The sequence below is a fragment of the Marinobacter pelagius genome, assembly GCF_003315345.1.
GTDB lineage: Bacteria > Pseudomonadota > Gammaproteobacteria > Pseudomonadales > Oleiphilaceae > Marinobacter > Marinobacter pelagius_A.
On the sequence record NZ_QNRO01000014.1, the window covers coordinates 1 to 56,581 of the forward strand.

General features: G+C 59.4%; 54 protein-coding genes (1 of these 54 cut by a window edge). 24 read left to right on the forward strand and 30 right to left on the reverse strand.

Annotated elements, in window-relative coordinates; all coding sequences use genetic code 11:
* The 3 genes from DET50_RS12585 to DET50_RS12595 form a co-directional block, all read right to left on the reverse strand.
* A partial coding sequence (locus tag DET50_RS12585) for a transposase family protein (RefSeq protein ID WP_147252218.1) occupies positions 1-349 on the reverse strand: 349 nt, incomplete at its 3' end.
* 21 nt (positions 350-370) lie between these two features.
* On the reverse strand, positions 371-883 hold the full coding sequence (lspA, locus tag DET50_RS12590; RefSeq protein WP_008740521.1) for a signal peptidase II: 513 nt from the start codon (positions 881-883) through the stop codon (positions 371-373).
* Between the two features lie 3 nt (positions 884-886).
* Entirely contained in the window at positions 887-1,783 is an 897-nt protein-coding gene (locus tag DET50_RS12595) for a cation efflux transmembrane domain-containing protein (RefSeq protein WP_004364974.1), read from the reverse strand.
* 95 nt (positions 1,784-1,878) lie between these two features.
* Here DET50_RS12595 and cadR point away from each other — a divergent pair, with 95 nt between their 5' ends.
* Positions 1,879-2,286 (forward strand): Cd(II)/Pb(II)-responsive transcriptional regulator, encoded by a 408-nt coding sequence (gene cadR, locus DET50_RS12600; RefSeq protein ID WP_113863195.1) that lies wholly within the window; start codon positions 1,879-1,881, stop codon positions 2,284-2,286.
* Positions 2,287-2,579: 293 nt separating this feature from the next.
* Here the strand turns inward: cadR and DET50_RS12605 are convergent, their stop codons facing one another.
* The 3 genes from DET50_RS12605 to DET50_RS12615 all read right to left on the reverse strand — a co-directional run bounded on the left by DET50_RS12605 (position 2,580) and on the right by DET50_RS12615 (position 5,419).
* The gene (locus DET50_RS12605; RefSeq protein WP_113863196.1) at positions 2,580-3,311 is read right to left on the reverse strand and encodes a DUF481 domain-containing protein; all 732 of its coding nucleotides are present in this window, start codon (positions 3,309-3,311) and stop codon (positions 2,580-2,582) included.
* A 20-nt stretch (positions 3,312-3,331) separates the two neighbouring features.
* On the reverse strand, positions 3,332-4,351 hold the full coding sequence (gene trhO, locus DET50_RS12610) for an oxygen-dependent tRNA uridine(34) hydroxylase TrhO (RefSeq protein WP_113863197.1): 1,020 nt from the start codon (positions 4,349-4,351) through the stop codon (positions 3,332-3,334).
* A 339-nt stretch (positions 4,352-4,690) separates the two neighbouring features.
* Entirely contained in the window at positions 4,691-5,419 is a 729-nt protein-coding gene (locus DET50_RS12615) for a DsbA family protein (protein WP_113863198.1), read from the reverse strand.
* Between the two features lie 126 nt (positions 5,420-5,545).
* On the opposite strand from DET50_RS12615, the gene DET50_RS12620 reads away from it, so the two are divergent.
* Positions 5,546-6,511: an NAD(P)H-dependent flavin oxidoreductase gene (locus tag DET50_RS12620; RefSeq protein WP_113863199.1), complete on the forward strand. Its 966-nt coding sequence runs from the start codon at positions 5,546-5,548 to the stop codon at positions 6,509-6,511.
* Positions 6,512-6,527: 16 nt separating this feature from the next.
* Here DET50_RS12620 and DET50_RS12625 read toward each other — a convergent pair whose 3' ends face one another.
* The 3 genes from DET50_RS12625 to DET50_RS12635 all read right to left on the reverse strand — a co-directional run bounded on the left by DET50_RS12625 (position 6,528) and on the right by DET50_RS12635 (position 10,438).
* Positions 6,528-8,048 carry a DUF5666 domain-containing protein gene (locus tag DET50_RS12625; RefSeq protein WP_113863200.1) on the reverse strand — a complete coding sequence of 507 codons (1,521 nt, stop codon included), beginning with the start codon at positions 8,046-8,048 and terminating at the stop codon, positions 6,528-6,530.
* A complete protein-coding gene (locus DET50_RS12630; RefSeq protein ID WP_113863201.1) occupies positions 8,045-8,893 on the reverse strand; it encodes a DUF6502 family protein in 849 nt (282 codons plus the stop codon). The genes DET50_RS12625 and DET50_RS12630 overlap by 4 nt, the downstream gene beginning before the upstream one ends.
* 75 nt (positions 8,894-8,968) lie before the next feature.
* Complete coding sequence (locus DET50_RS12635) at positions 8,969-10,438, reverse strand: DUF5666 domain-containing protein (protein WP_113863202.1); 1,470 nt, start codon at positions 10,436-10,438, stop codon at positions 8,969-8,971.
* Between the two features lie 326 nt (positions 10,439-10,764).
* Here DET50_RS12635 and DET50_RS12640 point away from each other — a divergent pair, with 326 nt between their 5' ends.
* Entirely contained in the window at positions 10,765-10,941 is a 177-nt protein-coding gene (locus DET50_RS12640; RefSeq protein WP_113863203.1) for a DUF6435 family protein, read from the forward strand.
* Positions 10,942-11,134: 193 nt separating this feature from the next.
* On the opposite strand, the gene DET50_RS12645 is transcribed toward DET50_RS12640, so the two are convergent.
* The 6 genes from DET50_RS12645 to tkt all read right to left on the reverse strand — a co-directional run bounded on the left by DET50_RS12645 (position 11,135) and on the right by tkt (position 18,568).
* Positions 11,135-11,479 carry a chaperone modulator CbpM gene (locus DET50_RS12645; RefSeq protein WP_113863204.1) on the reverse strand — a complete coding sequence of 115 codons (345 nt, stop codon included), beginning with the start codon at positions 11,477-11,479 and terminating at the stop codon, positions 11,135-11,137.
* 13 nt (positions 11,480-11,492) lie between these two features.
* A complete protein-coding gene (locus DET50_RS12650) occupies positions 11,493-12,464 on the reverse strand; it encodes a DnaJ C-terminal domain-containing protein (RefSeq protein ID WP_113863205.1) in 972 nt (323 codons plus the stop codon).
* 457 nt (positions 12,465-12,921) lie between these two features.
* The gene (gene fba / locus DET50_RS12655; protein ID WP_113863206.1) at positions 12,922-13,986 is read right to left on the reverse strand and encodes a class II fructose-bisphosphate aldolase; all 1,065 of its coding nucleotides are present in this window, start codon (positions 13,984-13,986) and stop codon (positions 12,922-12,924) included.
* 225 nt (positions 13,987-14,211) lie between these two features.
* Entirely contained in the window at positions 14,212-15,372 is a 1,161-nt protein-coding gene (locus DET50_RS12660) for a phosphoglycerate kinase (protein ID WP_113863207.1), read from the reverse strand.
* 155 nt (positions 15,373-15,527) lie between these two features.
* Complete coding sequence (locus DET50_RS12665) at positions 15,528-16,568, reverse strand: type I glyceraldehyde-3-phosphate dehydrogenase (RefSeq protein WP_113863208.1); 1,041 nt, start codon at positions 16,566-16,568, stop codon at positions 15,528-15,530.
* Complete coding sequence (tkt, locus tag DET50_RS12670) at positions 16,568-18,568, reverse strand: transketolase (protein ID WP_113863209.1); 2,001 nt, start codon at positions 18,566-18,568, stop codon at positions 16,568-16,570. Before tkt ends, DET50_RS12665 begins: the two co-directional genes overlap by 1 nt.
* 237 nt (positions 18,569-18,805) lie before the next feature.
* Between tkt and DET50_RS12675 the strand changes: the two genes are divergently transcribed.
* The 7 genes from DET50_RS12675 (at position 18,806) to DET50_RS12705 (ending at position 26,496) form a co-directional block, all read left to right on the forward strand.
* Positions 18,806-19,807 (forward strand): ArsR/SmtB family transcription factor, encoded by a 1,002-nt coding sequence (locus DET50_RS12675; protein ID WP_113863210.1) that lies wholly within the window; start codon positions 18,806-18,808, stop codon positions 19,805-19,807.
* 151 nt (positions 19,808-19,958) lie between these two features.
* A complete protein-coding gene (gene metK / locus DET50_RS12680) occupies positions 19,959-21,170 on the forward strand; it encodes a methionine adenosyltransferase (RefSeq protein ID WP_113863211.1) in 1,212 nt (403 codons plus the stop codon).
* 444 nt (positions 21,171-21,614) lie between these two features.
* The gene (ahcY, locus tag DET50_RS12685) at positions 21,615-23,009 is read left to right on the forward strand and encodes an adenosylhomocysteinase (protein ID WP_113863212.1); all 1,395 of its coding nucleotides are present in this window, start codon (positions 21,615-21,617) and stop codon (positions 23,007-23,009) included.
* Positions 23,010-23,021: 12 nt separating this feature from the next.
* Complete coding sequence (gene metF, locus DET50_RS12690; protein ID WP_113863213.1) at positions 23,022-23,891, forward strand: methylenetetrahydrofolate reductase [NAD(P)H]; 870 nt, start codon at positions 23,022-23,024, stop codon at positions 23,889-23,891.
* Between the two features lie 324 nt (positions 23,892-24,215).
* Entirely contained in the window at positions 24,216-24,974 is a 759-nt protein-coding gene (locus DET50_RS12695; protein ID WP_113863214.1) for a transporter substrate-binding domain-containing protein, read from the forward strand.
* A 90-nt stretch (positions 24,975-25,064) separates the two neighbouring features.
* On the forward strand, positions 25,065-25,736 hold the full coding sequence (locus DET50_RS12700; RefSeq protein ID WP_113863215.1) for an amino acid ABC transporter permease: 672 nt from the start codon (positions 25,065-25,067) through the stop codon (positions 25,734-25,736).
* Between the two features lie 13 nt (positions 25,737-25,749).
* Positions 25,750-26,496 (forward strand): amino acid ABC transporter ATP-binding protein, encoded by a 747-nt coding sequence (locus tag DET50_RS12705; protein ID WP_113863216.1) that lies wholly within the window; start codon positions 25,750-25,752, stop codon positions 26,494-26,496.
* Positions 26,497-26,550: 54 nt separating this feature from the next.
* Here DET50_RS12705 and DET50_RS12710 read toward each other — a convergent pair whose 3' ends face one another.
* A complete protein-coding gene (locus DET50_RS12710) occupies positions 26,551-27,039 on the reverse strand; it encodes a DUF2505 domain-containing protein (RefSeq protein ID WP_113863217.1) in 489 nt (162 codons plus the stop codon).
* 170 nt (positions 27,040-27,209) lie between these two features.
* On the opposite strand from DET50_RS12710, the gene DET50_RS12715 reads away from it, so the two are divergent.
* The 3 genes from DET50_RS12715 (at position 27,210) to DET50_RS12725 (ending at position 30,801) form a co-directional block, all read left to right on the forward strand.
* Positions 27,210-28,559, forward strand: coding sequence for an adenosylmethionine--8-amino-7-oxononanoate transaminase (locus tag DET50_RS12715; protein WP_113863218.1), 1,350 nt, complete (start codon positions 27,210-27,212; stop codon positions 28,557-28,559).
* Positions 28,560-28,564: 5 nt separating this feature from the next.
* Entirely contained in the window at positions 28,565-29,299 is a 735-nt protein-coding gene (locus DET50_RS12720; RefSeq protein ID WP_113863219.1) for a 16S rRNA (uracil(1498)-N(3))-methyltransferase, read from the forward strand.
* 272 nt (positions 29,300-29,571) lie between these two features.
* Positions 29,572-30,801: a DUF445 domain-containing protein gene (locus tag DET50_RS12725; RefSeq protein WP_113863220.1), complete on the forward strand. Its 1,230-nt coding sequence runs from the start codon at positions 29,572-29,574 to the stop codon at positions 30,799-30,801.
* A 37-nt stretch (positions 30,802-30,838) separates the two neighbouring features.
* Here DET50_RS12725 and DET50_RS12730 read toward each other — a convergent pair whose 3' ends face one another.
* Positions 30,839-32,146, reverse strand: coding sequence for a YihY/virulence factor BrkB family protein (locus DET50_RS12730; protein WP_113863221.1), 1,308 nt, complete (start codon positions 32,144-32,146; stop codon positions 30,839-30,841).
* A gap of 198 nt (positions 32,147-32,344) precedes the next feature.
* On the opposite strand from DET50_RS12730, the gene DET50_RS12735 reads away from it, so the two are divergent.
* The gene (locus DET50_RS12735) at positions 32,345-33,613 is read left to right on the forward strand and encodes an OmpP1/FadL family transporter (RefSeq protein ID WP_113863222.1); all 1,269 of its coding nucleotides are present in this window, start codon (positions 32,345-32,347) and stop codon (positions 33,611-33,613) included.
* Between the two features lie 33 nt (positions 33,614-33,646).
* Here DET50_RS12735 and DET50_RS12740 read toward each other — a convergent pair whose 3' ends face one another.
* The gene (locus tag DET50_RS12740; RefSeq protein WP_113863223.1) at positions 33,647-34,582 is read right to left on the reverse strand and encodes a D-2-hydroxyacid dehydrogenase; all 936 of its coding nucleotides are present in this window, start codon (positions 34,580-34,582) and stop codon (positions 33,647-33,649) included.
* 79 nt (positions 34,583-34,661) lie between these two features.
* Between DET50_RS12740 and tmpT the strand changes: the two genes are divergently transcribed.
* The 5 genes from tmpT to DET50_RS12765 all read left to right on the forward strand — a co-directional run bounded on the left by tmpT (position 34,662) and on the right by DET50_RS12765 (position 42,509).
* On the forward strand, positions 34,662-35,315 hold the full coding sequence (tmpT, locus tag DET50_RS12745; protein ID WP_113863224.1) for a thiopurine S-methyltransferase: 654 nt from the start codon (positions 34,662-34,664) through the stop codon (positions 35,313-35,315).
* 413 nt (positions 35,316-35,728) lie between these two features.
* Entirely contained in the window at positions 35,729-37,651 is a 1,923-nt protein-coding gene (locus DET50_RS12750; RefSeq protein ID WP_113863225.1) for a PrkA family serine protein kinase, read from the forward strand.
* Positions 37,652-37,690: 39 nt separating this feature from the next.
* Positions 37,691-38,980 carry a YeaH/YhbH family protein gene (locus DET50_RS12755; RefSeq protein WP_258546127.1) on the forward strand — a complete coding sequence of 430 codons (1,290 nt, stop codon included), beginning with the start codon at positions 37,691-37,693 and terminating at the stop codon, positions 38,978-38,980.
* On the forward strand, positions 38,977-40,536 hold the full coding sequence (locus DET50_RS12760) for a SpoVR family protein (protein ID WP_113863227.1): 1,560 nt from the start codon (positions 38,977-38,979) through the stop codon (positions 40,534-40,536). Before DET50_RS12755 ends, DET50_RS12760 begins: the two co-directional genes overlap by 4 nt.
* A gap of 2 nt (positions 40,537-40,538) precedes the next feature.
* On the forward strand, positions 40,539-42,509 hold the full coding sequence (locus DET50_RS12765) for an alkaline phosphatase D family protein (RefSeq protein ID WP_258546125.1): 1,971 nt from the start codon (positions 40,539-40,541) through the stop codon (positions 42,507-42,509).
* Here DET50_RS12765 and DET50_RS12770 read toward each other — a convergent pair whose 3' ends face one another.
* The 3 genes from DET50_RS12770 to DET50_RS12780 form a co-directional block, all read right to left on the reverse strand.
* Entirely contained in the window at positions 42,510-43,868 is a 1,359-nt protein-coding gene (locus tag DET50_RS12770) for a TrpB-like pyridoxal phosphate-dependent enzyme (RefSeq protein ID WP_113863228.1), read from the reverse strand.
* A 77-nt stretch (positions 43,869-43,945) separates the two neighbouring features.
* A complete protein-coding gene (locus tag DET50_RS12775; RefSeq protein ID WP_113863229.1) occupies positions 43,946-44,677 on the reverse strand; it encodes an LrgB family protein in 732 nt (243 codons plus the stop codon).
* A complete protein-coding gene (locus tag DET50_RS12780; protein ID WP_113863230.1) occupies positions 44,670-45,050 on the reverse strand; it encodes a CidA/LrgA family protein in 381 nt (126 codons plus the stop codon). The genes DET50_RS12775 and DET50_RS12780 overlap by 8 nt, the downstream gene beginning before the upstream one ends.
* Before the next feature lie 140 nt (positions 45,051-45,190).
* Between DET50_RS12780 and DET50_RS12785 the strand changes: the two genes are divergently transcribed.
* On the forward strand, positions 45,191-46,636 hold the full coding sequence (locus tag DET50_RS12785; RefSeq protein WP_113863231.1) for a WS/DGAT/MGAT family O-acyltransferase: 1,446 nt from the start codon (positions 45,191-45,193) through the stop codon (positions 46,634-46,636).
* 12 nt (positions 46,637-46,648) lie between these two features.
* On the opposite strand, the gene DET50_RS12790 is transcribed toward DET50_RS12785, so the two are convergent.
* Entirely contained in the window at positions 46,649-47,278 is a 630-nt protein-coding gene (locus tag DET50_RS12790; protein WP_113863289.1) for a TetR family transcriptional regulator, read from the reverse strand.
* Positions 47,279-47,476: 198 nt separating this feature from the next.
* Here DET50_RS12790 and DET50_RS12795 point away from each other — a divergent pair, with 198 nt between their 5' ends.
* Both DET50_RS12795 and DET50_RS12800 read left to right on the forward strand, forming a co-directional pair.
* Positions 47,477-48,583 carry a ferredoxin reductase gene (locus DET50_RS12795; protein WP_113863232.1) on the forward strand — a complete coding sequence of 369 codons (1,107 nt, stop codon included), beginning with the start codon at positions 47,477-47,479 and terminating at the stop codon, positions 48,581-48,583.
* 60 nt (positions 48,584-48,643) lie between these two features.
* Positions 48,644-49,735 (forward strand): fatty acid desaturase family protein, encoded by a 1,092-nt coding sequence (locus DET50_RS12800; protein WP_113863233.1) that lies wholly within the window; start codon positions 48,644-48,646, stop codon positions 49,733-49,735.
* Here DET50_RS12800 and DET50_RS12805 read toward each other — a convergent pair.
* Genes DET50_RS12805 through DET50_RS12815 form a run of 3 tightly spaced genes read right to left on the reverse strand, consistent with a single transcriptional unit; the run spans position 49,723 to position 50,819 of the window.
* Positions 49,723-50,160 carry an RrF2 family transcriptional regulator gene (locus DET50_RS12805; RefSeq protein WP_092001912.1) on the reverse strand — a complete coding sequence of 146 codons (438 nt, stop codon included), beginning with the start codon at positions 50,158-50,160 and terminating at the stop codon, positions 49,723-49,725. The two genes, DET50_RS12800 and DET50_RS12805, sit on opposite strands and share 13 nt — an antisense overlap.
* A gap of 27 nt (positions 50,161-50,187) precedes the next feature.
* The gene (locus tag DET50_RS12810) at positions 50,188-50,556 is read right to left on the reverse strand and encodes a YbaN family protein (protein WP_113863234.1); all 369 of its coding nucleotides are present in this window, start codon (positions 50,554-50,556) and stop codon (positions 50,188-50,190) included.
* A gap of 47 nt (positions 50,557-50,603) precedes the next feature.
* Positions 50,604-50,819, reverse strand: coding sequence for a hypothetical protein (locus DET50_RS12815; protein WP_113863235.1), 216 nt, complete (start codon positions 50,817-50,819; stop codon positions 50,604-50,606).
* Between the two features lie 166 nt (positions 50,820-50,985).
* On the opposite strand from DET50_RS12815, the gene DET50_RS12820 reads away from it, so the two are divergent.
* Positions 50,986-51,471 carry a hemerythrin domain-containing protein gene (locus DET50_RS12820; protein ID WP_258546126.1) on the forward strand — a complete coding sequence of 162 codons (486 nt, stop codon included), beginning with the start codon at positions 50,986-50,988 and terminating at the stop codon, positions 51,469-51,471.
* Positions 51,472-51,565: 94 nt separating this feature from the next.
* Entirely contained in the window at positions 51,566-52,558 is a 993-nt protein-coding gene (gene moaA / locus DET50_RS12825; RefSeq protein ID WP_113863237.1) for a GTP 3',8-cyclase MoaA, read from the forward strand.
* A gap of 132 nt (positions 52,559-52,690) precedes the next feature.
* Here moaA and DET50_RS12830 read toward each other — a convergent pair whose 3' ends face one another.
* The 5 genes from DET50_RS12830 to nosZ form a co-directional block, all read right to left on the reverse strand.
* Complete coding sequence (locus tag DET50_RS12830; protein WP_113863238.1) at positions 52,691-53,266, reverse strand: nitrous oxide reductase accessory protein NosL; 576 nt, start codon at positions 53,264-53,266, stop codon at positions 52,691-52,693.
* A gap of 15 nt (positions 53,267-53,281) precedes the next feature.
* Positions 53,282-54,112 (reverse strand): ABC transporter permease, encoded by an 831-nt coding sequence (locus DET50_RS12835; protein WP_113863239.1) that lies wholly within the window; start codon positions 54,110-54,112, stop codon positions 53,282-53,284.
* Positions 54,109-55,041: an ABC transporter ATP-binding protein gene (locus tag DET50_RS12840; RefSeq protein WP_113863240.1), complete on the reverse strand. Its 933-nt coding sequence runs from the start codon at positions 55,039-55,041 to the stop codon at positions 54,109-54,111. Before DET50_RS12840 ends, DET50_RS12835 begins: the two co-directional genes overlap by 4 nt.
* Entirely contained in the window at positions 55,041-56,306 is a 1,266-nt protein-coding gene (locus tag DET50_RS12845; RefSeq protein WP_113863241.1) for a nitrous oxide reductase family maturation protein NosD, read from the reverse strand. Before DET50_RS12845 ends, DET50_RS12840 begins: the two co-directional genes overlap by 1 nt.
* A gap of 225 nt (positions 56,307-56,531) precedes the next feature.
* Positions 56,532-56,581, reverse strand: partial view of a TAT-dependent nitrous-oxide reductase gene (gene nosZ, locus DET50_RS12850; protein ID WP_113863242.1) — the 3' end only. The gene runs 1,849 nt beyond the window's last position; 50 of the gene's 1,899 nt are visible here — the last part of the coding sequence; the start codon falls outside the window, past its right edge; it ends in the stop codon at positions 56,532-56,534.

Consider the following 56,581-nt stretch of genomic DNA (forward strand, 5'->3'; position numbering starts at 1 on the left):
AGGTGTAGGGGTGGTTGAAGGATTCCTTCTCCACGTACTCATGCAGCCGCAGTGTCATACGGAATCCGTCCACCATCTCCGGTAGCTGGGGCCTGAATGTTGTCTTGCAGGCCCGGCAGGTGTATCGGCGGCGGACCACCCAGAGAGTGACCCGCTTGCCGTGGATGGGCAGATCACGATAGGGAACGTCACGCTTGCCGAACCGCACGAACTCACCCTGCACGCCGCACCCCTCGCAGGCGATGGGATCGGGCACGTCCACCTGGAAGTGCATTTCGTCGTCGGTTGATTTGCAGCCCAGTACTTGGTATTGCGGCAGGTGAAGGATGTTGTCGGGAAGTTCGGTCATGGTGTTGTATAGGCGTAGGTGTCAGTCAGATCCATCCGGCTCGGCATTGGTGTTTGCTTTTTTACCCAACAAGCTGCTGGAAACGAAAAGTAAGGCACCGAGGACAATTGCAATATCAGCCAGGTTGAAGGCCGGCCAATGCCAGTCTCGCCAATAGAAATCAAAGGAATCCACAACATAGCCGCGAAAGACCCGGTCAATCAGGTTGCCCATGGCGCCACCGAGGATAAGACTGTAAGCGATGGCTTCTCCTTTATGACGATTTTCAAGGATCAGCTTGATCAGGAAAATCGAGACCACTACCGCGATTCCGATAAATAAGTAGCGCTGCCAGCCTCCACCATTCGCAAAAAGACTGAATGCGGCACCGGTGTTCCATAGGTGCACCCAGTTAAAGAACGGGGTCACCGAAACATACTCGCCATAGGCCATTGATTGCTGCACCAGCCACTTTACAGCCTGATCAGACGCTGCCAGCAGGCCCGATATGGACAATAGGGCATACGGCGAGAGCTTTTTGCCAATAATGAGCATTATTTAACCCTTCAACGCCAAAATGCGTCTGGCACCGTTAAGTACAATGCCCCCCGCGATGGTGCCGATAATCAGATCCGGATAATTGGAACCGGTCCACGCGACCAGGGCGCCGGCGGTGATGACCCCCAGGTTGATCACCACGTCGTTGGCCGAGAATATCCAGCTTGCCTTCATGTGCGCCCCGCCTTCCCGATGTTTGGATATGAGCAGCAGACAACTGGTATTGGCAATCAATGCGACGAATGCGATAGCCATCATCACCAGCGATTCAGGCTCACTACCGAATACAAAGCGTCTCACCACCTCTACGAGCACGCCCACAGCCAAGATCAGTTGCAGTACACCAGCAAGATGCGCGGCACGTACCTGCATTTTCACGCTATGTCCAACCGCATAAAGGGCAAGCCCGTACACCGCCGCATCGGCAAAATTGTCCAGGGATTCTCCAATCAGGCCGGTGGACCGGGCGATCAGACCGGCAGTCATTTCCACCACGAACAGAAGTGCATTGATGCCGAGCAACCAGCGCAGGGTCCCGGATTCTTGCTTAGCAGAAGCTGCCGAAAACTCGGCGGCCTTGATGGTCTCCGGATTTGCAGCGACGGTTTCCTGAAGCGAGGCGCCTAGCCCCAAGGTCTTCAGTTTCGAGGTGACGGGCTCGACCTCGCCGTCATGCACGACCTTCAGCCGGCGGTTCGACAAGTCGAAGGACAGCGCCCGAATCTCCTCAAAGCCGTTCAGGGCTAGGCGAATCATTCGTTCTTCTGATGGACAGTCCATCTTCGGCACGGCATAAACACTGACCCATCTCCCTGGCGCCTCGGAGGAGGCCTGTATATCGGTATCCGCTGCGGACGTTGCATCACCGCCACAGGCGCCACCACAGGATTTGCTCATGATACGACTCCACTTGAACAATGTTGTGGTACCATTTAAAACTATAAAGCTACTATAAGGTCAATAGAGTAAAGAATCCGTTGGGGAGGAGGCTGATGCGCATTGGTCAGTTGGCGCAGTTGGTAGGGGTCGAAACACAGACGATCCGCTTCTATGAACAGCAGGGCTTGTTGCCGCCGCCTGATCGGCAGGACAACGGTTACCGTGTCTATACCGAGAAGCATGGTGAGGGGCTGGCCTTCATCCGTCGCTGCAGAATCCTGGGCCTGTCACTGGCTGAGATTCACGAACTACAGAGCTATCAGGACGACCCTCATCAGCCTTGTACCGCCGTCAACGCCTTGCTCGATGATCACATCTCTCATGTGCGGTCGCAGATAACCGCTCTGCAAGCGCTTGAGAAACAACTCGTTTCACTGAGAGCGAGTTGCAACGATAACCGGGAAGTTGAGGCGTGTGGGGTTCTTGCTGGAATTAGCGAAGGAAACATGCACCAGCAGTAGGTGAAGCATCAACCAGATAATCCGATGAGATACCGGTCTATCTCACTCTCATGCAAAGGTAAGATCAACCATTTAATCCGCTTACCCAGTATTTGACGCCGTACCCGGATGAGTTGGGGTTGAGGAATAACGTCTGAAGGCTGAAAGAGGGGTCAGACGGATGCACAGGGGTCTGATGCACAGGGGTCTGATGAACGCTTTCATCTGACCCCACTTTCACATCGCCCCCACAGTTATGAAAAAGGGGTCAGAAGAAAGCTTTCTTCAGACCCCGCGGGACTCCGCGGATCACGTCAAAATCCGTACAACAGGGACAGCGAAGTCTCCGTATCCGTCCTCTCCGCCCCCTCCGGCGGCTCGGACACATGCTTGACCCGGAACGCTACCTTCATCGACAGATTCCCCACCACTGTCGACTGCAACGAGGTCTCTGATTCGCTGACGGTGTTGTTGTCATCCAGGCCAATCTCGGTACTCAGCTTCTGACGAAACAGCGAGGTCTCGGACAGCGCATAATCAAAATGCCCTGCCAGCCGGGCGATGGCCTCTTCCTCGGCATTCTGGCCGTCGGCGTTGGGTTCGTTCAACCGGTTGTAGCGATAACCGGCACCGGCGGAGAGGTCCAGGAAGGAGCGCTCCCCGGATTCCCAGACCCGGTGGCCGTAACCGGTGGTGGCGGTGGCTTCGAAGTCGTATCCGGAGAAGCGATCGTCCTCGTAGGAGCCCCGTAGGAACCAGAACTGGCGCTCGGCGAACTTGTAGTCCGTCTGCGCCGTTGCCTTGTACTCCTCGGTGGTGGTTTCACCCTCGGCTTCGGAGTACTTAGAGCTCAGTTCGCCGGTGTTGCGCCACTTTTCGATTTCATGGGTCAGAGCCAGCCGGCCGTTAACATTGGCTTCCTCGGTATTGCCCGAGGTCACCAGCACGCCCAGTTCGGCCTCGCCTTCCCAGTCCGAGGCATCCTGTGCCTGCACGAACGGCGCCAGTGCCGTGAGCGTGACTGCGACTGCGTGTCTGAAACCCATGAAACCTCCTGTCGGTTGAATCAGGCGCTTGCGGTCTTGCGGGCCTTTTCCCCTTCCAGACTCTTTCTTGCCTGAGCCTCGCGCTCTGCTTTCTTGCGGGCCTTGCGCTCGGCAATGATGCGGGCAGCTTCGCCCCCAACATGTACCTCGCCACGCTCTTCGGCCAGACGCATCTGACGCTCGCGCTCCTTGAACCGGGCCTTCTGCTCCTCGGTTAGCGAGTCGATACACTGGTGGCAGCTCACACCCTGCTCGTATTCGGGGCGCTGTTTGTCTTCCTCGGTGATCGGGCGACGGCAGGCGTGGCACTGGTCATAATCGCCGCGCTCAAGCCGATGGTTGACCGTTACCCGGTCATCAAAGACAAAGCATTCCCCGTGCCAGAGGCTCTGTTCTTCGGGTACGTCTTCCAGGTACTTCAGGATGCCACCCTTGAGGTGATACACCTCATCAAAGCCCTGTTCCTTGAGATACGCGGTGGATTTCTCACAGCGGATACCGCCGGTGCAGAACATGGCGACTTTCTTGTGTTTGGAAGGGTCCAGGTTCTCCTTCACGTATTCCGGGAACTCACGGAAGGTGTCGGTGGACGGATTAACCGCATTCTTGAAGGTGCCGATCTCCACCTCGTACTGGTTGCGGGTGTCGATGAGCAGCACTTCCGGGTCGGAAATCAGGTCATTCCATTCCTTCGGGTCGACGTAGGTGCCCACCACGCGCTTGGGGTCGATGCCTTCCACACCCATGGTGACGATCTCTTTCTTGAGCTTCACTTTGGTGCGTTTGAACGGCTGGATGTCCACAAAGGATTCTTTGTAGTCGATGCCGTCGAAGCGCTCATCGCTGGCAATCCAGGCTTTGACCGCGTCGATGCCTTCGCGGCTGCCGGCGATGGTGCCGTTGATGCCTTCACGGGCCAGCAGCAGTGTGCCGTGGACGTCCTTTCCCAGCATCAGATTCAGCAGGGGCTGGCGTAGGTCTTTGTAATCGTTCAGGACTGCGAACTTGTAGAGTGCGCAGACCACTACTTCATTGCTCATGGTTTTCTCCTGCGGGCCGGATCGTAAATCCGGAGCATGGGTTTTAATTCAATCGCGGGTTTCGCGAGGGCGCAAAGTTTAACCAACTGAGAGCACTTCGCAAGTCAGGAGAGGCCGCACATTTGAGTTAGCGGCCCCGCCATTGAGCGCTGGGGGCCTGCCAAAATACGCTGTGAATACGTCCCTGTACGCTCGACTCCGCCCCTCACTGCTAAATGCTCCTGCGTCGCAGTGAGGGTCCTGGGCAGGCCGTCCATGGCCTGCCCGTGAAGCGCTTTCGCGCTTCACCCATGGCTCCGCACGATTTTGGCAGGCCCCCAGCGCTCAATGGCTCACTAATCAGTCAGCCTTCTGGCTCAGTTCACGCTCTACAACCGCCGACAGCTGTCCCCAGCCTGGGCGAGTCAACTTGATGTTATCGACGTAAACAGTCGGTGTTCCCAGCACCCGCAACTGGGTAGCCGCCTGACGGCTCTGCTCCACATCCTCGCGGTGTAACTCGGATTCCATGCAGTTCTGGAACCGGCGTTCGTTCAGGCCGAGGTCTCCGGCGTAGCGGCTGAAGGTGGCGACGGGATCGTTGGAGCCGCTCCATTCGGTCTGGCTGCCGTAGAGCTGGTCGTGCATCTGCCAGTACGCGTCCTGGTCGCCGGCGCAGCGGGCCGCCAGGGCTGCGGGCATGGCGTTCTGGTGTTGTTGCAGGGGCAGGTCGAAGTAGACGAAGCGGACCTTGCCACTTTCAACGTATTCCTGCTTCAGGCGCTGGGTTGCTTCGGAAAATCGGCCGCACGCGGGGCATTGGTAGTCGGCGAATTCCCGGACCACCACGGGAGCATTTTCGTCACCGACCGAGACGCCGTACTGGTCGAGCTGTGCCGGGAAGGGTTGGGCGTCAGGCGCGGCTACGGGTAAGGCGTCGGAGGTGGGCTCGGGTGCCGACGTGAGGAAATACAGGCCGGCGACCACGGCGATGGCAACGACTGCGGCGATGCCGATGATGAGGCCACGATTGCCGGTCTTGCGGGAGGATGGTGTTCCGGTTTGCTTGCGGCGTTTCGCTTCACCCATGTCAGGGCTCCCTTTTGATTTTTGAATGTTCCGATCCGATGGGCCTTCCGTCGTTTGCACGGAGGCCGAGGCACGCTAAGATCCTTTATATCCTACAAAAGTTCCGATAAAAATTAAGGAAATGCCATGCCCCTGCCCTCTTCGCTTGCCGATTCCCTGTCACTGCCGCTTGTGGCAGCCCCCATGTTTCTCATTTCCGGCCCGGAACTGGCGCTGGCCTGCTGCAAGGAGGGCATCGTGGGAAGCTTTCCGGCGCTGAACCAGCGCACCAGTGAGGGGTTCGAGCAGTGGCTGGTGCAGATGCACGAGGAGCTGGACCGGTTCCGCGAGGAGAACCCGGACGCCACAGTGGCTCCCTGGGCGGTGAATCTGATTGTCCATCGCAGCAATCCGCGCTGGCAGGCGGATCTGGAGTTGTGCGTGAAGCACAAGGTGCCCATGGTCATCACTTCCCTGGGGGCCGCCAGCCAGGTGGTGGATGCGGTGCACAGTTACGGCGGACTTGTGTTCCATGATGTCACCAACCAGAAGCACGCCCGCAAGGCGGCCGAGGCCGGTGTGGATGGCATTATCGCGGTGGCGGCAGGTGCCGGTGGCCATGCGGGCACCATCAACCCGTTCGTGCTGGTTCATGAAATCCGGGAGGTGTTCGACGGCACCATCCTGCTGGCCGGTGGCCTGTCCCACGGTGAGGATATTCTGGCGGCACAGGCGCTGGGTGCGGATCTGGCCTATGTGGGCACACGGTTTATCAATACCACGGAATCGCAGGCGGAAGATGCCTACCGGAATATGATCATCGAGGCGGTATCGGCCGACATTGTCCATACCCCGGCCGTCTCCGGTGTGCCCGCCAGCTTCATGCGCCAGAGCCTGGAGGCTGCCGGCTATGACATGAAAAAGCTCAACCAGGCCGGCGATATCAATTACGGCGAGAAGCTGAAACCCGTTGATGATGAGGCGAAGGCCTGGAAAACCGTGTGGTCCGCCGGTCAGGGGGTGAGCCAGATCCACGATGTACTCAGCGTGTCGGATCTCGTGGATCGGCTGAAGAGAGAATACCGGGAGGCTCGCTCCCGGGTTTGTGGTTAAGGCCGGGTATCCGGCCTCAATCCTCTTCCAGCTCTATTTCGTCTGCAACGAATTCCTCACCGGATCGGATGTATTCAACTTCAACGAAAAGTACCTGTTCGGAATATGAATCCAAGAGAGACTGGCGGCTACCTTCTGCCTCCTCATATTCGGCCTCGGAATCACGCACACTAACCCCCAAGACTTCAATGTAACCGGGATCTTGAGTCATAAATGCCAAACGGCCTTCCATCTCGAACGAATTCGGATCATCCACATCCTCGCGTTCGATCTTGACCGCCTCGACAAAGACTGAATCGTTAACAACCCGCTCGATCCCCTCAACCTCGACACCAACCCCAGTCTGAAGCTGGGCAATTGACAGCGTCTCATCATCATCGGAGAGAAGGGTGTTACTGGTTAACCGGATTTCCACTCCACCCAGTTCAAAGCCGTTCTCCAACATCGAACCGATAGTCCCTTTGATCTCGGCGTTCACCTCTCTCGACTCGACCTCTTCAGCCAGAACCTGTCCTTCACTGATAACATCACCCTCAACCTGAATTAACCGGCCAGGAATCAAATCTGCCAGAGTCAGACCTTCCTCGAGAACATCGGCAGAGGGAATGATGACCGTGAGCCCGTTAACAGTCAGTGTCCCTGTGCCGGAGTCATAACCATCAGCAACCGAGCCCACGAACTCTATATCGCTATCGACGTCACCATCGTATCGACGGGTTTCACCAATGCCGATCGTGTCGGCATCAATGCCTTCTTCCCCATTGATCAGTGCAATTTCTCCTTCAACCTCGATAGGACCTTCAAAGGTAGCCAGATCCCCCTCAACCAGACCATCCCTGAACACGTCTGTAGTGTTGGGATATTGGACCACAGTGCCGTTAATCCGGAAGGTGTTCAGGTTCTGATTGAGTTCATTAACGCTTCCCTCAATTTCAACCAGACTACTGCCTATGCTCACTTGGTCTGCTGCACTGGAGACTCCGACAAAGGCCGCCCTGTAACTGCCATCAGCCAGAGGCCATGCGCTCACACGGACAAAGTTACCGTCCGCAAGGCCAGTCAGAGTTGTCTTGCTGAACACTGTCTGTTTGTCGGCGATAATTCTCTGCCCGAGGATCTCAAACTCAACTCGGACTATTGTTCCGTCCGAATCGGTAAATTGAGTGACACCGGAAACCGTGCCTCGGAATGTATCGTCATATTCCACACTCACCGCCGTTCCAGTGAGATCATCCTGCCACTCACCGTCTACTTGCAGGATCATTCCCTTTTCGATGGGCTGAGCGCAATTCTGATCAGGCTCACAAATCACGCCATCATTGCTGACGAGCTCTGCCCCACTGGTATCAAACCGAACCCCATTAACAAACACACTCCCGAACCCGGACACCGGCCCGACGCTCGATCCGGTGCCCCGGATGCCGCCGTCCGCCACGTCGAGGCTCGTGCCCGCGCCTCCGCCACAGGCGGAAAGGATTCCCAGTGCCAGGGTACTGGCTGTCAGTCCGATTGATCGATAGAGCAAGTTCCGTTTCATTCGTCTCTCCCTGTCTGCACAGGATCCTCAAAGTAAAAGATGCTCACACCGGTGCGCATTGGCTCGCCGGTGTGGTTGCCGTGACCGTTGCCCGCAATACCCCGGTCGTGCGGCCCAAGCCACTTGTCCAGCTGCTCGAGCAGGGCCTGGGACTGGGCGGCGGCATGGGCGCGCCACCGGTCCATAATCTCCGGAGGAATGTTGTCGTAGGTCAGTGTCCGCTGGAACAGGGGTTGCTGGCCCGATTCGCTACTTACAAGGTTATAGTCGATCGTGGCGATAAGGTCAGATACGTCCTCACCGAAAATCTGGAGCATTTCCTCGCTGTCCCCGGCCGGCACATAGGCCCGTTGCTTGAGTCGGATCAGCCCCGAGTCGCTGTCCACGGATGCCACACCCACCCGGACCAGCTCGTCCAGAACGGCGCGGGGCGGGACATCGCCGCTGTATTGCTTGACCAGTTCACTGAAGCTCAGTGACCCCTCGAAAGGCAGCAGGGCCGGTTCACCATCGCGGGCCTGGAAGGCCTGATCATGCACCCAGCCGGACACCACCCGGGAAGCCCGGTTGGCATGGGTAGTGGTCTCGCGGACCGGGTTCTCGCCGGCAAGGATCTCGCGCTGGCGTTTGACTTCCTTGCGGGTCAGGCCGGTCATCACTGCTGCCCGTGAATCGGTGGGTTTGCGGCCGCCGGAAAAGTCTTCCAGCGCGGCTTCCACATAGGCTCGCTTGACCAGCTCCGCGAACTCCCCGAACGGGATGCCATTGCGTAACAACAATCTGGCAAGAGGGCGCAGAATACGGAACAGTGCCTGGTGCAACGGATTGGTCGGGGTCTTTTTCATGTTTGGGATTGTATTCCCATAGTCACGCCGAACACCAGCAAGGGCGCCCCGAAGAACGCCCTGCTGGGCCAGACATCAATCGTCGTCGCTGTCGTCGTCATCGGAATTCGAGTCTTCAACCTCGATTTCCTCGATCACGTATTCGCCGCCGGTAGTCTTGGAGTAATCGACTTCTACATGATCACCCACCGAGATTCCGGAAGTGGTGCCCAGAAGCTCAAGACCGAGAACCGTGATGCGATCGCTGGCGACAGCTGTCACCCTGCCCTCCAGCTCGAACCCGTCATCATCGTCGTCTTCACGCTCGATCTTGAGTGCGCTCAGCCCGCCGCCCTGATCCGGGGTCTGGATACCCTCGATCTCCAGGTAATCGCCAACGTTCAGGGTCTCGAGATCCTGGGTACGGCGCACGATATTGTCATCATCGTCGGCCAGGTCATCATCACCAATCAGCGTGCTGGCAGTGATGAACACCTGAACTCCACTGACAACCAGGCTTTCGCCGTCACCACCGAGGGATTCGATGACACCGTCCAGCTCCGCTTCGCCCTCGCGGGGTTCAATTTCTTCGGCCACGATCACGCCGCCGCGGTACTCGCCTTCAACCTTGACCAACAGTCCGTCGGCCAGATCGGATTCACGGAGGCCGTCGTCGAATTCGGTATCGTTGTCGACCTGGATGGTGAAACCATTGAGCTGGAACTGGCGGCTGCCAGAGTCATAGCTGCCTGCGATTGCGCCGGAGATTTCCACGTCATCGTCGTCATCGAACAGGTCATCTTCATCGTCAATTTCCCGGGCGATCAGCGTGCCGTTATCGATGTAGCCTTCGACTTCTACTGCCAGGCCATTTGCCAGCTCGGATTCGTCGAGATCATCGTCAAATACCGCACTGTTGTAATCCACTGGGTAGCCGTTGATGGTGAAGGTCTGGGCCACATCATCGAGATCGGCGACCACACCTTCGATTTCCACGTCGTTGTCGTCATCGAAATCGGTTCCGATGGCGCGGGCACCCACAAAGCTTGCGCGGAAGCTGCCATCGTCCAGGCGCCAGCCGCTTACCCGTACGCGCCAGTTTGCAGCTGCGTCTCGCAGCTGGACCGGAGTCGCCCCCTTGAAGACGGTCTGGTCGTCTATGCGGACAGTCTGGCCGGCGATGACCAGTTCACCGATCGTCTCGATTTCGTCCCAGCTCGCGGAGGTCAGCGGGCCTCGCAGGGTGTCGTCGTAATCAATACGGCGGGCCTCGCCTTCGCCGGAGTCATCCCAGTTGCCATCGACCTTCAGGATCATGCCCTTTTCCAGCTGGGTCTCCCGCTCGATGCCGTCGTCACTGGAAACACTACCATCGGTCCGGAACCGGGTGCCATTGACGTAGACGCTGCCAAAGCCGGTGACCGGGCCAACGCTGGTGCCGTCAGAGGTGGTGCTGACTGTGTCTGTGGAGGTACTGCTGGAGCCGCCACCGCAGGCGACAAGGGAACCGGCCAGGGCGCCGGTGAGGACTAGCTTTACTGCGAGAGTCAGGGGATTGCGTTTCATTGATCTTCTCCAGGCTGTTTCTTTCGTTTTTAGCCGGTGGGGTGCCTTCCGGCTTTGGGATTTATTTCCCACTTTCATTGTTTGGGAATTTATTCCCAATTTATTAGGTTGTCCAGATTTTGATCATTAAATTTTTGTGACGGTGGGGGGGGTGAAGGAGGGGTCAGATGAAGGCTTTCATCTGACCCCGGAGTATGACTCGGCAGTGGGCGCCAAGGTCGGGGTCTGAAGAACGCCTTCTTCTGACCCCTTTCTCACCACCAAAACTGTGAACCATTCCGCCCAGCAGGCGTACCCACTTCAAGTCCAACCAACCGGGAGCAACCATGCTGGGATTTCTGAAAGGTGATCCGAAGAAGAAGCTGAAGAAAGCATACGAGGACAAACTCGCCAAAGCGCTCCATGCGCAGCGAAATGGGGATTTGCGCACGCATGGGACGTTGATGGAGGAGGCGGAGAAGATTTATGGGGAGTTGCAGGCTTTGGAGAAAGACGGGAAATAGTGGTGTGAAGGTGGGGTCAGAAGAAAGCGTTCTTCTGACCCCGGAGTTGGGTTTGACTGTGGAGTTTGAGGTTAAGATGGGGTAAGAAGAAGGTTTTCTTCAGACCCCTGAGTTTCCAGCCCCCGGGAGTTGGCGCTGACTTGGGGTCTGATGAAAGCCTTCATCTGACCCCGTCTTCAGTCTTCACCCGGCCCTACTCCCCCAGCAAATGCCGCAACTGCCGGTTAAGCCGGTCCACTTCCCGCCGCATCTCCTGCACTTCGTCCAGCAGGTCCAGCGACATAGCCAGGCCCGGCAGGTTGATCTTGAGATCCCGCTGCAGCCGCATGGCCTTGCGTAGGCGACTTAAAGCCGCCACGTCGAACTGCCACTGCCCGGCCTCGGGGACATCCTCCACGGGGGCAATAACGCCGTGGTTCACCAGTTTGATGACGAACTCGGCATGGCAGTCTCCACGCTCGCAAATCTCACGCAGTGTGAAGGTGCCGCCCTCGGAGTCCACCACTTCCACAGTCAGAATCTGGTCTTGCCTGGTCATTTCCTACCCCCGCTCAGACATGGAGCTTGCTGCGTGGATTGAAGTTCTTCTCGGCTTCGGCCAGCTGCTCGTAAAGCTTTTCGGCTTCCGGCGTATGCTTTTCGGGCATGGCCACCTGCAGGATCACGATCTGATCACCCGGATGCTTGCCGGGGAAGCCCTTGCCCTTGAGCCGGAGCTTGCGGCCGCTGGTGGAGCCTTTGGGCACTTTCACATTCACCTTGGAGCCGACGGTTGGAACGGTCACCGTTGCCCCCAGTGCCGCCTCCCAGGGTGCCACTGGCACGGTGATCAGTACGTCTCGCCCTTCCACGGTGAAATGCGGATGTGGCGCGAACTCGATCTCGATGAACAGATCACCCGGCTCGCCCCCACCGATGCCCGGAGAACCCTGCCCCTTCAGACGGATATGCTGACCTTCGCGCATGCCGGCAGGGATCTTCACCTTCAGGGTCTTTTGCCGGGCAGTCACGCGGCCCTGCTCGTCGGCCTCATGCACCGTGAACGACACCTGCTTTTCGCAGCCGTTAAACGCTTCTTCCAGGAACAGCGCGAGACGGGCATGAACGTCTTCACCACGCATGCGCATGTTCTGACGGAAACCGCCACCGCTGAAACCACCGGAGAAGCCACCACGGCGACCGCCGCCGAATATTTCCTCGAAGAAGTCACTGAACTGGCTGGCGTCGGCATCGGTGAAGCCACCACCGCCGAAGCCGGAGGCACTCTGCCAGCCGGGTGGTGGTTCGAACGAGCCATCGCCCCGGGCACCGTATTTACGCAACTGGTCGTATTCCGCCCGCTTCTCCGGATCTTTCAGGACTTCGTAGGCCTCGCCGACGTCCTTGAACTTTTCGTCGGCCTTTTCTTCCTTGCTGACGTCCGGATGATATTTCCGCGCCAGCTTGCGGTAGGCCTTCTTGATTTCCTCGGGGGTGGCAGACTCGCTCACACCGAGTACGGCGTAATAGTCTTTGAATTCCATTACGGTCCTCACCACTGGTTAATCGTTCTGAGCTTTTTGCTCGTTTGCTAACCACTATATTTGATGAGGTTCGGGAAATTACAAGGGCCGACTGGAACTTACTTGAGGTGGGTCAGGGTTTGGGGTTTTGGATTCGCAGCCTGCAAGTCATGGTGGAAGCGCCGAGGTGGAGAGACCATTCAGAAAACGCCCGTGAATACGTCCCTGTAGGGCTTCGTCGCGCCATCCCTGGCGCTCCAGATTTCTGAATGGTCTCTCCACCCCGGCTAATTCAGGCCTTTTCGATATATCGGGGAGTCAAAAAATTGGGGCGGAGGCCCTGTTCAAAACTGTCTGTGGCCAAGGATGGCCACAGCCAAGCCCTACAGGGATGTACTTGCGGGCGTGTTTTGAACAGGGCCTCCGCCCCAATCTGCCCCCGCAACCGTCAAGCTACGGGAACAACATACTCCAATACTTACTTGATCTTCGGATCCAGTTCGCCAGCCGCATACCGCTCGAACATGCGCTCGAGGTTGATCGGCTTGATCTTGCTGGCGTTGCCGGCACAACCGAAGGCTTCATAGCGTGCGATGCACACTTCGGTCATGGCCTTCATGGTTTCCTTGAGGAATTTGCGCGGGTCGAACTCGGCCGGGTTTTCGGCCAGGAAGCGACGGACCGCGCCGGTGCTGGCCAGGCGCAGGTCGGTGTCGATGTTGACCTTGCGCACGCCGTGCTTGATGCCTTCCACGATTTCCTCGACCGGCACACCGTAGGTTTCCGGGATTTCACCGCCGTACTCGTTGATGATCTTCAGCCACTCCTGAGGGACGGAGCTGGAGCCGTGCATGACCAGGTGGGTATCCGGGATCCGGGCGTGGATTTCCTTGATGCGGTCGATGGCCAGGATGTCACCGGTGGGCGGACGGGTGAACTTGTAGGCGCCGTGGCTGGTTCCGATGGCGATGGCCAGGGCATCTACCTGGGTTTTCTTGACGAAGTCCGCGGCTTCTTCCGGGTCGGTCAGCATCTGGCTGTGGTCCAGGGTGCCTTCGGCGCCGATGCCGTCTTCTTCGCCGGCCTGGCCGGTTTCGAGGGAGCCCAGGCAGCCCAGTTCGCCTTCTACGGAGACGCCACAGGCATGGGCCATTTCGACGGTGCGGCGGGTGACGTCGACGTTGTATTCGTAGTCGGTCGGGGTCTTGCCGTCTTCACCCAGAGAGCCGTCCATCATGACGGAGCTGAAGCCCAGCTGGATGGAGCGCTGGCACACGGCGGGGCTGGTGCCGTGGTCCTGGTGCATGACTACCGGGATGTGCGGGAATTCCTCGATCGCGGCCAGGATGAGGTGGCGCAGGAAGGGGGCGCCGGCGTATTTGCGGGCACCGGCGGAGGCCTGGACGATGACCGGGGAGTCGGTCTTGTCAGCGGCTTCCATGATGGCGCGCATCTGTTCGAGGTTGTTTACGTTAAAGGCTGGCACACCGTAACCATGCTCGGCGGCGTGGTCCAGAAGTTGCCGCATCGATATCAGGGCCATGGGTTGTCTCCTTCGTTGGATTTTGGGTAGTTGAATTCTGTTCGTTTGTTGCTTTGGAGTCTGCTGCGGATGGAGGGGGAACAGCTTCGCGGAACCGCTACAAGCACGTCCCTGTGCGCTTCTCTCAGGCCATCCCTGGCCTTCGAGATTCCGCGAAGCTGCTCCCCCTCCATCCTTGCGATTCTGGCTTTGTTGCTGGTCTCGCTCAGAATCTCTGTTCTTGGCTTACACGCCGCGTTCTTCCAGTACGGCTACTGCCGGCAGTGTCTTGCCTTCGACAAATTCGAGGAACGCGCCGCCGCCGGTGGAGATGTAGGAGATTTTGTCAGCAACGCCGTACTTGTCAACGGCGGCGACGGTGTCGCCACCGCCGGCGAGGGAGAAGGCGTCGCTTTGAGCGATGGCTTCGGCCAGGGCTTTGGTGCCGTTGCCGAACTGGTCGAATTCGAAGACGCCGACCGGGCCGTTCCAGAGGATGGTTTTGGCGTTCTTGAGCAGTTCGGCGAATTTACCGGCAGTTTCAGGGCCAACGTCGAGGATCATGTCTCCCTCGGCAACGTCGGAGATGTTCTTGGTGGTGGCGGTGGCGGTTTCGGCGAATTCGCTGGCAACCACTACATCTACCGGCAGCGGGATTTCAACGCGGCTGGCGATGTCTTTGGCGGTGTCGATCAGGTCGTGTTCGCACAGGGATTTGCCCACCGGGTGGCCAGCGGCTGCCAGGAAGGTGTTGGCGATGCCGCCGCCGACGATGATCTGGTCGCAGACTTTTTCCAGGGCGTTGAGGACGTCGAGTTTGGTAGAGACCTTGGAGCCGCCAACGATGGCGACGACCGGTTTGGCCGGGTTGTCGAGGGCCTTGCCGAGGGCTTCGAGTTCGGCAGCCAGTAGCGGGCCGGCGCAGGCTTCGGGGGCGAAGCGGGCGACGCCGTGGGTGGAGGCCTGGGCGCGGTGGGCGGTGCCGAAGGCATCCATGACATAGACGTCGCACAGGGCAGCGTATTTCCTGGACAGTTCTTCGTCGTCTTTCTTTTCGCCCTTGTTGAAGCGGACGTTTTCGAACAGGACGACTTCGCCGTCCGCCACTTCAATGCCTTCCAGGTAATCCTTGATCAGGCGGACTTCCTGGCCGAGGACTTTGGTCAGGTGGTCCGCGACGGGCTTCATGGAGGAGGCTTCGTCGTAGACACCTTCTTCAGGACGGCCCAGGTGGGACATCAGCATGACTTTGGCGCCGGCGTCTTTCGCTGCCTTGATGGTGGGCAGGGAGGCGCGGATGCGGGCGTCGCTGGTTACCTTGCCGTCTTTGACCGGCACGTTGAGGTCTTCGCGGATCAGGACCCGCTTGCCGGCGAGGTCCAGGTCGGTCATTTTTTTGATGGCCATGTGTTCGTCCTTAAATTTTGCGGTTGTTCAGTGAACCTGGGGTCAGATGAAAGCTTTCATCAGACCCCTGAGATATAGCTCAGAGCCTGGTCAGTGGCCCCCGGGGTCTGATGAACGCTTTCATCTGACCCCATTTTCAGATTTGCTCCCCGGGATCAGACTCCTTTTTCAGTCTTCCCCAGCCAACAACGGCTGACATCCAGCATCCGGTTGGCAAATCCCCATTCGTTATCGAACCAGCACAACACCTTCACCATGGTACCGCCAGTCACCCTTGTCTGGCCGCCGTCGACGATGCCGGAGTGGGCGTCGTGGTTGAAGTCGGAGCTGGCCAGCAGTTCGTCGGTGTAGCCGAGGATACCTTTTAAAGGGCCCTTTGCGGCGCTCTCTAACAGCTTGTTAACGGCCTCGACAGATGTCACTTCGCCAACGTTAACCACCATATCGATCGCCGAGACGTTCAGGGTGGGCACTCGCATGGCCACGGAGCTGAACCTGCCTTCCATGTGGGGCAGGAGGCGTTCGATGCCACGGGCCAGGCCGGTATCCACCGGCACGATGTTGTGCAGGGCGCTGCGGGTGCGGCGGAGGTCCTGGTGGTGATAGGCATCGATCACCGGCTGGTCGTTCATGGCGGCGTGGATGGTGGTGGTGCTGCCCTGCTCCACGCCAAGCGCATCATCCAGCACCTTGATCACCGGCACCAGGCAGTTGGTGGTGCAGGAGGCCGCGGCAACAATCTCGTCCTCGCCAGTCAGCTCGGCGTCGTTGACCCCGAACACCACGGTGCGATCGACATCCGACCCGGCGGGCTGGGAGAACAGCAGCCGCTGGGCGCCGGCATCGATATGCTTCTGGGCTGTGGCCCGGTCGGAAAAGGAGCCGGAGCATTCCAGTACCAGATCCACATCCAGCAGGCGCCAGGGCAGATCGGCCGGATCCGGATGCCGCAATACGCGGATGCGGTCGCCATTGACTACCAGGTCATCGCCCTCGACCGCTATGTCACCCCGGAACCGGCCGTGGGTGGAGTCGTAGCGGGTCAGGTGGGCGATGGTGTCGATGTCGGACAACTCGTTGATCGCGACCACCTGCAGGTGGTCGCGGTAGCCGTTTTCATAGAGCGCCCGCAACACGCACTGGCCGATCCGACCGTACCCGTTGATGGCAATACGAAAAGGCTTTGAGTTGCTCATCAGGCGTCCAGCAGTTCGTCAGCCACTTCCAGGATATTGTCGACGGTGAAGCCGAACTCCTTGAACAGCTCGCCCGCCGGTGCGGACTCGCCGAAGGTGGTCATGCCAACCACGCGACCGTCGAGGCCAACGTACTTGTACCAGTAGTCGGCAATGCCGGCCTCGATGGCGATGCGGTTGGTCACTTCCAGCGGCAGAACCTGCTGCTTGTACTCGGCGCTCTGGGCGTCGAACACGTCGGTGGACGGCATGGAAACCACGCGGACGGCCTTGCCCTGCTCGCGCAGTTTGGCGGCGGCGTCCTGGGCCAGGCCGAGTTCGCCACCGGTGGCGATCAGGATCAGCTCCGGCGTGCCTTCGCTGTCAGACAGGATGTAACCACCGCGGGCAACGTTGGCCAGCTGCTCGGCGGTACGGTCCTGGTGCGGCAGGCCCTGACGGGAGAAGACCATGGCGGTGGGACCGTCGTTACGCTCCAGGGCGGCTTTCCAGGCTACCGCGGATTCCACGGTGTCGGCCGGGCGCCAGGTGCTCATGTTCGGGGTGGTGCGCAGGCTGGCCAGCTGCTCGATCGGCTGGTGTGTCGGGCCGTCTTCACCCAGACCGATGGAGTCGTGGGTGAATACGAAGATGGAACGCTGCTTCATCAGGGCCGCCATGCGTACCGCGTTGCGGCAGTATTCCATGAAGATCAGGAAGGTGGCGCCGTAGGGCACGAAACCGCCGTGCAGGGCGATGCCGTTCATGATCGCCGCCATACCGAACTCACGGACACCGTAATAGATGTAGTTGCCGGAGGCGTCCTCTTTGGTCAACCCCTTGGTGCCGCTCCAGATGGTCAGGTTTGAACCGGCCAGGTCGGCGGAGCCGCCCATCAGTTCCGGCAGCAGCGGGCCGTAGGCATTCAGGGTGTTCTGGGAGGCCTTACGGGAGGCGACGGTCTCGCCCTTGTCCTGGCATTCCTGGATGTAGGCCTGGGCCTTCTCGGCGAAATCGGCGGGCAGGTCACCGGCCATGCGGCGCTTGAATTCGGCAGCCAGTTCCGGCTCGGCCTTTGCGTAGGCCGCGAACTTCTCATCCCACGCGTTCTGGGCTTCGGCGCCCTTCTCTTTCGCGTTCCAGGCCGAGTAGATGTCTTCCGGCACTTCGAACGGGCCGTGTTCCCAACCCAGCTGCTCGCGGGTCAGGGCGATCTCGTCGTCACCCAGCGGGGCGCCGTGACAGCTTTCCTTGCCTTGCTTGTTCGGAGAACCGAAGCCGATGATGGTCTTGCAGCAGATCAGGGTGGGCTGTTCGGTGTTGGCGCGACCGGCTTCGATGGCGGCACGGATGGCCTCGGCGTCGTGGCCGTCCACGTTCGGGATGACCTGCCAGCCATAGGATTCGAAGCGCTGCGGGGTGTTGTCGGTGAACCAGCCTTCCACTTCACCGTCGATGGAGATGCCGTTGTCGTCATAGAAGAAGATCAGCTTGCCCAAGCCCAGGGTGCCGGCCAGGGAGCAGACTTCATGGGAAATGCCTTCCATCAGGCAGCCGTCGCCCAGGAAGGCGTAGGTGTAATGATCGACGATGTCATGGCCTGGACGGTTGAACTGCGCGGCCAGGGACTTCTCGGCAATGGCAAAACCAACGGCGTTGGCGATGCCCTGACCCAGCGGGCCGGTGGTGGTCTCGATGCCCGGCGTGTAACCGTATTCCGGATGGCCCGGGGTCTTGGAGTGCAGCTGACGGAAGTTCTTCAGGTCATCAATGGAAACGTCATACCCGCTCAGGTGCAGCAGAGAGTACTGCAGCATGGAGCCATGACCGTTGGACAGCACGAAGCGGTCACGGTTGGCCCAATGCGGGTTGGCCGGGTTGTGGCTGAGGTAATCGTTCCACAGCACCTCGGCGATATCTGCCATACCCATGGGCGCACCCGGGTGGCCGGACTTGGCTTTCTGAACCGCATCCATGCTCAGCGCGCGAATGGCGTTGGCGAGATCTTTACGAGACGGCATTGACGTTTCTCCAGTGTTTTGCAGGAAAAGAATTCGTGGTGATTCAAAGGGTGATCAAAAATAAGGCGCGTATTTTCGCCGATTAGTGTGTGCCGGGGCAAATCAGCCTGCTTCCTTTTCACGATTGTTTGCCTGTGGATTCCCGAAACGGCTGATTTCACAACGTGATAAATCTATATCAAAATTTTTTGATATGCCTATTGATTAACCAGCCGAACCGCCCTACACTTCGCAACCATGACCTCATTGAATGCACATGCGAACCAACTGGCCTCGGTGGACGCCCTGGCCCCGATCTTCAAGGCCAGCGGCGACCCGCTGCGCCTGGAGATCCTGCGTGTGCTGCGCCGGGACACCTTCGGTGTGTTGGAGCTGAGCCAGATGTTTGACATGCGCCAGTCCGGCATGAGCCATCACCTGAAAGTGATGCACAAGGCCGGGTTGCTGGAGCCGCAGCGGGAAGGAAATGCCATTTTCTACCGCCGCCCCCTGCATCTGGACAGTGACAAGCTCACCGACCGGACCATCCGGCAAATTTTCGAGACGGTGGACCGGGTGCCCCTGGCCGAACCGCTGCAGAAGAAAATCGAGGCAGTTCGTGATCAACGGGCGGACCAGTCCCAGGCGTTCTTCTCCCGCCACGCCGAGCAGTTCCGGGAACAGCAGGAACTGATCGCAGCCTTTGATCTGTATGCCGAGCCCACCGCCGAACTGATTCGCAAGCGAGCCGGCAAGCAGGACTGGCAAACGGCCCTGGAAATCGGACCCGGCGAAGGCGCTTTTTTGCCGGTGCTGTCCGGTCTTTTCGGGCACGTGGTGGCCCTGGACAACAGCCGGGACATGCTGGCCAAGGCCACCCGCACCTGCATCGATGAAAAACTGAACAACGTGGACCTGATCGAGGGCGTAACCGATACCCTGCTGGCCCGGGGCGATTCGTTCGATCTGGTGGTGGCCAACATGGTGCTGCACCACGTACCCAGTCCGGCGGACATCTTCCTGGATGCCGCCGCGCTCATGAATAACGGCGGCTGCTTCGTAATCAGCGACCTGTGCAGCCACGACCAGGACTGGGCCAAGGAAAACTGCGGCGACCTCTGGCTCGGTTTCGAGCCGGAAGAACTGACCAGCTGGGCAGCCGATGCCGATCTGGTCGCCGGCGAGCAGCTGTTTATCGGCTTGCGCAACGGCTTCCAGGTACAGGTACGGGAATTCTGGAAAACCTCCAGACCGGCCTGAAAGAACGGCCAAACAGGAATATCAAAAATTTTTGATATGGGTGTAGGTAGTTTTACGTATGCCCTGACAACCATCAACAACCAGGCAGCCGGCACCGGTCATGTTTGACCCCCGGCACGAATTTGAAGCGCTCACAGAGGAGCAAACACCTATGTCTGACTACAACATCTTTACCTCCGAATCGGTCTCCGAAGGCCATCCGGACAAACTGGCGGATCAGATCTCCGACGCCGTCCTGGATGCCATCCTGACCGAAGACAAGCACGCCCGCGTGGCCTGTGAAACCATGGTCAAGACCGGCGTTGCCATCATCGGCGGCGAAATCACCACCAGCGCCTGGGTTGACCTGGAAGACCTGGTTCGCGGCGTGATCAACGACATCGGTTACACCTCCTCTGACGTGGGCTACGACGGCAGCACCTGCGGCGTGATCAACATCATCGGCAAGCAGTCTGTGGACATTGCCCAGGGCGTTGACCGCCAGAAGCCGGAAGACCAGGGCGCCGGCGACCAGGGCCTGATGTTCGGCTTCGCCAGCAACGAGACCGACGTGCTCATGCCGGCCCCGATCACCTACTCCCACCGATTGGTCCAGCGCCAGGCCGAAGCCCGCAAGAGCGGCCTGCTGCCGTGGCTGCGCCCGGACGCCAAGAGCCAGGTCACCTGCCGCTACGAGAACGGCAAAGTCACCGGCATCGACGCCGTGGTCCTGTCCACCCAGCACGACCCGGACGTCAGCCAGGACGACTTGAAAGAAGCGGTGATGGAACTGATCGTCAAGCACGCCCTGCCGGCGGAACTGCTACACAAGGACACCCAGTTCCACATCAACCCGACCGGCAAGTTCGTCATCGGCGGCCCGGTGGGTGACTGTGGCCTGACCGGCCGGAAGATCATCGTCGACACATACGGCGGCATGGCCCGCCACGGCGGCGGCGCGTTCTCCGGCAAGGACCCGTCCAAGGTCGACCGTTCCGCCGCCTACGCCGGCCGTTACGTGGCCAAAAACATCGTCGCCGCCGGTCTGGCCGACAAGTGCGAGATCCAGGTCTCCTACGCCATCGGCGTGGCTCAGCCGACCTCGATCTCCCTGAACACCTTCGGCACCGGCAAGATCAGCGACGACAGGATCATCGAACTGGTCCGCCAGAATTTCGACCTGCGTCCGTATGCCATCACCCGCATGCTGGACCTGCTGCACCCGATGTACCGGGCCACAGCAGCTTATGGTCACTTCGGCCGCGATCCGTTCGAGATGACCGCCGGCGGGGAAACCTTCACCGCGTTCCCATGGGAGAAGACCGACCGCGCCGAAGCGCTTCGGGATGCTTCCGGGGTTGAGAGTGCTGGGTCTGGCCTCTGAGCCGAGTTTAATCTGGATAGCCCGCCACCTTTCGGGGTGGCGGTGCTGAGTTATCTCCTTCGGGGACACGCTACGAGCACATCCATGTGCGCTTGTTTCGGGCCGTCCATGGCCCTCAACAGTCCCCGAAGGAGATAACTCACCACCGCTCGAAACGTTTGGTGAATGCATATCAGAAAACAGAGATGGTCTTGATCAAGCGATCTCACGAAAAGACCTGTGTGACAAACGCGGCGTATTAATGACCGCAAACACCCAAAGTTTGAGAGAGGGGGTGGGGGAAATCTTCCGTGGAATGTTGAAGGCCATGGATGGCCTGAAACAAGCGCACATGGACGTGCTCGTAGCGGTTCCACGGAAGATTTCCCCCACCCCCGACACTCCCAAATTCCGAGGCCACCGGATAAAAACTCCGGGGCCAAAAAGAACTGACAGGAGAACACCATGAGCACTCCGGCAGAAAAGCTGAACAACTTCGACGACTACAAAGTTCGCGATATCTCCCTGGCCGACTGGGGCCGCAAGGAAATCAAGATCGCCGAAGGCGAAATGCCCGCCCTGATGGCTCTGCGTAACAAATACAAGGCAGAGCAGCCGCTCAAAGGCGCCAACATCATGGGCTGCATCCACATGACCATCCAGACCGCGGTTCTCATTGAAACCCTGGTCGAACTGGGTGCCAACGTGCGCTGGTCCTCCTGCAACATCTTCTCCACTCAGGACCAGGCCGCAGCCGCCGTTGCCGCCCAAGGCATTCCCGTGTTTGCCTGGAAAGGCGAAACCGAGGAAGAGTACGAGTGGTGCCTCGAGCGCACCGTGGGTGCAGACGTGGACGGCTGGGAGCCGAACATGATCCTGGACGACGGCGGCGACCTCACCGCCCTGCTCCACGACAAATACCCGGAAATCCTCGAAAAGAGCCACGGCATCACCGAGGAAACCACCACTGGCGTTCACCGCCTGCAGGAAATGCTGCGTGAAGGCACCCTCAAAGTGCCGGCGATCAACGTGAACGATTCCGTGACCAAGTCCAAGAACGACAACAAGTACGGCTGCCGCCACAGCCTGAACGACGCTATCAAGCGTGCCACCGACCACCTGCTGTCCGGCAAGAAGGCGCTGGTCATCGGTTACGGTGACGTGGGCAAGGGTTCCGCCCTGTCCCTGCGTCAGGAAGGCATGATCGTTAAGGTCACCGAAGCGGATCCGATCTGTGCCATGCAGGCCTGCATGGACGGTTTCGAGGTCGTGTCTCCGTACATCGACGGCGTGAACACCGGTACCGAGGCCGGCATCAACAAGGACCTGCTGGGCAACACCGACCTGCTGGTGACCACCACCGGTAACGTCAACGTGTGTGACGCCAACATGCTCAAGGCCCTGAAGAACGGCGCCGTGGTGTGCAACATCGGCCACTTCGACAACGAGATCGACACCGCCTACATGCGCAAGAACTGGGAGTGGGACGAGGTCAAGCCGCAGGTTCACGTGATCTACCGTGACAAGGCCACCAACGACCACCTGATCCTGCTGTCCGAAGGCCGCCTGGTGAACCTGGGCAACGCCACCGGTCACCCGTCCCGGATCATGGATGGTTCCTTTGCCAACCAGGTACTCGCCCAGATGTACCTGTTCGAGCGCAAGTTCGGCGATCTTCCGGAAGAGTCCAAGGCCAAGGGTGTCTACGTTCAGGTCCTGCCCAAGCAGCTGGACGAGGAAGTGGCCCGGGCCATGGTGGAAGGTTTTGGTGGCGTGATCACCAAGATGACTCCGGAACAGGCTAAATACATCGGTGTACCGGTCGAAGGCCCGTACAAGCCGGAAAGCTACAGGTACTAAGCGGAACAGATCATGGAATCCCAGAAGCAATTCAAGCGCCGGTTCAGCTTCGAGTTTTTCCCGCCCAAGACGGATCAGGGCAAGGAGAAGCTGCAAACGGTGCGCAACCAGCTGGCCGAGGTGAACCCGGATTTCTTCTCGGTCACCTTCGGCGCGGGCGGTTCCACCCGGGACCGCACCATTGAAACCGTGCTCAGCCTGCACAAGCAGGGCATTTCCACGGCGCCGCACCTGTCCTGCGTGGGTGGTACCCGCGAGGAAATCGGCGAGCTGCTGGATGTGTACAAGGAAAACGGCATCAACCGGATCGTCGCCCTACGGGGCGACCTGCCCTCGGGTATGGGGGCCTCCGGCGAGCTACGTTACGCCAACGAGCTGGTGGAATTCATCCGGGAGCACAGCGGTGATCACTTCAACCTGGAAGTGGCCGCCTACCCCGAGTTCCACCCCCAGGCCCGCAACGCCGAGGAAGACCTGAAGAATTTTGCCCGCAAGGTACAGGCCGGCGCCAACAGCGCCATCACCCAGTACTTCTTCAATGCGGACAGCTACTTCTACTTCATCGAGCGGCTGGAGAAGATGGGGGTCACCATTCCGGTGGTGCCGGGCATCATGCCCATCGTCAACTTCTCCAGCCTGGTGCGGTTCTCGGATATGTGCGGCGCGGAAATCCCCCGCTGGATCCGCAAGCAGCTGGAAGCCTACGGCGACGACAGCGACAGCATCCGCAAGTTCGGCGAAGAAGTGGTAACCGAAATGTGTGAACGCCTGCTCAAGGCCGGCGCGCCAGGTCTGCATTTCTATACCCTGAACCAGGCCGAGCCGAGCCTGAGCATCTGGAAGAACCTGGGTATCAGCGACCGCGAGAAAATCGCATTCTGAATGCTGAAAATGGGGTCAGAAGAAGGTTTTCTTCAGACCCCTTTGCCAGTGCCAGCGTCCGAGGTCACGCGGAGCATGGGGTCAGATGAAAGCTTTCATCTGACCCCTTTTTTTAAATGCTGAATATGGGGTCAGAAGAAGGCTTTCTTTAGACCCCGTTCGTCACCCCAAGCATTTGATTTTAGGCATCCCGGTGGGTAATAGTCTAAAGTGTATGTGTTGCAATTCCATAAACGCTCCCCGGAAGCCACGATCACCAGAAGTGGTTGTTCCGGCTTGCCTTACCGGGCAAACGGGGCCTGACAAAAAGCACAAGGAGAAAGCATGAGCACGAAATGGCTGAAGACTCTTGGCGCCAGCCTGGCACTGACTGTGGCGGCGGGAACAGCTAGCGCGGAAACTCTCAAAGTGGTCACCGACCCAAGCTTTGTTCCGTTCGAGATGATGGATCAGGAAACCGGTGAGATGATCGGCTTCGACATGGAAATCATCCGCGAAGTGGCCGACCGCGCCGGCTTCGAAATCGACCTGAACACCATGGACTTCAACGGCATCATCCCGGCCCTGCAGACCGGTAACGTGGATATTGCCATTGCCGGTATCACCATTACCGAGGAACGTGAGCAGATCGTCGATTTCTCGAACCCGTACTACGATTCCGGTTTGCGCATTATGGTTCGCGAAGGCAATGACGAGGTCAAAACCTTTGAAGACCTTGAAGGCCTGAAAATCGGCACCAAGATCGGCAGTACCTCCTACGATTACCTGATGGCCAACCTGGAAGCCGATGATGGAGTTACTCCCTATCCGGGCAGCTCCGACATGTACATGGCCTTGATGTCCCGCGCCATCGACGCCGTCTTCTATGACGCGCCCAACGTTGGCTACTTCGCCCGCACCAAGGGTGAAGGCAAAGTGACTACCGTCGGCCCGCTGTATGAAGGTCAGCAGTATGGTATCGCCCTGGTCGAGGGCAGTGAGTGGGTTGACGAGGTCAACGCCGCACTGGCTTCCATGAAGGAAGACGGTACCTACAAGAGCATCTATGAGAAGTGGTTCGGCCCGATGCCTGAGGGCATGTAAGGGCTGAAGGATCATCCGATCCGATTCCCCGCGCCGGGGCCCCTGTGCCCCGGCTGTTCCTGACTCCAACTTCCTGCGGAGACACTAACCGTGGAATTCCAGTTTCAGTTCGATTGGCAAGCAGCCATCGACTCTATCCCCTTTCTGCTCAAAGGGATCCCCTACACCCTGTTGATCTCGTTTGGCGGCCTGCTTATCGGTTTCGTACTGGGCATTATTTTTGGACTGCTCAGCATCAACAAGCATTGGTTCCTGCGCTGGCCCGCAACGGCTTATATCGAGATTTTCCGGGGTACCCCCATCCTGGTGCAGGTGCTGTTCATCTTCTACGGCCTGCCTGACCTCATTGGCTCGCCGATCAACCCTCTGACCGCGGGTATTGCCGCGATTGCCCTGAACTCGGGCGCCTACATCTCAGAGGTTGTTCGGGGTGGCGTACAGTCCATCGCCAAGGGCCAGACCGAAGCCGGCCTTTCCCTGGGTCTGTCCCGTACCCAGACCTTCTGGTCCATCATCTGGCCCCAGGCCTTCCGTCGCATGATTCCGCCCCTGGGCAATCAGGCAATCGTCAGTATCAAGGACACCTCCCTGTTCTCCGTTATCGGTGTCGGTGAACTGGTCCGTCAGGGTCAGATCTACATCGCCAACACCTTTACCGCGTTCGAGGTTTATTTCGTGGTGGCCATCCTTTACCTGGCGATCACCCTGTCCCTGTCATTGATCCTCCGCCTGGTAGAGCGGCGCGGACTGGCATCTGTCTGAAGGAAAGGTACCCATGACTCATATCGTAGAAATGAAGGGCATGAACAAGTACTTCGGCAAGCTGCATGTCCTCAAGAACATTGACCTCACGGTCGAGCAGGGTGAAGTGGTGGTGATCATCGGCGCCAGTGGCTCCGGTAAGTCCACCCTGATCCGCTGCGTGAACGGCCTGGAAGAATTCGAATCCGGCAAGCTGGTGGTGGACGGCCAGGCCCTCGCCCCCAAAGGCGGCAACCAGAAAGCCCTGGCCGAGATCCGCAAGGAAGTGGGCATGGTGTTCCAGCAGTTCAACCTGTTCCCACACTTGACGGTGAAGAAGAACGTCATGCTGGCGCCCATGAAGGTGAAGAACGCCTCACAGGTGGTGGCCAACGGCACCGCCGAGCGGCTGCTGAACCGTGTCGGTATCGGCGACCAGGCCGACAAGTACCCGAGCCACCTCTCCGGTGGTCAGCAGCAGCGGGTGGCCATCGCCCGCGCCCTGGCCATGGAACCGCGCCTGATGCTGTTCGATGAGCCAACCTCGGCACTGGACCCGGAGATGATCGGCGAAGTGCTGGACGTCATGCGCGAACTGGCCAAGGAAGGGATGACCATGATGGTCGTGACCCACGAAATGGGCTTCGCCCGTGAAGTGGCGGACCGGGTCATCTACATCCACGAAGGCCAGATCGTGGAACAGGGCAAGCCGGACGACGTGTTCGACAACCCGCAGAATGAACGCACCCAGGCGTTCCTCTCACGGGTACTCGCTCACTAAGCCGCCCAGCCCAAAGCCCCCGTTCCGGGGGCTTTTCTGTTTCTGCGGCCCGGGCTATAGCAACTTGCGGGTCGCCTGATACTCATTTTCGATCTTGGCGTGGCAATCGTCCGCCAGGAACCTCGCCACCTTCTTGCCCAGAAGCGGCACATCGCAACGCACACTCAGCAAGACATGATTGGTACACTGCTGCTCGGAGGCCAGCAAACGCATCATGCCCTTGATCTTCGCCGGCACATTTTCGATGTGCACCCGAAACTCGCAATGCCACTCCTCGTCACTCTTGCGGAACCAGTGCTCCTCCTGACGTACCCGGTTCCATTCACGATGGAAGCTCGCGAGGATTCCAGGCACCTCCAGTGAGCTGGTGACTTCCCGCTCGATCACCAGCTTGGCCGACAGCTCGTCCCTGACCAACTCGGGCACACACACGTTGCGTGACCCAAGCCGGGCGTTCTTCTCAAGAATATGATCCTTGCTGAAGAAGGCACCGAGCACCTGCTCCAGACTCGCCTCATAGGGGTGTTCCAGTTCAATTTGCATGGGTGGTCTCCGTATGATGTCAGCCAGATTCTGCGGGGAATGACCACCACCGGCATTGGCCGGCAGGTCAGCCGACCGGGGCGCGCTAGCCAGACTCCGCTGTTAACTGTAATATCCGCAAAGGTTAACAGCGCCCATTCAAAACCAGACAACGTGACCGGAGACTCACCATGCGCAACGCCGATCTCGTCGCCCGCGATCTCAAATCCGTATGGCACCCCTGCACACAAATGAAAGATCACGAATCCCTGCCCCTGATTCCGATCAAACGGGGCGAAGGTGTCTGGCTGGAAGACTTCGAAGGCAATCGCTACATCGACGCAGTCAGCTCCTGGTGGGTCAACCTGTTCGGCCACGCGAATCCCCGCATCAACGCCGCCATCCAGGACCAGATCGGCAAGCTCGAGCACGTCATCCTGGCCGGCTTCAGCCACGAACCGGTGGTCAACCTCTCGGAGCGACTGATCGAAGTCACTCCTGAAGGCCTGAACAAGTGCTTCTATGCCGACAACGGGTCATCGGCCATCGAAGCCGCCCTGAAGATGAGCTACCACTACTGGAAAAACCACGGCAAGCCGGGCAAGAAGAATTTCGTCAACCTCAGCAACAGCTACCACGGCGAAACCCTCGGCGCCCTTGCTCTCGGCGACGTCGCTCTCTACAAGGACACCTACCAGCCGCTGCTGATGGAAGTGCTGACTGCGCCCTCCCCGGATGCCTTCAATAAAGAAGCCGGCGAGTCCGACGAGGAATACGCCCTGCGCCAGTTCGAGGCCATGGAGAAACTCCTGGCGGAGAAACACGATGAAATCTGCGCGGTGGTAGTGGAACCCCTGATCCAGTGCGCCGGCGGCATGCGCATGCACCACCCCGTTTACCACACCAAGCTGCGGGAAGCCTGTGACCGGTATAACGTGCACCTGATTGCCGACGAGATAGCCGTCGGCTTCGGCCGCACCGGCACCCTGTTCGCCTGCGAACAGTCCGGGATCACCCCGGATTTCATGTGCCTCTCGAAGGGCCTGACCGCCGGCTATCTGCCCCTGTCCGTGGTCCTGACCACCGATGACGTCTACAACGCTTTCTATGACGATTACGAAACCCTCCGGGCGTTCCTGCACAGCCACAGCTACACCGGCAACCCCATCGGCTGCGCCGTGGCCCTGGCCACCCTCGACATCTTCCGGGACGACAACGTCATCGAAAACAACCGCCAACTGTCCCAATGCCTCGGCGATGCAGTAGCCCACCTGGCAGACCACCCCAACGTCGGCGACATCCGCCAGCACGGCATGACCCTCGCGGTGGAAATGGTGAAAGACAAGGCCAGCAAGACCCCGTTCCCCTGGCAGGAACGCCGGGGTATCCGCGTCTACCAGCACGCTCTCACCCGGCAATCCCTGCTACGGCCACTGGGTAACGTGGTATATTTCATGCCGCCTTACGTGATCACCGAGGAGCAGATCCGCCACCTCGCCCAGGTCGCGACTGAAGGCATCGAAATCGCCGTAAAGGACTGACCCGGATGCGCATCCCCAGAATCTTCACCGACTCGGAACTCACCGTTGGCAGCAGCTGCGAACTGGACGACAACGCCGCCCAGCACGTGGGCCGGGTTCTGAGGATGCAGCCCGGACAGCAACTGATCCTGTTCAACGGCGACGGCCAGGACTACGACGCCACCATCCAGGATGCGAGCAAGAAACACGTCCAGGTGGAAATCGCCGGGGCGACGGCCACCACTACCGAGTCGCCTCTCGAAATCATTCTTGGCCAGACCCTGTCCAAGGGCGACCGCATGGACTACGCCGTCCAGAAAGCCGTGGAAATGGGCGTCAGCCAGATCGTACCGCTCACCACCGAACGCTGCGACGTCAAACTCAAGGGCGACCGGGAAGACAAACGCCTGCGCCACTGGCAACAGGTTGCCATCAGCGCCGCCGAACAATGCGGCCGCGCCCGCGTCCCTGAAATCCTCCCGGTCATGAACCTGAGCGAGTGGTTCGAACACAGCCAGACCTGCGACCTGCGCCTGGTACTGCACCACCGCACCGAACAGAGCCTGAAATCCCTGGCCACACCCGGCTCGGTAGCCCTGATGATCGGCCCGGAAGGCGGCCTGAGCCCGGAAGAAATCGAGGCAGCCGAACAATCCGGGTTCCTCCCGGTGGCACTCGGCCCCCGCGTCCTCCGAACCGAAACTGCCCCGGTAGCCGCCATGGCCCTGTGCCAATGGCTCTGGGGCGATATCGGCACCTGATCGCTACGACCGTGCCGCCGTCCCGTTTCGGCTTCTCAGTCATTGACAGTTACAGGACCGGCCAACATTATCCCTGTCTGACAAAAATGCAGTGAGGGGCCCCTCCTTGGATGGGGCGTTTATTCGGGGAGGGCTGTCCAAAACTGTGCGGAGCCATGGATGGCGGAGCCCAAGCGTCACATGGACGTGCCGCCAGGAGCGTGTTTTGGACAGCCCTCCCCGAATAAACGCATGCTCCCAAGTAAAAAATAAAGAGAGAGCGCGAGTACCGGATGACAAGCCTGCTGACGACCCAAGAATTCTGGCAATACCTGAGCATCCCCGTGATCGCAGCCCTGATCGGCTGGACCACCAACTGGCTCGCCATAAAGATGACCTTCTACCCCCTGGAATTCATCGGCAAACCACCCCTGCTCGGCTGGCAGGGCATCATTCCCTCCAAAGCCCGAAAAATGGCCGCCATCAGCGTCGACGCCACCATCTCCAAGATTGGCACCGTCCAGGAAATCTTCCAGCAGATCGACCCCAAGGTACTGGCCGCCCACATCGTCCACTCTGTCGACCCCAGAATCGAAGAATACGTCGACGAAATGATGCTCCGGGAATACCCCACCTTCTGGGAAAACCTGCCCGCCTCGGCCCGCAAGATGGTCTACGACCGGGTACGCAAATCCACCCCGCAACTGGTGGACAACCTGGTCGAGGACATCTCCGATAATATTGAAGACCTGTTGGACATCAAAGGTATGGTTATCGAGCGCCTGGCCAAAGATAAACAACTGCTGAACCGAATTTTCCTCGAGTGCGGCGAAGTGGAATTCCGCTTCATCATCAACTCGGGCCTATACTTCGGCTTCCTGTTCGGCCTGATCCAGATGGCCGTCTGGTATGTTTACCCTGCCTGGTGGGTACTGCCCTTCTTCGGCCTGCTTGTCGGCTGGGCCACCAACTGGATCGCCCTGAACGTCATCTTCCGGCCATTACGGGAGAAAAAGGTGGGACCGCTCCGGATCCAGGGCCTGTTCCTGAAGCGTCAGCCGGAAGTGGCCGAGTCTTTCTGCCACATCGTTACCCACGAAATCCTCACCGTGGGCAACATCATCCGCGCGATCCTGGACGGCCCGAAAGGCGATCGGGCCCGCAACATGGTGAAGAAGCACATCAAACCGCTGGTGGATGAAACCGCTGGCATGGGCAAAGCCCTGACCCAAGTGGCCTTCGGCCCCACCGGCTTTGCCACCCTGAAGACCCAGGTGGGCGAGAAGGCCATCGAGATCTCCCAGACCTCCTTCAACAACCCGGTGTTCGAAAAGGATCGGGCCCGGGCGGTGGAGTCCATCATGGTGGAGCGGATGATCGCCCTGTCGTCGGAAGAGTTCCAGGACCTGCTACGGCCCTGCTTCCAGGAAGACGAGATCAAACTGATCCTGGTGGGCGCCTTCCTGGGCTTTGCCGCCGGTGTCTGCCAGCTGGTCTTCGTATTCGGGGAAACCCTGCTCTGATGAGAAGGGCCACCGACAGCCGCGTCTGAGCGTTCTCTCAGGCCTTCGACTGACGCAATAGCGAAGCCAGGGTCTCGGATTCCTGATCCCGCGCGCCATCCATGAGGCACGGCGGCAGAATCGGTGGCAGCCGGTCCACAACCCGGTCGTCATCCTTGCGAATGACATCGAGGATATGACGGACAGTGATCAAATCGAGCGCCCGCCCGGGTACCAGCTTATCGCCCTGCCCGCCAGCCAGGGACAGCAAGCCGGCCCGGATCAGCTTGTCGCTGACCATCCTCGTCACCTCCCCCGGCACCCGGAGCCTGTGCTCCAGAGCCTCCTGCTGAGGGGCCGCTTCGCCCTCACTGAACGGCTTGGCCACCATCCACATGACCGCCAGCCCCACCTTCTCCTGGAGTTCCGGCGCCAACTGGACCTGCCTTCGCTTGGCCACGGACCCCGGATACTGCAGATAGAACGCCAGGCTCGCACCGAGTAACAGGATCATCCAGTTCAGGTAAATCCAGATCAGCAGGATGATACCGATGGCAAAACTGGAATAGATGGCCGCGTACCTGGCTGAGCCGGCCACGAAGGACGCGAACAGCATACCGCCGGCCTGCCAGGAAACCCCGGCCACCACACCGGCGGTAAAAGCATAGCGAAGCTTGACCCGGGTATTGGGGATGAAGATGTAGACAAAGGTAAAGGCAGCAACCACCAGGAAGAACGGGGTGAATCGGCTGATGGCCAGGATCAGGGACCCGAAGGGCTCGATCTCCACCAGGGTCTGGACAATATCCGAGGAGAAGATGGTGGCGGTCACCCCGATCGCCGACACCATCAGCAACGGTCCCACCATGATCACACTCAGGTAGTTGCTGAACCGTTGGGCCAGGGAGCGCATGTCCGGCACCCGCCAGATCATGTTGAAGGATCGCTCGATCTTCTGGATCAGCGAAATGACCGTGTAGACCAGCAGGGCGAGACCGACCGAGCCGAGGACCCCCACTTTCATGTTATCCACAAATTCCAGGATCCGGTTCGCCACTTCAATGCCCTGCGGCCCCATCGGCTCGAAGAACTGGAACAGAAAGGGCTCCATCCGCTCGTGCACACCCATGGCCTTGAGCACTGAGAAGCTGAGGGCAAGCAACGGCACAATACTCAGCAGCGTGGTGTAGACCAGGCTCATGGCGTGCAGGGTCAGCTGCCCGCTGAGCACGTCCCGTACCAGCGCATAGACTGACCGTCCGACCTTGTAGAGCCAGGTCCAGGGCCACGTCTGGGGCGGATTGGGGTTTGCAAGAATCCAGTCTTCAGCGGCCTGCAGCCGTTCTTTGAGTTGGAATGAAGCCACGTGACGTCCTGTTACAGGAAATTTTAGCCAGTTTATCAGGGATATAAGCCGGTGCCCCAAAGTATGGCCGATAACCGACGGTTTGCGAGGCCTAACCGGACAATATAACCATATTAGCTTTTAATCCTTCATCTTATAACCAACCTTCCGTATAAACGGGCGCCATATTCGATATTTGTCAATGAACGGGTTTTCATTATGCGCCTCAAGACTGCTCTGGGCATGGCAGCCGCCTCCGCATTCCTGCCGTCGGTTGCATCTGCCACCAATGGTTACTTCAGCCACGGTTATGGCACCATCAGCTCCGGCATGGCGGGCGCCGGTGCGGCGCTGGCGCAGGACAGCATCGCCGCTGCCACCAACCCGGCCGGTCTGGCTTTTGTCGGTGATCGCATGGATGGCGGGCTGGAGCTGTTCTCGCCCCGACGCAAGTACGAAGTTGAAGGCCCGATGGCGCCGCCACCCGCCTTCTCCCTGCAGCCAGGCAGCTATCAGAGCAGCCGTGATGCCTTCGCAATTCCTCACTTCGGAGTGAACCACCGCATCACTGAACATCAGGCCCTGGGCGTCTCCGTCTTTGCCAACGGCGGAATGAACACCAGCTACCCGGCGCCCGGACCCTTCGGAGGCGGCCGCACGGGCGTCAACCTGGAGCAGCTGTTCATTGCCCCCACCTGGTCCTGGGAATTCACTGACAACCAGGCTATCGGTTTCTCTCCCTTGATTGCCTATCAGAGATTCGAAGCCAAAGGCTTGGGTGCCTTTGAAGGCTTTTCCTCCGACCCATCGGCACTGACCAACAATGGCACCGATGATGCCTGGGGCTATGGCTTCCAGATCGGCTGGCAAGGCGGGATCACCGACACCCTGCGTGGTGGCCTGAGTTTCCGTACCATCCTGGAAATGGAAGAGTTCGAGCAATATCAGGGGCTGTTCGCCGAACAGGGAGATTTTGACATCCCGAGCATGTTCAACGCCGGGGTTGCATGGTCAGGAATCCAGGACCACTGGATTCTGCTGGATGTGCAACACATCCGCTACAGTGACATCAACAGTGTGGGCAATCCAATGCTGCCGGCGCTAGGGATGGCCCAGATGGGTGACCCCGACTCTCAACTTGGCGCTGACAACGGCCCGGGCTTCGGCTGGGAAGACATGACCATCGTGAAGCTCGGCTGGCAGTGGCAGCAGACAGACCAGCAAACCTGGCGCGCCGGCGTCAGCTACGGCGAGCAGCCGGTGCAGGAAGAGGAAGTGCTGTTCAACATCCTCGCCCCCGGCGTCCAGGAGTGGCACTTCACCGGCGGTTTCACCCGCCAGTTCAGCGACTCCCTGGAGCTCTCCGGTTCGGTGTTCTACTCACCGCGTAACAGCGTGAAGGGCGACAACCCGCTCAACCCAGAGCAGACCATTGAGCTGAGCATGTACCAGGTGGGCGTATCCGCCAGCGTCGGCTGGCGGTACTGAAACCGGACCGGGCGCCTGACCCGGTCCCTGGCCTCAGTCAACAGAGGCGAGGTTATTGGCGGTAATAGTCACAATCCGCTGCCTCGCCTCGCGGCTCGCCCAGGCCGAATGGGGAGTAACGATCAGGTTCGGAATGTCATCCGCCAGCAGGGGATTGCCATTGCGCGGCGGCTCTTCGGTCAGCACATCAAAGCCCGCACCACCAATCACTCCGGCTCTCAAAGCATCTGCCAGCGCCTGCTCGTCCACCAGGCCACCACGGCTGGTGTTGATCAGCAGTGCGTCCTTTTTCATCATCTCCAGCTCGCGTTTGCCGATCAGGTTACGGGTTTCGTCCGTGAGCAAACAGTGCAGTGACAGGACATCCACCTGCGGTAACAGCTCATCCAGCGGAATCCGCGGGTAGCCATCCACCTCGCCCGGCTCCTGCCCCGGCCGTGCGCCCAGCAGGATTTTCATACCAAAGGCTTTGGCGCGTTCAACCACACCCTGCCCCAGATCACCGTAGCCGATGACCCCCAGGGTGCGACCCTCCAGCTCCAGAATCGGATGATCCATCAGGCAGAACATGTCGCTCTGCCCCCACCGTCCGGCCCGCACGTCCCGGTCGTAGTCCAGCAGCCGGGTGGCCAGGGCCAGCATCAGGGCCAGGGTGTGCTGGGCCACGGTGGAGCGACCGTAGTTGGTCACGTTCATCACCTTGATGCCGTGCTCCCCCGCCGCGTCCTGGTCGATGTTGTTCAGGCCGGTGGCCACCACAGCAATGTTCTTGAGCTCCGGGCAGGCCTCGAAATGTTCGCGTTTGAGCACCACCTTGTTCACCAGCACGGTGTCAAAGCCCCGAATCCGCTCCAGCACCTGCTCCGGCGTGGTGCGATCGTGCTTTGTCAGGCCGCCGGTGACGGTCTCGATCGGTGACAGGTCGACATCATCGCCAAGGGTGTTGGCATCGAGGAATACGGCTTTCATGATTTTCTCCCATCTCAAGATCGCCACAGATTAAGGTAGACTGAAGAAAACGTCCAAATACCGGTGAAAGGAAAGAACCATGGAACACGAATTCTGGCACGAACGCTGGGCAAAAAAAGAAATCGGCTTCCACGAGGGCACCGTTAACCAGTACCTGCATGATCACTGGCCGGAACTCGCCGGGGAGAACACCGACGCGGTCTTCGTACCCCTGTGCGGCAAAGCCCACGACATGTGGTGGCTGCACGACCGCGGCCACCCTGTCCTGGGTGTGGAACTGAGCGAGATCGCCTGCAAGGACTTCTTCGAGGAAGCCGGCGAGAAAGCCAAAGTGCATCCGGGAGAGCCCTTTACCACGTTCAAACAGGATGACCTTGAGATCTGGTGCGGCGATTTTTACCAACTGGTCCCGGACGACCTCAAACACATCCGCCTCGTCTACGACCGCGCCGCCCTGATCGCCCTGCCCCCTTCCATGCGCCGCCAGTATGTCGAGCACCTGACGGCCATCATCCCCGACGGTGCACGAATCCTGCTGATCACCCTGGACTACGACACTGAGATCAAGGGTCCCCCATTCAACGTCTCCAACGACGAAGTCCGGGAACTTTATGGCCAGGACTACGAGATTGAGCACGTGCTGACCAACACCCTTGCCAAGGACCATCCGTTCGCCAAGCGCCGGGGCCTTGAGGGGGCCTCGGAAAGTGTATTCCGGTTGACCAAGCTTTGATTGTGTCCCTCCCAGCCTCGTGGCTGTTTTGAAGACATTCCTGGTGATTCTGATCGGAGTGTATCGGGGGTTCTTTTTCGGGGTGAATTTGATGTCTGAGCGCAGCGAGTTGCCAATTCGCCCCGAAAAAGAACCCCCGGTGCGCTCCAGCCCCCACCCCCTGAAAGCTACAAAAACGCCACACCCCTCTAACACAATTTAATGAACCTTAACCACTCGCCCACTGTCCAACCTCGCGAACCTGAACTAAGCTCAGATTAAGCAAGCCGTGAAGAGAAAGTTGCGGCGCGGCTTGTAAGTATCCATCCCTTTTACCCATAACCAGATAAACACCGCCGGGACAGGCGGCGCTAACAGCAACGGGGAAAGTGCGTGAACTGAAAAGCTGAATAACAGCGAGCGAGGGGCCATCTATGAGCATACTGCAGCATTTCAAAGACCGGTATGAAGCTACCCAAGAGGAAGAATACTCTCTTGAGGAATACCTGGAGATCTGCAAAAAGGACCCAACGGCCTATGCCACGGCCGCTGAGAGAATGTTAATTGCGATCGGCGAGCCGGAGTTGGTAGATACCTCTCGCGACCCAAGACTGTCGCGCATCTTTTCCAACAAGGTGATCAAGCGTTACCCGGAATTTTCCGAGTTCTACGGCATGGAAGATGCCGTGGAGAACATTGTTTCCTTCTTCCGCCATGCCGCCCAGGGCCTGGAAGAGAAGAAACAGATCCTTTACCTGCTGGGCCCGGTGGGCGGCGGCAAGTCCTCCCTGGCCGAGAAACTCAAGGCCCTGATGCAGAAGGTGCCTTTCTACGCCATCAAAGGCTCACCGATGAACGAATCCCCATTGGGTTTGTTCGATCCCGCCGAGGACGCCGAGATCCTCGAAGAGGAGTATGGTATTCCGCGCCGTTACCTCAACTCCATCATGTCACCCTGGGCTGTGAAGCGCCTGCATGAGTTTGGCGGAGATGTCAGCCAGTTCCGGGTGGTGAAGAAATATCCGTCGATTCTCGATCAGGTTGGCGTTGCCAAGACCGAACCGGGCGATGACAACAACCAGGATATTTCCGCCCTGGTGGGCAAGGTCAACATTCGGATGCTGGAGGACTTCTCCCAGGACGATCCCGATGCCTACAGCTTCAGCGGCGGCCTGTGCAAGGCCAACCAGGGTCTGCTGGAGTTTGTCGAGATGTTCAAGGCACCGATCAAGGTGCTGCATCCATTGCTGACCGCGACCCAGGAAGGCAACTACAACACCACCGAAGGCATGGGGTCGGTGCCGTTTGACGGCGTGATCCTGGCCCACTCCAACGAATCCGAATGGCAGACGTTCCGGAACAACAAGCACAACGAGGCGTTCCTGGACCGGGTCTATATCGTCAAGGTGCCCTACTGCCTGCGGGTGACCGAGGAAATCGAGATCTACAAGAAGCTGCTGACCAACAGCTCCCTTTTCGGCGCGCCCTGTGCACCGGATACCCTGGACATGCTGGCACAGTTCTCGGTGCTGTCGCGGATCAAGGAGCCGGAAAACTCCAGCATCTTCTCGAAGATGAAGGTCTACGACGGCCAGAACATCAAAGACACCGATCCGAAGGCCAAGTCCATCCAGGAGTACCGGGATGCAGCCGGGGTCATGGAGGGAATGGATGGCCTGTCCACCCGTTTCGCCTTCAAGATCCTGTCTAAAGTGTTTAACTTCGACACCACCGAGGTGGCGGCCAACCCGGTGCATCTGCTCTATGTGCTGGAGAAGCAGATCGAGCAGGAGCAGTTCCAGTCGGAGATCCAGGAAAAGTACCTGCGCTTCATCAAGGAATACCTGGCGCCGCACTATGTCCAGTTCATCGGCAAGGAAATCCAGACCGCTTACCTGGAAAGCTACAGCGAATACGGTCAGAACCTGTTCGACCGCTACGTGACCTATGCCGACTTCTGGATCCAGGACCAGGAATACCGGGATCCGGAGACCGGCGAGATCCTCGATCGTGGATCCATCAATGACGAGCTGGAGAAAATCGAGAAGCCGGCGGGCATCAGCAACCCGAAGGACTTCCGCAACGAGGTGGTCAATTTCGTGCTGCGGGCCCGGGCCAACAATCAGGGTCGCAACCCGTCCTGGCTCAGCTACGAGAAGCTGCGCAGCGTGATCGAGAAGAAGATGTTCTCCAACACCGAGGATCTTCTGCCGGTTATCTCCTTCAACCCGAAAGCCAGTCAGGAAGACCAGAAGAAGCACAAGCAGTTCGTCGAACGTATGGTCGAGCGAGGCTACACCGAGAAGCAGGTACGGCTGTTGGCCGAATGGTACCTGCGTGTTCGCAAGTCTCACTGAAATCAGTGACCAGTCACTGATGGGAGTAGCACTATGGGTATGACCCACATCGTCGACCGGCGGTTGAACGGTAAGAACAAGAGCGCGGTGAACCGGGAACGGTTCCTGCGCCGCTACCGCCATCACATCAAGAAAGCGGTGGCGGAGGCGGTACACAAGCGCTCGATCACAGACGTTGAACGGGGTGAGAAAGTCAGTATCCCGACCCGGGATATTGACGAGCCCATCTTCCACCACGGCCAGGGTGGCCGTCGCGAGATGGTGCACCCCGGCAACCAGGAGTTTGTGGCCGGGGACATGATCCCCAAGCCCCAGGGCGGAGGTGGTCAGGGGGGCGGCCAGGGCCAGGCCAGCCCCGATGGCGAGGGCATGGACGAGTTCGCCTTCCAGATCACCCAGGAGGAGTTCCTGGACTTCCTGTTCGATGACCTCGAGCTGCCCAACCTGGCCCGCAAGAAACTCAAGGATACCGAGGCCTTCAAATATGTGCGGGCCGGCTTCACCAATCAAGGCATTCCGGCCAAGCTGGATGTGGTGCGCTCCCTGCGGGGTGCCCACGCCCGCCGTCTGGGCCTCGGCGGTGCACGCAAGAAGAAAATCAGGGATCTTGAGAAGCAGCTGGAAGCCCTGAAATCAGCACCGGAAGACCTGGACCCGGCCTTCAGCCACGAGGACCAGATCAAGGTGCTGGAGGACGAGATCGCCCGCCTCAAGGCCAACGTGCGCCGGATCCCGTTCATTGATGAGATTGATCTGCGCTACCGCCAGCACGTGAAGCAACCGAAACCGGCCACCAGTGCAGTAATGTTCTGTCTGATGGACGTCTCCGGGTCCATGACCCAGATGCACAAGGACATCGCCAAACGGTTCTTTATCCTGCTGTACCTGTTCCTGAAGAAGAACTACAAGAAAATCGACGTGGTCTTCATCCGCCACCATACCAGCGCCAAGGAAGTGGATGAGGAGGAGTTCTTCTACAGCCGGGAGACCGGCGGTACCATTGTCTCCAGCGCGATCAAGCTGATGCACAAGATCATCGAGTCCCGCTATTCCCCGGCAGAGTGGAACATCTATGCCGCCCAGGCATCGGACGGCGATAACTGGAACGACGACTCCCCGGTCTGCGGCAAACTGCTGGCCGACAGCATCCTGCCGCTGGTCCAGTATTACGCCTATGTGGAGATCACGCCCCAGGACCATCAGATGCTCTGGTACGAGTACGAGAAGATCATGGAGCGGTTCCCCCAGAGCTTTGCCATGCAGCAGATTGCCGACCCGGGAGAGATCTACCCGGTGTTCCGCCAGTTGTTCGAGAGGAAAGCCGCATGAGTAGCATCGTCGACCGTCCAAACGTACCGGAAAGCGACCAGCCCGGAGCCAGGAAGCCGATTTCCACCGGGTCGGAGTGGACCTTCGACCTGATCCAGGAATACGACGACGAAATCGCCAAATGCGCCGGGGAGTTCGGCCTGGATACCTACCCGAACCAGATCGAGGTGATCAGCGCCGAGCAGATGATGGATGCCTACAGTTCCGTGGGTATGCCAGTGGGCTATCATCACTGGTCCTTCGGCAAGCAGTTCCTCAATACCGCCAAAGGCTACCAGCGCGGGCAGATGGGGCTGGCCTACGAGATCGTGATCAACTCCAACCCGTGTATTGCCTACCTGATGGAGGAGAACACCCTGCCCATGCAGGCGCTGGTGATCGCCCACGCCTGTTATGGCCATAACTCCTTTTTTAAGGGCAACTACCTGTTCCGCACCTGGACCGATGCCAGCGCCATCATCGATTACCTGGTGTTCGCCCGCAACTACGTGGCCGAATGCGAGGAACGCCATGGTGTGGATGCAGTGGAGGAGATCCTGGATTCCTGCCACGCCCTGATGAACTACGGCGTGGATCGCTACAAGCGGCCGCCGCCCATTTCGGCCGCCGAAGAGGCCCGCCGCCAGAAGGAGCGGGAAGAGTACCAGCAGCGCCGTATCAATGATCTGTGGCGGACCATCCCGAGGCCGGAAGACGACGATGACCCGATAAAACGCCAGCGCCGCTTCCCGGAGGAGCCCCAGGAGAACCTGCTGTACTTCATCGAGAAGAATGCGCCCCTGCTGGAGACCTGGCAGCGGGAAATCATCCGCATCGTGCGCAAGCTCGGGCAGTACTTCTACCCGCAGCGCCAGACCCAGGTGATGAACGAGGGCTGGGCCACCTTCTGGCACTATACTCTGCTGCACCGCATGTACGACAAGGGCCTGGTGAACGACGGTTTCATGCTGGAGTTCCTCCAGAGCCATTCGGCAGTGGTCTATCAGCCACCGTTCAACAGCCCGTGGTATTCCGGCATCAACCCGTACACCCTTGGTTTCTCCATTTTCACCGACCTCCGGCGGATCTGCGAGAACCCCACCGACGAGGACCGGGAATGGTTTCCGGACATTGCCGGATCGGACTGGCTGGAGACGCTGCACTTTGCGATGCGCAACTTCAAGGATGAGAGCTTTATTCAACAGTTCCTGTCACCCAAAGTGATGCGGGACCTGAAGCTCTTTGCCATCGAGAATGACGACCAGGAAGACCATTACATGGTCACCGCCATTCACGATGACCCCGGTTACCGCCCCCTTCGGGAGAAACTGGCCCGCCAGTACAACCTGAGCTACCGGGAACCGAACATCCAGGTCTGGAACGTGGATGTTCGGGGCGATCGATCCCTCACACTCCGGCATATCCCGGTCGACCGGGTGCCGTTAGGCGAGGACACCGAGGAAGTGGTACGCCATGTCCACCGGCTGTGGGGCTTTGATGTGCACCTGGAAAGCGTGGATGACGGTACGGTCGTGGAGGAATATCATTGTCCCCCACCCCATCTCGATGACGAGTAACCGTGCAGGCAACTGAACAGACCACTCAGATCTCCGACACTCAAACCGATTTTCCGGCCAGCAACCGCTCCGCGGTGCTGGCCGGCCCTGTGCTTCGCCATGCCGGTCCGGACCGCATCGTCCTCTGGCTGGCAGTTCGGGAACCACTGAAGCTTTGCGTCAGGCTATCCGAGCGGGACCATCCAGCCAGAAGACTTCTCGACCGGGCCCTTCGTGACGCCGAAGTGACACGACTGCGCATCGGCACCCATGCCTGGCTGCACCTGGTCGATCTCCGCCTTGAGGACCCTTTGCCCAGGGATACCCGGCTGGAATATGACCTTGGCATCACCGCCACTGATGGTACCAGCTGGATCCGGGACTGGGCGCCGCACCTGTGCCCGGACAACCGGGAGCGCCCCGGCTTCGTTCTCAAGTCTCGCCTCGACCGCATCCTCCACGGGTCCTGCCGTCGCCCCCACCATCCCTCCGGAGATGGTCTGGTGCGGGTGGACGAGGAACTGCACAAGGCCCGACACCTCGAGGATGTCCCGGCACTGCTGCTGATGACCGGTGACCAGATCTACGCCGACGATGTCGCCGGCCCCATGCTCCATGCCATCCAATGCGTGATTCACCAGCTGGGGCTCTACCAGGAGGTTCTGGAAGGCGCATCGCTGAACCACAGCCGCGAGCTGACCTCCCTGGACAAGGCCTACTATCACCGGGACAAGCTGCTGCCGGAGTCCGAATTCAACGAGGATCTGACCGAGCGTTTCTTCGGTGGCGTGCGCAAGCCGGTGTTCACCACCGCCAACGCCGGCAACCACCTGATCTCCTTTGCCGAGGTGATGGCCATGTACCTGCTGGTCTGGTCACCCGAACCCTGGGCCATGGTGACACCCGCCGAACCGGTCAGTGATGAGGAGGAGCTGGCCCGCTATCGCCGGGAGCAGGAAGCGATTGACCGGTTCCGGGAGGATCTTCCCCGGGCTTCCCGGGCCCTGGCTAATGTGCCGGTTTACATGATCTTTGATGACCACGACGTGACCGACGACTGGAACCTGTCGGCGCTCTGGGAAGCCACAGCCTACGAACACCCATTCTCCCGCCGGATTATCGGCAATGCCCTGCTTGGTTACCTGTTGTGCCAGGGCTGGGGCAACCAACCCGACAGCTTCACGGACCTGTTGGGTCAGTGCCAGAACCTGCTGGCACCACAGAAAGATCACCACGAGCTGGACAAGACCATTCAGGACGAACTGATCGACCAGTTATTCCATTTCCATCAGTGGCATTACAGCCTGGCCACCAGCCCGAAACTGGTGGTCCTGGACACCCGCACCCACCGCTGGCGCAGCGAAATCCGCCGCAGTCATCCATCCGGCCTGATGGACTGGGAGTCCCTGACCGACTTCCAGCAGGAGGTGATGGGCGAGGACGCGGTGATCGTGGTATCACCGGCGCCCATGTTCGGTGTGAAGCTGATCGAGATGATCCAGCGGCTGTTCACCTGGTTCGGCAAACCACTGCTGGTGGATGCGGAAAACTGGATGGCGCACCGGGGCGCGGCGAGCGTGATGCTGAACATTTTCGGACACCCCCGCACCCCGAAGCATTTCGTGATCCTGTCCGGCGATGTGCACTACTCCTTCGCCTACGACATCCGGCTGAAACACAAGCGCAACAGCCCCGAGATCTGGCAGATTACGAGCAGTGGCATCAAGAACGAGTTTCCCAACCACCTGCTGGAATGGCTGGACCGGCTGAATCGTTGGTTGTTCGCGCCCTGGTCACCCCTGAACTGGTTCACCAAGCGCCGGCGCATGCGGATTCGTCCGAGACTGCCGGAAGGACGGGAAGCCGGGGAGCGGTTATGGAACCATGCCGGTATTGGTGATGTCCGGCTGGATGAGGAAGGCGCGCCCTCCGCCATCCGGCAACTCAATACCGGGGGCGGAGGGACGGTGTTTCACCGTGGCCGGGAGGAATGATCAGCCCGAGACAGACGGCAGGCCGGACAGGGCCATGGCCAGCTCCTGCTCGTCGTATTCATAATCCTCAAGCTGACCCTCGAAGTACGCGGTGTAAGCTGCCATATCGAAATGGCCGTGGCCACAGAGGTTGAACAGGATGACCTCGTCCTTGCCTTCCCGCTTGCAGCGCAGGGCTTCCTCAATGGCACCCTTGACCGCGTGGTTGGCCTCCGGGGCCGGCACGATGCCCTCGTTGCGGGCAAACAGCACGCCGGCTTCGAAGCACTCCCGCTGGGTGTAGGACACCGCATCGAACAGGCCCAGCTCCTTCGCGTGGGACACCATCGGCGCCATGCCGTGGTAGCGCAGACCACCGGCGTGGAAACCGGGGGGTGTAAAGTCGGAACCCAGGGTGTGCATCTTGGTGAGCGGCGTCATGTGAGCGGTATCGCCGTAGTCGTAGGCGTACTTGCCCCGGGTCAGTGTCGGACAGGCCGAGGGCTCAACCGCGACAATCCGCGATTTCTCGCCCCCGCGCAGGGCATGTCCCATGAACGGGAAGGCAATGCCGGCAAAATTGGAGCCGCCGCCGGTGCAACCCACAATCACGTCCGGCCAGCAGTCGGCCATTTCCATTTGTTGCATCGCTTCCAGGCCAATCACGCTCTGGTGCAGCAGCACATGGTTCAGTACCGAGCCCAGGGCGTACTTGGTATTCGGGTCCTGGACCGCCAGCTCCACCGCCTCGGAAATGGCGATGCCCAGGCTGCCGGTGTGGTCCGGCTTATCGGCCAGCACCTTGCGACCGAACTCGGTCAGCTCGGAGGGTGACGGCACGCATTTGGCACCATAGGTTTCCATCACCGCACGGCGGTAGGGCTTCTGGTTATAGGACACCCGGACCTGGAACACGGTGACGTCGATGTCGAACAGGGAGCCGGCGAAGGAAAGCGAGGTACCCCACTGCCCCGCCCCGGTCTCGGTGGTCAGGGTGCGGATGCCTGCCTGCTGGTTGTAGAACGCCTGGGGGATGGCGGTATTGGGCTTGTGGCTGCCAGCCGGGCTGACGCCCTCGTACTTGTAGAAAATCTTCGCCGGCGTGCCCAGGGCCTTCTCCAGACGATGCGCTCGATACAGCGGTGCCGGGCGCCAGAGCCGATAGACGTCGCGAACCGGCTCGGGAATCTCGATCTCCCGCTCGGTGGACACCTCCTGCTGGATCAGCTCCATGGGGAACAGGGGTTCCAGGTCAGCCGGACCCACCGGCTGCTTGGTGGCCGGGTGCAGCACCGCCGGCAGCGGTTCCGGGAAATCCGCTTGCAGGTTGTACCAGTACTTCGGCATCTGGCTTTCGTCGAGAAGAAACTTGGTTTGCATGTGCGATAGGACCTCAGCTTGTTGTCACGTGTCTTGGAATGTCTGACCGTTTGTTATTCTGAACTATGGAATTTGCCTTAAAAAAGCGCTTGCATCCAGTCTACCAGCCAGGGCACAAGAACGGCGGTTGCAAATGCAGACAGTGCCATGGCCAGCCCAGAGAAGGCGCCCATCTGGTTGCTGACCTGGAACGCCCGGGCCGTCCCGATCCCGTGGGCCGCCACGCCCATGGCGATGCCCTTGGCGGTATCATCCTTCACCCGGATCCATTCGAACAGCTTGGTGCCAAGCACCGCACCGGTGATTCCGGTGATCACCACCAGCACGGCGGTCAGTGACGGCAGGCCGCCGATTTTCTCGGAGATGCCCATGGCCACCGGCGCCGTGGCCGATTTCGGTGCCAGGGACATCTGGATCTCGAAGGAGCCGCCGAAGATCCGCGCCAGCCAGATCGAGCTGCCAGCGGCAATGACGACACCACACAACAGCGAGATGGTGACCGGCATCCACAGTTGCCTCAGCCGCGAGAACTGCTGGTACAGCGGTACCGCCAGCGCCACCGTGGCCGGACCGAGCAGGAAGTGCACGAACTGGCCACCTTCGAAATAGTCGTTGTAGGAGGTGTCGGTCAACAGCAGCAGGCCGATGAGCATGGCGACGGACGTCACCACCGGGTTGGCCAGTGGATTGGAGTTGGTGCGCAGGTACAGCCGGTAGGCCAGACCATAGGCCACCAGGGTGATGGTCAGTCCCAGCAGTGGCGAGGCCGAGAGGTAGACCCAGATGTCCTTCAGCCCGGGATCATTCATGGTCCTGCCCCTCTTTTGCCGACGAAACCACCAGCCAACGGGTGGTCAGCTGCATCACCAGGGCCGTGGCCACCATGGTGATGATGGTGCTGAGCAACAGCGCCAGGGTAATGGGCAGCCACTCGTCGGCAATCCGGCTGAAGTGCGCCATCATGCCTACGCCCGCCGGTACAAACAGCAGGGACAGATGGCTGAGCAGGCCGGTGGAGGCGGTTTCCACCGATTCCGGCGTGCTGCCGCGAATCCAAAGGGTGATGAACAGCATCACCATACCCAGCACCGGCCCGGGAATGGGCACCCCCAGCAATCGCACGGTGACCTCTCCGACCAGCTGGTACACCAGCAGCAGGGTAATGCCATTGAGAAACTGCATGAAACTCTCCCCGGACGAAATGAAAAAAATCTCTCTGAACAGGGAGCTTTATAGCACCCTGAATCGTGAACACGGTCCATTATCAGTATACTTTCTACCTACAACTAAAAATCCCTTACTTTGGTGGAGTACGACAAGGAATGAAACGTCTGGGAACACTGGATGCCTCATGGCTGGCCGTGGAATCTGAGGACACCCCGATGCACGTGGGTACCCTGCAGATCTTCTCACTGCCGGAGGGCGCTCCCGAGACCTTCCTGCGGGATATGGTCACCCGCATGAAAGAAGCTGGCGACATCGCCTCACCCTGGGGCTACAAGCTTGCCTGGTCCGGCTTTCTCCGTCGGCTGGTTGCCCCCTACTGGGTGGAAGACAGGAAGATCGACCTGGATTACCACGTACGGCACTCGGCGCTGCCACGGCCCGGGGGCGAACGGGAACTGGGCATCCTGGTGTCCCGACTGCACTCCAACCCGCTGGATTTCTCCCGGCCGCTGTGGGAATGCCACGTGATCGAGGGCCTGGAGAACAACCGGTTTGCCCTCTATACCAAGATGCACCATTCGATGATCGACGGCATAAGCGGTGTGCGCCTCATGCAGCGGGTGCTGACCACCGATCCGGACCGCCGCGATATGCTTCCGCCCTGGTCGGTCAAACCTCAGCGCCGCAGAGGCAGCAAGACCGACAAGGAAGCCACCATTCCCGCCGCCGTCTCCCAGGCCATGGATGCCCTGAAACTGCAGGCGGACATGGCACCGAGGCTCTGGCAGGCCGGCAACCGGCTAGTGCACTCGGTACGCCATCCCGAAGACGGCCTGACCGCGCCCTTTACCGGCCCGGTCTCGATCCTCAATCACCGGGTGACGCCCCAGCGCCGCTTCGCCACCCAGCATTACCAGCTGGAACGGCTCAAGGCCCTGGCACACGCCTCCGGCGGTTCCCTGAACGACATCGTGCTGTACCTGTGCGGAACGGCGCTGCGCCGGTTCCTGGTGGAGCAGAACCAGCTGCCGGACATCCCGCTCACCGCGGGCATCCCCGTAAACATCCGGCCGTCGGATGACGAGGGCACCGGCACCCAGATCAGCTTCATGATTGCCTCCCTGGCAACCGACGAGCCCGATCCGCTGACCCGGCTGCAGGACATCAAGACCTCGACCCGCCGTGCCAAGGAGCATCTGCAGAAACTGCCCCGCAGTGCCCTGACCCAGTACACGATGATGCTGATGTCGCCATATATCCTGCAGTTGATGTCCGGGCTGGGCGGGCGCATGCGGCCGGTGTTCAACGTCACCATCTCCAATGTGCCGGGCCCGCAGCAGACCCTCTACTATGAGGGCGCAAGGCTTGAGGCCATGTACCCGGTGTCACTGATCGCCCATGGCGGGGCGCTGAACATTACCTGCCTGAGCTATGCCGGATCGCTGAACTTCGGATATACCGGCTGCCGGGATACCCTGCCCAGCATGCAGAAACTGGCGGTATATACTGGTGAAGCGCTGGAAGAGATCGAGGATCTGATCCTGCCGCCAAAGCCGAAAACCACCGGCCGGCGGAAGAAAGCGGCGACGGCCAGCAAGTAAGGCGTGAGCGGGTCAGGCGCCGTCACTTTGCCAGTGGCCGGCGCCGACAAAGATCATCTGCAGGAAGCGGCTCGTCCGCTTCCGGATCTGACCGACCTGGTAGTCGTCGTCCGGAGAGACGCTGAGCAGGTCCGTCAGGCTGAAGGCAACGGTACGCACCACCAGGTCACAGGTCAGATCCAGATCTGCATCGCTCAGATGATCCATCAACCTTAGCCGGCGCAGGTCATTGGCCAGCTCACTGGCAAAGAAGCGCATTTCACTGCGGATGCCTTCCTGCACCGCCCTGCTCTCCCCCGCAAGTCCCTGGGCCATGAACATGAAAAAGTTCCGGTTGGTCTGGGCGTGGGCCACGAAAATAGCCACCGACTCCTCGATCAGCTTGTCCGACTGGAGCACATTGGCGCGGGCCTCCCGCATCATGCGGCGCAACACCAGCCCCAGCTCATCCACCAGCTGCAGCCCCAGATCGTCCATATTCCGGAAATGGCGGTAGAACGAGGTGGGCACCACGCCCGCCTGACGAGTCACTTCCCGGATGCCGAGACTGGCAAAGTGCCGGCCCTTGCCCACCAGGGCCAGCGCCGCGCCCATCAGTTTTTCCCGGGTTTCACCGGGTTTTCGTCGTTGTCGTTCTGCCATGTCCTGCCGCTTCATCTGATCTTCGTGTTCACGAGTGTACACATTTGACCCGAAGAAAGTCGCCCGCACTTGTCATTCTGCGCCAACTCATCAACCCGGATTGTCTCCGCAAACATCGGTGTGTACAGTCGTACACATTAGTGAACAAGTGTACACATACAGACAGATGGGTACCGATGATCCATGGAGAGCACCACCATGTTAGCGAGATTGACACAGAGCAAGACCATGCATTGGCTGGGCCGACAGCTGTCGAACCAGGACAATCCGGAATCCTGGCTGGACCCGGTATTGGCCAAGATCAATCCCATGTGGGTACAGGCGTACACACCGGCAAGAGTCGAGCAGGTAATCCAAGAAACAACTGACACCCTGACCTTCCTGATTCGACCAGCACGTCGCTGGACCGGCTTTCGGGCGGGACAGCATGTGAACATCTGTACCGAGATCGACGGCATTCGTCGTAATCGCACCTTCAGCCTGTCCAGCTCTCCCCTGCTCTGGGAAAGCCAGGGCCTGGTAACCCTGACCATCAAGCGCCTGCCCGGGGGACTGGTTACCAACTGGCTCCATGATCAGGTCGAGCCCGGCCAGGTGATTGGTCTGGGTGAGGCCTTTGGTGAATTCCTGATCCCCGAGCCCGCTCAACCGGTCCTGTTCATTGCCGGCGGCAGCGGTATCACCCCGGTAGTCAGTCAGCTGGAAACCATGGCTGCACAGGATTACCCGGCGCCCGTCACGCTGCTGTATTTCGTGCGCACCCATCGGGATGTCATCGCGGGGGAGAAACTCCGGGCGCTGGCGTCCCGTCATTCAGCACTGACGGTGCAGGTGATCGCCACCAATGAAAGCGAGGAACCCCGGTTTCTCAGGGGCGGGGATCTCGATGAGATAGCCGACCTGAAGAGTCGGGAGGTGTACCTGTGCGGCCCCAAGGGTTTGATGGACCTGGCCGGTGACCTGCTGCACCAGCGCGGAGTCACCGACGACCGGATCCACAGTACCTTCTTTGCTCCCCCTGCACCGGCGCGACTGGAAGGCGACGAGCTTGGCGGCGAGGTGACGTTTGCACAAAGTGATGTGCAGGTGGGCTCCGAGGGCGATGCCAACCTGCTGGAGATCGCCGAAGCCGCCGGCCTGAAGCCGCAATACGGCTGTCGCATGGGCATTTGCCACCAGTGCAGCTGCCGCAAGACCAGCGGCACCGTGATCAACCGGTTGACCGGCCAGGTTTCCGGCCCCGGCGAGGAAAACGTCCAGCTTTGCATTTCCGTGCCCCGGGGGCCGGTCTCTGTCGACGTTTAATCCCAGTTATCTGAATCAACGCAGCCTTTACCTTCTTTGAACGGCTGCAAGGAGTTTGCCATGAAAAAACTGAACGAGACCCAACTGCAGGAACTGGAACAGGACCTCAATGCCATCCGAGACGAGGTACTGGCAGATCTGGGCGAGCGCGATGCCCGGTACATTCGCCGCGTCATCCGCCTGCACCGGACCCTGGAAATCGGCGGTCGGGTGATGATGCCCTTCGGTTTCATTCCGCCAGTCTTTGTGGCCGCAACCGCGTCACTGGGGGTTGCCAAGATCCTGGAGAATATGGAGATCGGCCACAATGTCATGCACGGCCAGTATGACTGGATGAATGACCCGAACCTGCATTCGCAGACTTACGAGTGGGACACGGCCTGCACCGCCGAGTCCTGGCGCCGGACCCACAACTACGAGCACCACACCTACACCAATGTCATCGGCAAGGACCGGGATTACGGTTACGCGGTGCTGCGCCTGAGCGACGAGGACGAGTGGAAACCCTGGCACAGCCTCCAGTTCATCAACTACATCCTGCTGAGCGTGCTGTTCCAGTGGGGCGTGGGCCTGCACGAGCTGGAAAGTGAGAAACTGCGTCGTCGTGAGATTCGCTGGCGGGACAAGTTACCGTTCCTGAAGGACTTTGCCCGCAAGGGCGGTCGGCAGGCGTTCAAGGATTACGTGTTCTTTCCGTTGCTGACCCTGCCGGTTGCACCGATCGTGCTGGCCGGTAACATCGGAGCCAACCTGATCCGCAACCTGTGGTCATCCACGGTAATTTTCTGCGGCCACTTCACCCAGGATGCGGAAACCTTCTCCGAGGCAGAGTGCGAGGGTGAAAACAAGGGTCACTGGTACCTGCGTCAACTTACCGGTTCCTCGAACTTCACCGGCGGGCGCTGGCTGCATATCCTGAGCGGGCACCTGAGCTACCAGATCGAGCACCACGTGTTCCCGGACCTGCCGGCTCACCGTTACCCGGAGATTTCCGAGAAGGTGCAGGCGGTCTGTCGCAAACACGACATTCCATACAATACCGGCAGCTTCGCCAGGCAGTATGGCACCGTGCTTAACCGGATCTTCCGCTACTCCCTGCCGGACCGGGTTCGCACCCGGCTGGAAGGCGGAAGCGCCCCTCAGGCGATCTGAAGCAGGCGCAGCAACTGTGGCCGGTGTTGATCCTGGATCACATCGGCCAGGGTGTACTGGTCCAGCACCTCGAGGAAGGCCTTGAGCGCTTCGTTGAACATGGACTTGAGACCACACACCGGCGTGATCTTGCAGGCATTCTTCGACGAGAAACACTCGACAATGCTCAGGTCCTGCTCGGTCTCCCGGACCAGAATCCCCACATTGATGTCCTCCGGCGCCATGTGCAGACGCATGCCACCCTTCTTGCCACGAATGGTCTCGATATAGCCTTTCTTGTTGAGCTGGTGCACCACCTTCATCAGGTGGTTCTTGGATATGTCATAGCTGTCGGCAATTTCCTGGATGGTTGCCAGACGATCACCCTGCGCCGACAGGTAAATCAGCACGCGGAGTGAATAATCCGTATAACGGGTGATGTGCATTCAGTGCTCCAGTTTTCAAGATTTCGTTCAACAGGACGGTCGCGTCAGCAGATAGCAGGCCGTGGCAGCCAAACAGACACCCACGATACCCAATACCATCAGGGAAGCTCCCATCAGCAATAACATGGCCCAGCTCAACGCCATCATGCTGCAGGCCAGAACCTTGGCACTGACCGGCACCGCCCGACGGAGGCGCCAGTTATCAATAGCCGGTCCGAACCGGGGGTGAGCATCCAGCCACTGGGCAAAGGCCGGTGACCCCTTGCTGGCAAAAAACGCAGCCAACAGGACAAAGGGAGTCGTCGGCAGCAGTGGCAGAACCACCCCCACCACCGCCAGGCCTGCAGAGATATACGCCAGAATCCTAAATCCGGTTTTCCCGGAAGGCTCGCCCATGACGGGGCCCCCGCTATGATTCATAACTGCATCTATTCTACCTGCATTCAATGGACGGGTCTCCCCAAGCGGCTCAGGAATACCAGGCGCGCCACATAGGCGACCTTGATACCCACCGCGAACAACAGGGTGCCAACGTGAGCCAGGATCTGGATAGCCATCGGGAAATAACGGGCCAGAGGATAAGCCACCAGTACCGTCAGCAGCAGTCCGAGAAATGACCAGGCCATAGCGCTGTTCGCTCTGAATAACAGCTTTTCCATTTGAAACCTCCAGAATACATCTTTAATATGTATTCTATAGACTTCTTTTAAGAAGTTTCAACCCTTGTCCCGAATGGTGATCCCACCGGGGTCCCGGAAACAGACAGAAGTTCCTGATTTTCACCCAAAAAGATTCACCTTATTTAAATGTAAAGGGAGAAATGCCATGACACCTCAAACCTGGGTTGAAGAAGCCACCGAAGAGGAACTGATCGAGCACATCCTGAACCGCTACCACGACACCCACCGGGACCAGTTACCGGAAATGATCCGTCTGGCCCAGCGCGTGGAGCGGGTTCACAGTGGCCACCCCGATTGCCCGACCGGTCTGAGCGCCCACCTTGAGGCCATGCAGGCCGAACTGGAAAACCACATGGCCAAGGAAGAGCAGATCCTGTTCCCGATGATTGTTCGGGGCATCTCGGGCATGGCGCGCGGCCCCATTTCGGTGATGCGCTCCGAGCACGACGAGCATGCCGCCGCCCTCGCCCGGCTGGACGAGCTGACCAATCAACTGCAACTGCCGGAGGGTGCCTGCAATACCTGGCGCAGGCTCTATGAAGAAATCGGGCAGTTCCGGCAGGATCTGAAGGACCACATCGACACGGAAAACAACGTGCTTTTTGCCCGCATCGACGGGCTGTCCGCCTAGGCTTACCTCCCGAGGGGTATCGGAATAGTTGATCCAATCTGCAATACTTGGTCTATACTCAGATCAAAAAACAAGCGGTAACAGGATCAACCCGATGCCCCAGAGCAAACTGACAGACCGTTTTGGCCGCACCGTCAACTACGTGCGCCTGTCCGTCACTGACCGGTGTGACTTCCGCTGTGTCTACTGCATGGCCGAGGACATGACGTTCCTCCCACGCCAGCAGGTACTGACCCTGGAAGAAATCGCCCGCGTAGCGCGCAACTTTGTTTCGCTGGGGACTGAAAAAATCCGCCTCACCGGCGGCGAACCCATGGTTCGCAAGGATATTCTGGAGCTGGTGAAGGAAATCGGCACCTACGGCCTCCGGGACTTTGCCATGACCACCAATGGCAGCCAGCTGACCACCATGGCCGAGCCCCTTCGCAAGGCCGGCATGCACCGGCTGAATATCAGCCTCGATTCCCTCGATGCCGAAAAATTCCAAAACATCACGCGCACCGGCAAGCTCAGCCAGGTTCTGGACGGCATTGATGCCGCGCGCGAAGCCGGGTTCCGGGGCATCAAGCTCAACACCGTGGTGATGAAAGGCCGCAATGACGAAGAGATTCCGGAACTGATCGAATTTGCTCGCAAGAAGCAGGTGGATATCAGTTTCATCGAGGAAATGCCCCTGGGCGAAATTTCCGAGCACGACCGGGGTCTCGCCCTGTGTACCAGCGAAGAAGTCCGGGACATTATCCGGAATACCCACGAACTGGTCCCCGCCACCGAGGATTCCGGTGGTCCGGCCCGTTACTACCGGATGCCGGACAGCCCGATCAAGGTCGGGTTCATCTCCCCGCATTCCCACAACTTCTGCTCCACCTGCAACCGGGTTCGGGTGACCGTTGAAGGCCGGCTGTTGCTGTGCCTGGGCAATGAGCACTCGGTGGATCTGCGTCGCGTGCTGCGGGGTAACCCGGTGACCGACGACAAGCTGCGCGAGACCATCATCAATGCCATGGATCTGAAGCCGGAGCGTCACCACTTCTCGAGTAATGGGGATGTGCAAATTCTTCGGTTTATGAACATGACCGGCGGCTGAGCCGTCGACATAAAGAAGGGGTCAGATGAAGGCTTTCATCAGACCCCGGGTTCGCGGCAAATTCTGACTGGTAATACATGCCCCAGGGTACGACGGGGTCAGATGAAAGCTTTCATCTGACCCCATTTTCGTTCACATGGCGTGCTCTGACGTTTCTGACTCCATTTCGCCCATCTCATCCATTCCACTCATTTCCCCCATCGGCATCCCTGTGTTCAGATGCTCCATGGTGATCTCGCTGTATTTCAGAACTTCCCCACCGTGCTCCATCATGAAGCCATGGGCGGCATCATCGGTGGAGAATGAGGCAAGTGTGGGCCCCATGGCACCGGTGCGGTCTGAGCCAACCACGAAGAACGCATCCCGGGCATCGATCAGGGCGGCGTCGTCCGGGCTTTCCCACTCGGTCTGGGCCATGTCGTGGACATAGAGGGTGTGATCGCGATTCACATTCTCCGGCTGCAGCATCCAGGCGAACATATCCTTGGTAGAGCAGAACTTGCGGACGTGCTGGTCCTTCTCGCTGATGGCCTCACCCTTGGGGCCCGGGAAGTTGCCGATCACCATGCCGCAGACATGGCATTCATCGCCGCTTTCGAAGTGCACCGGGTCGGGTTTGGCCGTGGTCTGTTCCTCATTGCCTGAACAGGCAGTGAGGGTTATGGCGGCCAGAGCGGCGAGGAGCCAGTTCAGTTTGGTTCGGTTCATCAATGACAACTCCGTTCAGATACGACGATTTCGGAAAAGTAACAGGGCAGCCGCCAACGGGATGGCAAACCACAGCACCAGGCCAATCCAGAGACCGGCGGCACCGATGGGCAAATCGGTTCCAAGGCTCAGAACGCCGCTGAGCTGGCTTGTGTCTCCGAAGGCAACGATGTTCAGCAGACGATAGATGTCGGTCGGGTTGAGCATCAGCAACCAGGGCAACAACTCGGCGCTGAACTTGCCCTCGCTGGCGACGAGCGTGCCCAGCAGCATCAGATCGAAAATCAGCACAAAGAAGAACCAGATCGCCAGGGCCAGGCCGGCGGCAATCGGTTTCTCGCTGACGCGGACACTGATCACATAGGCCAGCGCGATGAAGCCCCAACCAAGCAATACGGTGGAGGCGATAAAGCGGAACATTGCGATGGCCAGGTTGGTGATCGCGACATCCTCCACCAACAGCGCAATGGCGATTCCAGCCACACCGAAACCGATCAGCGTTGCCAGGGCCAGGGTCAGGCCATGGCCGAGAAACTTGCCAAGCAGCAATTGGCTGCGACTGAGCGGGTAGGTCATCAGCAACAACAGGGTGCCGCCCTCCTCTTCCCCGACGATCGCGTCGTAGGCCAGCAACAGCGCGATCAGGGGAATCAGGAAGATCCCCAGACTGGCCAGGCTGGCGATGGTGGCCGGCGTGGACGCGTAACCGACCTGGCCGGAAGCGGCAGCGCCGAACCAGGCAATCCCCAGGGCCAGGGTGGCAAACACCAGGGAAATGGCCATCAGCCAGCGGTTGCGCAGGCTGTCACTCAGCTCCTTACGGGCAATGGTCCAGATACTGTTCATCGGCTTCCTCCCCGGTGGGCCAGGCCACCCGAACCGATGAAGTGCACATAGATATCCTCAAGGCTGGGCTGATGGATGCTGACATCCGCCACCTCACCCGATGCCATAACTGTTTGCAGCAAGGCCATTTTCTCCCTCGGTTGCACATCCACACGCAGCCGCCCGTTACCGGTCTTGATCATCAGGCCGCTGGCAGTTGCAGCGCTGTCGATCACCTTTTCGAGCGCGGTGATACTGTGGGCAGGATCCAGTGACAGGGTCACCGGCATGTTCGCCTGCCGTCTCAATGCCGCCAGATCCCCGGCAGCCTTGAGGGAGCCTTCGGTGAGAATGGCCGCGCGGTCGATGTATGGCTCAACTCCGGGCAGAACATGGGAGCAAAGGACAATGCCTGTGCCCTCGTCCCGCAGATCCCGCAGCAGCCGGTAGAGATCCGCCGTCGCCACCGGGTCCAGCCCCACGGTCGGTTCATCCAGCATCAGCAGCTTCGGCTTGCCCAGTAGCGCCTGGGCCAGCCCCAGGCGCTGGCGCATACCCTTCGAATAGGTCTTGGTACGGGCATCCATGGCATCGCCCAGCCCCACCTGCTCCAGCAGCTCTGGCACCTGGCGCAGGGAAGCGCCTTTGAGCCGGGCAAAGTGACTCAGGATCTCCCGACCGGTCAGCTGCGGGTAGAACATCACATTCTCCGGCAGGTACCCGATGTGCTGGGTCACCTGCGGATCGCCGGCGTGGCCGCCAAGTACTGAAACCGTACCCTGGGTCGGCTGCATCAGGCCCAGAATCAGTTTGATCGAGGTAGTCTTGCCCGCCCCGTTATGGCCGAACAACCCCAGGATCTCGCCCGGCTCCAGACGCAAGTCGATACCATGCAGTACCAGGCTCTTGTCGTACCGGTAACTCACATTCTCAAGACGAAAACAGCTCATCAGCTCTCCGGTTGAAGATCAGCGGGAAGTCGCATCAGTGGATGGGAATCGGCAACCCCGGCGGCTTTGACCACCGGAAACGCATCCTGCACCCAGCGCAGAGTATCCACCGCCGGGCTGAACATCAGAATCTTCGCCTCCGGATACTTCCACAGCAGCCGGTCCACATTGTCATTGGGCTCATAGGGCACATCCCCGATCCCATCCTGGTTACGGTCCCAGCCCAGGTAATCACTCCAGTAATTACCCTTGCCATCCCTCGACCACTCCTGGGTGCGAGTGGCCACGTACTTCACCTGGCGCTGGTTATTCACGAAAGCATTCCCGAACACCTTGTTATCCTCAGAGCCGGCAGTCAGATGAATTCCGATGTTGCTGTCGGCAAACAGATTGCCCTCAAAGGTGTTGTAAAGGGAGTTATAGATAAACACCGCCTTACCCTCGGCTCCGTCAATCGCCACACCACCCGTCCGCCCCTGGGATACCCCGGTAACCACATTCCCCCGCAGCTCCGACTGGGTAATGAAATTCATCAGAATCCCATAGTTCTCGTCATTCACCGACCGGTTGTTGAGCACCGTCAGCCGCTTGCTCTGCATCAGCGCATACCCGGTCCGGGTATTGCGGGTGACGTTGTTCTCCAGCAGATTGTCCATCGAGTACATGTAATGGATGCCGTAACGCAGATCCGACATTTCATTGCCCCGGATCGTATTGTTATTCGCCGTCTCGATATAAATCGCATCCCGCGTCTGACGAATGTCATTGTCCTCAATCAGAGCCCCGGTGGTATTGAATAGATGAATTCCATTACCCCGGTCATTCGGACGCATACTGGCATCGCCGCGAATGGTATTCTCGCGGACCGTCACATCCGGCGTCGCATCCAGCCAGACCCCGAACGCCGGCCCCTGCAACCGATTGTTCTCGATAACCGTGCCCCGCGCCTCCCGGGCCACAAAAATCCCTGCGTCCAGCTCGTTCAGATTGCTACCCCAGTTGCGCACCGAACATCCGGAAAACGTCACCTCCTCGGCAACGATATCCACAGCATTGCCCTGCCCGCCGCCATCAATAACGGTGTCAGGATGACAGGACACAGTCACGCCAGGCACCCGGATAGCCAGAGGCGAAACTTGCTCGGGGGGAAGCTCGAAAGACGCGCCCGGTTCAAGGGCATCAAGCTGTTCTTGCAGGCCCGCGTTCGCGGTCAGCGATAACAGGGCGACTGACAGGGCCACCCCATAACGCACAAATGGATACATCAAATTCTCTCGAAAAATGGTGTGCTCTCGGGCAGGCGCCCAAAGTGTGGCAATCCGAGAGGAGACTGCTTTCCAAAACTGTGCGGAGCCAAGGATGGCGGAGCTCAAGCGTCACAGGGACGTGCCGAAGGAGCGTGTTTTGGAAAGCAGTCTCCTCTTGGATTGCTCCTCCCAACCTCAGGGGAGGAGCCGGGACTCCACGAGAGAGTCCCGGCAAAGAGAAGATCAGGCCTTCTCAACAATCATGCGGCCCCGCATTTCCATATGCAGCGCAT

Bases quoted from the DNA above. Each gene is read 5' to 3' on its own strand.
- lspA (WP_008740521.1), bottom strand. From the start codon at position 883: ATGCTCATTATTGGCAAAAAGCTCTCGCCGTATGCCCTATTGTCCATA.
- DET50_RS12595 (WP_004364974.1), bottom strand. From the start codon at position 1,783: ATGAGCAAATCCTGTGGTGGCGCCTGTGGCGGTGATGCAACGTCCGCA.
- cadR (WP_113863195.1), top strand. From the start codon at position 1,879: ATGCGCATTGGTCAGTTGGCGCAGTTGGTAGGGGTCGAAACACAGACG.
- DET50_RS12605 (WP_113863196.1), bottom strand. From the start codon at position 3,311: ATGGGTTTCAGACACGCAGTCGCAGTCACGCTCACGGCACTGGCGCCG.
- trhO (WP_113863197.1), bottom strand. From the start codon at position 4,351: ATGAGCAATGAAGTAGTGGTCTGCGCACTCTACAAGTTCGCAGTCCTG.
- DET50_RS12615 (WP_113863198.1), bottom strand. From the start codon at position 5,419: ATGGGTGAAGCGAAACGCCGCAAGCAAACCGGAACACCATCCTCCCGC.
- DET50_RS12620 (WP_113863199.1), top strand. From the start codon at position 5,546: ATGCCCCTGCCCTCTTCGCTTGCCGATTCCCTGTCACTGCCGCTTGTG.
- DET50_RS12625 (WP_113863200.1), bottom strand. From the start codon at position 8,048: ATGAAACGGAACTTGCTCTATCGATCAATCGGACTGACAGCCAGTACC.
- DET50_RS12630 (WP_113863201.1), bottom strand. From the start codon at position 8,893: ATGAAAAAGACCCCGACCAATCCGTTGCACCAGGCACTGTTCCGTATT.
- DET50_RS12635 (WP_113863202.1), bottom strand. From the start codon at position 10,438: ATGAAACGCAATCCCCTGACTCTCGCAGTAAAGCTAGTCCTCACCGGC.
- DET50_RS12640 (WP_113863203.1), top strand. From the start codon at position 10,765: ATGCTGGGATTTCTGAAAGGTGATCCGAAGAAGAAGCTGAAGAAAGCA.
- DET50_RS12645 (WP_113863204.1), bottom strand. From the start codon at position 11,479: ATGACCAGGCAAGACCAGATTCTGACTGTGGAAGTGGTGGACTCCGAG.
- DET50_RS12650 (WP_113863205.1), bottom strand. From the start codon at position 12,464: ATGGAATTCAAAGACTATTACGCCGTACTCGGTGTGAGCGAGTCTGCC.
- fba (WP_113863206.1), bottom strand. From the start codon at position 13,986: ATGGCCCTGATATCGATGCGGCAACTTCTGGACCACGCCGCCGAGCAT.
- DET50_RS12660 (WP_113863207.1), bottom strand. From the start codon at position 15,372: ATGGCCATCAAAAAAATGACCGACCTGGACCTCGCCGGCAAGCGGGTC.
- DET50_RS12665 (WP_113863208.1), bottom strand. From the start codon at position 16,568: ATGAGCAACTCAAAGCCTTTTCGTATTGCCATCAACGGGTACGGTCGG.
- tkt (WP_113863209.1), bottom strand. From the start codon at position 18,568: ATGCCGTCTCGTAAAGATCTCGCCAACGCCATTCGCGCGCTGAGCATG.
- DET50_RS12675 (WP_113863210.1), top strand. From the start codon at position 18,806: ATGACCTCATTGAATGCACATGCGAACCAACTGGCCTCGGTGGACGCC.
- metK (WP_113863211.1), top strand. From the start codon at position 19,959: ATGTCTGACTACAACATCTTTACCTCCGAATCGGTCTCCGAAGGCCAT.
- ahcY (WP_113863212.1), top strand. From the start codon at position 21,615: ATGAGCACTCCGGCAGAAAAGCTGAACAACTTCGACGACTACAAAGTT.
- metF (WP_113863213.1), top strand. From the start codon at position 23,022: ATGGAATCCCAGAAGCAATTCAAGCGCCGGTTCAGCTTCGAGTTTTTC.
- DET50_RS12695 (WP_113863214.1), top strand. From the start codon at position 24,216: ATGAGCACGAAATGGCTGAAGACTCTTGGCGCCAGCCTGGCACTGACT.
- DET50_RS12705 (WP_113863216.1), top strand. From the start codon at position 25,750: ATGACTCATATCGTAGAAATGAAGGGCATGAACAAGTACTTCGGCAAG.
- DET50_RS12710 (WP_113863217.1), bottom strand. From the start codon at position 27,039: ATGCAAATTGAACTGGAACACCCCTATGAGGCGAGTCTGGAGCAGGTG.
- DET50_RS12715 (WP_113863218.1), top strand. From the start codon at position 27,210: ATGCGCAACGCCGATCTCGTCGCCCGCGATCTCAAATCCGTATGGCAC.
- DET50_RS12720 (WP_113863219.1), top strand. From the start codon at position 28,565: ATGCGCATCCCCAGAATCTTCACCGACTCGGAACTCACCGTTGGCAGC.
- DET50_RS12725 (WP_113863220.1), top strand. From the start codon at position 29,572: ATGACAAGCCTGCTGACGACCCAAGAATTCTGGCAATACCTGAGCATC.
- DET50_RS12735 (WP_113863222.1), top strand. From the start codon at position 32,345: ATGCGCCTCAAGACTGCTCTGGGCATGGCAGCCGCCTCCGCATTCCTG.
- DET50_RS12740 (WP_113863223.1), bottom strand. From the start codon at position 34,582: ATGAAAGCCGTATTCCTCGATGCCAACACCCTTGGCGATGATGTCGAC.
- tmpT (WP_113863224.1), top strand. From the start codon at position 34,662: ATGGAACACGAATTCTGGCACGAACGCTGGGCAAAAAAAGAAATCGGC.
- DET50_RS12750 (WP_113863225.1), top strand. From the start codon at position 35,729: ATGAGCATACTGCAGCATTTCAAAGACCGGTATGAAGCTACCCAAGAG.
- DET50_RS12755 (WP_258546127.1), top strand. From the start codon at position 37,691: ATGACCCACATCGTCGACCGGCGGTTGAACGGTAAGAACAAGAGCGCG.
- DET50_RS12760 (WP_113863227.1), top strand. From the start codon at position 38,977: ATGAGTAGCATCGTCGACCGTCCAAACGTACCGGAAAGCGACCAGCCC.
- DET50_RS12770 (WP_113863228.1), bottom strand. From the start codon at position 43,868: ATGCAAACCAAGTTTCTTCTCGACGAAAGCCAGATGCCGAAGTACTGG.
- DET50_RS12775 (WP_113863229.1), bottom strand. From the start codon at position 44,677: ATGAATGATCCCGGGCTGAAGGACATCTGGGTCTACCTCTCGGCCTCG.
- DET50_RS12780 (WP_113863230.1), bottom strand. From the start codon at position 45,050: ATGCAGTTTCTCAATGGCATTACCCTGCTGCTGGTGTACCAGCTGGTC.
- DET50_RS12785 (WP_113863231.1), top strand. From the start codon at position 45,191: ATGAAACGTCTGGGAACACTGGATGCCTCATGGCTGGCCGTGGAATCT.
- DET50_RS12790 (WP_113863289.1), bottom strand. From the start codon at position 47,278: ATGGCAGAACGACAACGACGAAAACCCGGTGAAACCCGGGAAAAACTG.
- DET50_RS12795 (WP_113863232.1), top strand. From the start codon at position 47,477: ATGTTAGCGAGATTGACACAGAGCAAGACCATGCATTGGCTGGGCCGA.
- DET50_RS12800 (WP_113863233.1), top strand. From the start codon at position 48,644: ATGAAAAAACTGAACGAGACCCAACTGCAGGAACTGGAACAGGACCTC.
- DET50_RS12805 (WP_092001912.1), bottom strand. From the start codon at position 50,160: ATGCACATCACCCGTTATACGGATTATTCACTCCGCGTGCTGATTTAC.
- DET50_RS12810 (WP_113863234.1), bottom strand. From the start codon at position 50,556: ATGGGCGAGCCTTCCGGGAAAACCGGATTTAGGATTCTGGCGTATATC.
- DET50_RS12815 (WP_113863235.1), bottom strand. From the start codon at position 50,819: ATGGAAAAGCTGTTATTCAGAGCGAACAGCGCTATGGCCTGGTCATTT.
- DET50_RS12820 (WP_258546126.1), top strand. From the start codon at position 50,986: ATGACACCTCAAACCTGGGTTGAAGAAGCCACCGAAGAGGAACTGATC.
- moaA (WP_113863237.1), top strand. From the start codon at position 51,566: ATGCCCCAGAGCAAACTGACAGACCGTTTTGGCCGCACCGTCAACTAC.
- DET50_RS12830 (WP_113863238.1), bottom strand. From the start codon at position 53,266: ATGAACCGAACCAAACTGAACTGGCTCCTCGCCGCTCTGGCCGCCATA.
- DET50_RS12835 (WP_113863239.1), bottom strand. From the start codon at position 54,112: ATGAACAGTATCTGGACCATTGCCCGTAAGGAGCTGAGTGACAGCCTG.
- DET50_RS12840 (WP_113863240.1), bottom strand. From the start codon at position 55,041: ATGAGCTGTTTTCGTCTTGAGAATGTGAGTTACCGGTACGACAAGAGC.
- DET50_RS12845 (WP_113863241.1), bottom strand. From the start codon at position 56,306: ATGTATCCATTTGTGCGTTATGGGGTGGCCCTGTCAGTCGCCCTGTTA.